This window comes from Listeria aquatica (assembly GCF_014223975.1).
GTDB classification, from domain to species: domain Bacteria; phylum Bacillota; class Bacilli; order Lactobacillales; family Listeriaceae; genus Listeria; species Listeria aquatica.
In genome coordinates, this window is sequence record NZ_JAARRM010000001.1 from 173,014 (window position 1) to 230,684 (window position 57,671).

The 57,671-nt window shown below is 38.7% G+C and carries 52 protein-coding genes and 1 riboswitch; of the genes, 32 read left to right on the forward strand and 20 right to left on the reverse strand.

Annotated features, from left to right (window positions below):
• Nucleotides 1–251 precede the first annotated feature (251 nt).
• Nucleotides 252–2,210 carry a fructose-1,6-bisphosphatase gene (locus HB912_RS00895; RefSeq protein ID WP_185371801.1) on the reverse strand — a complete coding sequence of 653 codons (1,959 nt, stop codon included), beginning with the start codon at nucleotides 2,208–2,210 and terminating at the stop codon, nucleotides 252–254.
• Between the two features lie 166 nt (nucleotides 2,211–2,376).
• Nucleotides 2,377–2,787, reverse strand: coding sequence for a phosphate-starvation-inducible protein PsiE (psiE, locus tag HB912_RS00900; RefSeq protein WP_185371802.1), 411 nt, complete (start codon nucleotides 2,785–2,787; stop codon nucleotides 2,377–2,379).
• A gap of 294 nt (nucleotides 2,788–3,081) precedes the next feature.
• On the opposite strand from psiE, the gene HB912_RS00905 reads away from it, so the two are divergent.
• Both HB912_RS00905 and HB912_RS00910 read left to right on the forward strand, forming a co-directional pair.
• On the forward strand, nucleotides 3,082–4,815 hold the full coding sequence (locus HB912_RS00905) for a pyruvate oxidase (RefSeq protein WP_185371803.1): 1,734 nt from the start codon (nucleotides 3,082–3,084) through the stop codon (nucleotides 4,813–4,815).
• A 549-nt stretch (nucleotides 4,816–5,364) separates the two neighbouring features.
• Nucleotides 5,365–7,827 (forward strand): SpaA isopeptide-forming pilin-related protein, encoded by a 2,463-nt coding sequence (locus HB912_RS00910; protein WP_185371804.1) that lies wholly within the window; start codon nucleotides 5,365–5,367, stop codon nucleotides 7,825–7,827.
• A gap of 39 nt (nucleotides 7,828–7,866) precedes the next feature.
• On the opposite strand, the gene HB912_RS00915 is transcribed toward HB912_RS00910, so the two are convergent.
• Nucleotides 7,867–8,724, reverse strand: a complete 858-nt coding sequence (locus HB912_RS00915; RefSeq protein ID WP_185371805.1) for a LysR family transcriptional regulator — start codon at nucleotides 8,722–8,724, stop codon at nucleotides 7,867–7,869.
• 118 nt (nucleotides 8,725–8,842) lie between these two features.
• Between HB912_RS00915 and HB912_RS00920 the strand changes: the two genes are divergently transcribed.
• The 7 genes from HB912_RS00920 (at nucleotide 8,843) to HB912_RS00950 (ending at nucleotide 17,089) form a co-directional block, all read left to right on the forward strand.
• Nucleotides 8,843–9,814, forward strand: coding sequence for a DMT family transporter (locus HB912_RS00920; protein WP_185371806.1), 972 nt, complete (start codon nucleotides 8,843–8,845; stop codon nucleotides 9,812–9,814).
• A gap of 145 nt (nucleotides 9,815–9,959) precedes the next feature.
• Nucleotides 9,960–12,605 carry a cation-translocating P-type ATPase gene (locus HB912_RS00925; protein ID WP_185371807.1) on the forward strand — a complete coding sequence of 882 codons (2,646 nt, stop codon included), beginning with the start codon at nucleotides 9,960–9,962 and terminating at the stop codon, nucleotides 12,603–12,605.
• Nucleotides 12,606–13,116: 511 nt separating this feature from the next.
• Nucleotides 13,117–13,497, forward strand: a complete 381-nt coding sequence (locus HB912_RS00930; RefSeq protein WP_185371808.1) for a hypothetical protein — start codon at nucleotides 13,117–13,119, stop codon at nucleotides 13,495–13,497.
• 223 nt (nucleotides 13,498–13,720) lie between these two features.
• Entirely contained in the window at nucleotides 13,721–15,106 is a 1,386-nt protein-coding gene (locus tag HB912_RS00935; RefSeq protein WP_185372817.1) for an amino acid ABC transporter substrate-binding protein/permease, read from the forward strand.
• Nucleotides 15,103–15,831, forward strand: a complete 729-nt coding sequence (locus tag HB912_RS00940) for an amino acid ABC transporter ATP-binding protein (protein WP_185371809.1) — start codon at nucleotides 15,103–15,105, stop codon at nucleotides 15,829–15,831. The genes HB912_RS00935 and HB912_RS00940 overlap by 4 nt, the downstream gene beginning before the upstream one ends.
• Nucleotides 15,832–16,004: 173 nt before the next feature.
• Nucleotides 16,005–16,151, forward strand: a complete 147-nt coding sequence (locus HB912_RS00945) for an Lmo0850 family protein (RefSeq protein WP_185371810.1) — start codon at nucleotides 16,005–16,007, stop codon at nucleotides 16,149–16,151.
• Between the two features lie 167 nt (nucleotides 16,152–16,318).
• Nucleotides 16,319–17,089, forward strand: coding sequence for a hypothetical protein (locus tag HB912_RS00950; protein WP_185371811.1), 771 nt, complete (start codon nucleotides 16,319–16,321; stop codon nucleotides 17,087–17,089).
• Between the two features lie 73 nt (nucleotides 17,090–17,162).
• Here the strand turns inward: HB912_RS00950 and bglX are convergent, their stop codons facing one another.
• The 3 genes from bglX to HB912_RS00965 form a co-directional block, all read right to left on the reverse strand.
• On the reverse strand, nucleotides 17,163–19,379 hold the full coding sequence (gene bglX, locus HB912_RS00955) for a beta-glucosidase BglX (RefSeq protein ID WP_185371812.1): 2,217 nt from the start codon (nucleotides 19,377–19,379) through the stop codon (nucleotides 17,163–17,165).
• The gene (locus HB912_RS00960; RefSeq protein WP_185371813.1) at nucleotides 19,380–20,660 is read right to left on the reverse strand and encodes a PTS sugar transporter subunit IIC; all 1,281 of its coding nucleotides are present in this window, start codon (nucleotides 20,658–20,660) and stop codon (nucleotides 19,380–19,382) included.
• 95 nt (nucleotides 20,661–20,755) lie between these two features.
• On the reverse strand, nucleotides 20,756–21,601 hold the full coding sequence (locus HB912_RS00965) for an AraC family transcriptional regulator (RefSeq protein WP_221635590.1): 846 nt from the start codon (nucleotides 21,599–21,601) through the stop codon (nucleotides 20,756–20,758).
• A gap of 203 nt (nucleotides 21,602–21,804) precedes the next feature.
• Between HB912_RS00965 and HB912_RS00970 the strand changes: the two genes are divergently transcribed.
• The 6 genes from HB912_RS00970 (at nucleotide 21,805) to HB912_RS00995 (ending at nucleotide 26,493) form a co-directional block, all read left to right on the forward strand.
• Nucleotides 21,805–22,362 (forward strand): TetR/AcrR family transcriptional regulator, encoded by a 558-nt coding sequence (locus HB912_RS00970; protein WP_185371814.1) that lies wholly within the window; start codon nucleotides 21,805–21,807, stop codon nucleotides 22,360–22,362.
• A gap of 14 nt (nucleotides 22,363–22,376) precedes the next feature.
• A complete protein-coding gene (locus tag HB912_RS00975) occupies nucleotides 22,377–22,718 on the forward strand; it encodes a DMT family transporter (RefSeq protein WP_036072481.1) in 342 nt (113 codons plus the stop codon).
• Nucleotides 22,718–23,038 carry a DMT family transporter gene (locus HB912_RS00980; RefSeq protein WP_036072484.1) on the forward strand — a complete coding sequence of 107 codons (321 nt, stop codon included), beginning with the start codon at nucleotides 22,718–22,720 and terminating at the stop codon, nucleotides 23,036–23,038. Before HB912_RS00975 ends, HB912_RS00980 begins: the two co-directional genes overlap by 1 nt.
• 171 nt (nucleotides 23,039–23,209) lie before the next feature.
• A complete protein-coding gene (locus tag HB912_RS00985) occupies nucleotides 23,210–24,322 on the forward strand; it encodes a D-alanine--D-alanine ligase (protein WP_185371815.1) in 1,113 nt (370 codons plus the stop codon).
• A gap of 67 nt (nucleotides 24,323–24,389) precedes the next feature.
• Nucleotides 24,390–25,763, forward strand: a complete 1,374-nt coding sequence (locus HB912_RS00990; RefSeq protein ID WP_185371816.1) for a UDP-N-acetylmuramoyl-tripeptide--D-alanyl-D-alanine ligase — start codon at nucleotides 24,390–24,392, stop codon at nucleotides 25,761–25,763.
• 37 nt (nucleotides 25,764–25,800) lie between these two features.
• A complete protein-coding gene (locus HB912_RS00995) occupies nucleotides 25,801–26,493 on the forward strand; it encodes an alpha/beta hydrolase (protein ID WP_185371817.1) in 693 nt (230 codons plus the stop codon).
• Nucleotides 26,494–26,531: 38 nt separating this feature from the next.
• Here the strand turns inward: HB912_RS00995 and HB912_RS01000 are convergent, their stop codons facing one another.
• Nucleotides 26,532–27,437: an ROK family protein gene (locus HB912_RS01000; RefSeq protein ID WP_185371818.1), complete on the reverse strand. Its 906-nt coding sequence runs from the start codon at nucleotides 27,435–27,437 to the stop codon at nucleotides 26,532–26,534.
• 83 nt (nucleotides 27,438–27,520) lie between these two features.
• On the opposite strand from HB912_RS01000, the gene HB912_RS01005 reads away from it, so the two are divergent.
• A complete protein-coding gene (locus HB912_RS01005; RefSeq protein WP_185371819.1) occupies nucleotides 27,521–28,267 on the forward strand; it encodes a MurR/RpiR family transcriptional regulator in 747 nt (248 codons plus the stop codon).
• On the opposite strand, the gene HB912_RS01010 is transcribed toward HB912_RS01005, so the two are convergent.
• Nucleotides 28,264–29,613 carry a PTS sugar transporter subunit IIC gene (locus HB912_RS01010; RefSeq protein ID WP_185371820.1) on the reverse strand — a complete coding sequence of 450 codons (1,350 nt, stop codon included), beginning with the start codon at nucleotides 29,611–29,613 and terminating at the stop codon, nucleotides 28,264–28,266. The genes HB912_RS01005 and HB912_RS01010 overlap by 4 nt on opposite strands.
• The gene (locus HB912_RS01015) at nucleotides 29,613–31,070 is read right to left on the reverse strand and encodes a glycoside hydrolase family 1 protein (protein WP_185371821.1); all 1,458 of its coding nucleotides are present in this window, start codon (nucleotides 31,068–31,070) and stop codon (nucleotides 29,613–29,615) included. Before HB912_RS01015 ends, HB912_RS01010 begins: the two co-directional genes overlap by 1 nt.
• 529 nt (nucleotides 31,071–31,599) lie before the next feature.
• Between HB912_RS01015 and cshA the strand changes: the two genes are divergently transcribed.
• Nucleotides 31,600–33,096 carry a degradosome RNA helicase CshA gene (cshA, locus tag HB912_RS01020; protein ID WP_185371822.1) on the forward strand — a complete coding sequence of 499 codons (1,497 nt, stop codon included), beginning with the start codon at nucleotides 31,600–31,602 and terminating at the stop codon, nucleotides 33,094–33,096.
• Between the two features lie 87 nt (nucleotides 33,097–33,183).
• Here cshA and HB912_RS01025 read toward each other — a convergent pair whose 3' ends face one another.
• Nucleotides 33,184–33,828, reverse strand: a complete 645-nt coding sequence (locus HB912_RS01025) for a methyltransferase family protein (protein WP_185371823.1) — start codon at nucleotides 33,826–33,828, stop codon at nucleotides 33,184–33,186.
• Between the two features lie 524 nt (nucleotides 33,829–34,352).
• Here HB912_RS01025 and HB912_RS01030 point away from each other — a divergent pair.
• From HB912_RS01030 to HB912_RS01050, 5 genes are all read left to right on the forward strand, one after another.
• Nucleotides 34,353–34,964: a hypothetical protein gene (locus HB912_RS01030; RefSeq protein ID WP_185371824.1), complete on the forward strand. Its 612-nt coding sequence runs from the start codon at nucleotides 34,353–34,355 to the stop codon at nucleotides 34,962–34,964.
• The gene (locus HB912_RS01035) at nucleotides 34,946–35,212 is read left to right on the forward strand and encodes a hypothetical protein (RefSeq protein ID WP_185371825.1); all 267 of its coding nucleotides are present in this window, start codon (nucleotides 34,946–34,948) and stop codon (nucleotides 35,210–35,212) included. The genes HB912_RS01030 and HB912_RS01035 overlap by 19 nt, the downstream gene beginning before the upstream one ends.
• 191 nt (nucleotides 35,213–35,403) lie before the next feature.
• Nucleotides 35,404–35,712 (forward strand): pepsin/retropepsin-like aspartic protease family protein, encoded by a 309-nt coding sequence (locus tag HB912_RS01040; protein ID WP_185371826.1) that lies wholly within the window; start codon nucleotides 35,404–35,406, stop codon nucleotides 35,710–35,712.
• Nucleotides 35,713–35,857: 145 nt separating this feature from the next.
• Nucleotides 35,858–36,190 carry a hypothetical protein gene (locus HB912_RS01045; protein ID WP_185371827.1) on the forward strand — a complete coding sequence of 111 codons (333 nt, stop codon included), beginning with the start codon at nucleotides 35,858–35,860 and terminating at the stop codon, nucleotides 36,188–36,190.
• An 18-nt stretch (nucleotides 36,191–36,208) separates the two neighbouring features.
• Nucleotides 36,209–37,465, forward strand: a complete 1,257-nt coding sequence (locus tag HB912_RS01050) for an MFS transporter (RefSeq protein ID WP_185371828.1) — start codon at nucleotides 36,209–36,211, stop codon at nucleotides 37,463–37,465.
• Between the two features lie 647 nt (nucleotides 37,466–38,112).
• Here the strand turns inward: HB912_RS01050 and HB912_RS01055 are convergent.
• The 7 genes from HB912_RS01055 to HB912_RS01085 form a co-directional block, all read right to left on the reverse strand.
• On the reverse strand, nucleotides 38,113–38,841 hold the full coding sequence (locus tag HB912_RS01055) for a DUF981 family protein (RefSeq protein WP_185371829.1): 729 nt from the start codon (nucleotides 38,839–38,841) through the stop codon (nucleotides 38,113–38,115).
• 273 nt (nucleotides 38,842–39,114) lie between these two features.
• Entirely contained in the window at nucleotides 39,115–40,128 is a 1,014-nt protein-coding gene (locus HB912_RS01060) for a WxLIP family cell surface protein (RefSeq protein ID WP_185371830.1), read from the reverse strand.
• Between the two features lie 55 nt (nucleotides 40,129–40,183).
• Nucleotides 40,184–40,888 (reverse strand): WxL domain-containing protein, encoded by a 705-nt coding sequence (locus tag HB912_RS01065; RefSeq protein ID WP_185371831.1) that lies wholly within the window; start codon nucleotides 40,886–40,888, stop codon nucleotides 40,184–40,186.
• Nucleotides 40,889–40,910: 22 nt separating this feature from the next.
• Complete coding sequence (locus HB912_RS01070) at nucleotides 40,911–41,567, reverse strand: WxL domain-containing protein (protein WP_036072586.1); 657 nt, start codon at nucleotides 41,565–41,567, stop codon at nucleotides 40,911–40,913.
• Nucleotides 41,564–41,920: an LPXTG cell wall anchor domain-containing protein gene (locus HB912_RS01075; RefSeq protein ID WP_185371832.1), complete on the reverse strand. Its 357-nt coding sequence runs from the start codon at nucleotides 41,918–41,920 to the stop codon at nucleotides 41,564–41,566. The genes HB912_RS01070 and HB912_RS01075 overlap by 4 nt, the downstream gene beginning before the upstream one ends.
• A 14-nt stretch (nucleotides 41,921–41,934) precedes the next feature.
• The gene (locus HB912_RS01080) at nucleotides 41,935–43,899 is read right to left on the reverse strand and encodes a lectin-like domain-containing protein (RefSeq protein WP_185371833.1); all 1,965 of its coding nucleotides are present in this window, start codon (nucleotides 43,897–43,899) and stop codon (nucleotides 41,935–41,937) included.
• 291 nt (nucleotides 43,900–44,190) lie between these two features.
• A complete protein-coding gene (locus HB912_RS01085) occupies nucleotides 44,191–44,856 on the reverse strand; it encodes a hypothetical protein (protein WP_185371834.1) in 666 nt (221 codons plus the stop codon).
• Between the two features lie 211 nt (nucleotides 44,857–45,067).
• Here HB912_RS01085 and HB912_RS01090 point away from each other — a divergent pair, with 211 nt between their 5' ends.
• Nucleotides 45,068–45,694 carry a recombinase family protein gene (locus tag HB912_RS01090; protein WP_185371835.1) on the forward strand — a complete coding sequence of 209 codons (627 nt, stop codon included), beginning with the start codon at nucleotides 45,068–45,070 and terminating at the stop codon, nucleotides 45,692–45,694.
• A 37-nt stretch (nucleotides 45,695–45,731) separates the two neighbouring features.
• Here the strand turns inward: HB912_RS01090 and HB912_RS01095 are convergent, their stop codons facing one another.
• Together HB912_RS01095 and HB912_RS01100 are read right to left on the reverse strand one after the other, a co-directional pair.
• Entirely contained in the window at nucleotides 45,732–48,320 is a 2,589-nt protein-coding gene (locus HB912_RS01095; protein ID WP_244964425.1) for a YhgE/Pip domain-containing protein, read from the reverse strand.
• A 24-nt stretch (nucleotides 48,321–48,344) separates the two neighbouring features.
• The gene (locus HB912_RS01100; protein ID WP_185371837.1) at nucleotides 48,345–48,833 is read right to left on the reverse strand and encodes an RrF2 family transcriptional regulator; all 489 of its coding nucleotides are present in this window, start codon (nucleotides 48,831–48,833) and stop codon (nucleotides 48,345–48,347) included.
• 171 nt (nucleotides 48,834–49,004) lie between these two features.
• Nucleotides 49,005–49,049: riboswitch (PreQ1 riboswitch) on the forward strand.
• A gap of 7 nt (nucleotides 49,050–49,056) precedes the next feature.
• On the opposite strand from HB912_RS01100, the gene HB912_RS01105 reads away from it, so the two are divergent.
• On the forward strand, nucleotides 49,057–49,536 hold the full coding sequence (locus tag HB912_RS01105; RefSeq protein WP_185371838.1) for a QueT transporter family protein: 480 nt from the start codon (nucleotides 49,057–49,059) through the stop codon (nucleotides 49,534–49,536).
• A 22-nt stretch (nucleotides 49,537–49,558) separates the two neighbouring features.
• On the opposite strand, the gene HB912_RS01110 is transcribed toward HB912_RS01105, so the two are convergent.
• Nucleotides 49,559–50,053: a hypothetical protein gene (locus HB912_RS01110; protein WP_185371839.1), complete on the reverse strand. Its 495-nt coding sequence runs from the start codon at nucleotides 50,051–50,053 to the stop codon at nucleotides 49,559–49,561.
• 102 nt (nucleotides 50,054–50,155) lie between these two features.
• Between HB912_RS01110 and HB912_RS01115 the strand changes: the two genes are divergently transcribed.
• The 8 genes from HB912_RS01115 (at nucleotide 50,156) to alr (ending at nucleotide 57,571) form a co-directional block, all read left to right on the forward strand.
• Nucleotides 50,156–50,638, forward strand: coding sequence for a PH domain-containing protein (locus HB912_RS01115; RefSeq protein WP_185371840.1), 483 nt, complete (start codon nucleotides 50,156–50,158; stop codon nucleotides 50,636–50,638).
• Nucleotides 50,631–52,118, forward strand: coding sequence for a PH domain-containing protein (locus HB912_RS01120; protein WP_185371841.1), 1,488 nt, complete (start codon nucleotides 50,631–50,633; stop codon nucleotides 52,116–52,118). The genes HB912_RS01115 and HB912_RS01120 overlap by 8 nt, the downstream gene beginning before the upstream one ends.
• A gap of 212 nt (nucleotides 52,119–52,330) precedes the next feature.
• Complete coding sequence (locus HB912_RS01125; protein ID WP_185371842.1) at nucleotides 52,331–53,122, forward strand: amino acid ABC transporter substrate-binding protein; 792 nt, start codon at nucleotides 52,331–52,333, stop codon at nucleotides 53,120–53,122.
• The gene (locus HB912_RS01130) at nucleotides 53,109–53,813 is read left to right on the forward strand and encodes an amino acid ABC transporter permease (RefSeq protein ID WP_185371843.1); all 705 of its coding nucleotides are present in this window, start codon (nucleotides 53,109–53,111) and stop codon (nucleotides 53,811–53,813) included. The genes HB912_RS01125 and HB912_RS01130 overlap by 14 nt, the downstream gene beginning before the upstream one ends.
• Before the next feature lie 12 nt (nucleotides 53,814–53,825).
• Nucleotides 53,826–54,572, forward strand: coding sequence for an amino acid ABC transporter ATP-binding protein (locus tag HB912_RS01135; RefSeq protein WP_185371844.1), 747 nt, complete (start codon nucleotides 53,826–53,828; stop codon nucleotides 54,570–54,572).
• A 115-nt stretch (nucleotides 54,573–54,687) separates the two neighbouring features.
• Nucleotides 54,688–56,082, forward strand: coding sequence for a protoporphyrinogen oxidase (hemG, locus tag HB912_RS01140; protein ID WP_185371845.1), 1,395 nt, complete (start codon nucleotides 54,688–54,690; stop codon nucleotides 56,080–56,082).
• Nucleotides 56,075–56,446 carry a holo-ACP synthase gene (gene acpS / locus HB912_RS01145; RefSeq protein ID WP_185371846.1) on the forward strand — a complete coding sequence of 124 codons (372 nt, stop codon included), beginning with the start codon at nucleotides 56,075–56,077 and terminating at the stop codon, nucleotides 56,444–56,446. The genes hemG and acpS overlap by 8 nt, the downstream gene beginning before the upstream one ends.
• Before the next feature lie 3 nt (nucleotides 56,447–56,449).
• Nucleotides 56,450–57,571, forward strand: coding sequence for an alanine racemase (alr, locus tag HB912_RS01150; protein ID WP_185371847.1), 1,122 nt, complete (start codon nucleotides 56,450–56,452; stop codon nucleotides 57,569–57,571).
• Nucleotides 57,572–57,671: the final 100 nt, after the last annotated feature.

Genomic DNA, 57,671 nt, shown 5'->3' on the forward strand with positions numbered 1-57,671 from the left:
AAATCACTCGGACGACTTTGTCCGAGTGATTTTTTCTGTGGTCTAAGATCTGTGGGAATCCTAGACTACGGGGATTTGTATACATAGATAATCTTTTCACGAGAATGAGAAATGACTAGCTACACATACTATTATAACGAATTTCTAGAAAGTTGCACCTGCAATTTCGAGCCTTTTTTTGAAGGAATGTCCATAAACAGCATAAACACTAATGTTACACAAATTGTGAACGTTTTATGACAATTTTGTGTTTATCTGTACTCATTTAGGTAACCTTTGCGATAAGCGTTTAGCAGTTGTTTAAGTTCTTCTGCTTGGCGGATAAGTTCTTGTCCATTATCCGTATCTCGGACACGCTTTCGTTCAATTTCCGTTTCAATGACTTGGCGCGTAGATAAAATATCTGTTTCGTTTTTGATAGCTTCTTCAGTTGATGTAAATGGCTGATGGCTGGCTAATTGAAGTCCATAGCTGTTAAAAAGTAGCGTGTAACCTGCAAGTCCAGTCGTTTTATGGTAAGAAGGAGAGAAGCCTCCGTCAATAACGAGCATTTTCCCATTTGCTTTAATTGGACTTTCGCCCTTTCCTTCTTTAACTGGGGTATGTCCATTTATAATATGTCCGCAAGTATCTAGCCCGAATTCTTTTAAAATCATGTCACAAGTTTCTGGGTTGTTACGCAAGTTATAATATGGATTTTTTTCTTCATGATGGGTCTTTTTATCGGCCACAAAATAACGTTCAAAGGTTGTCATTTCGCTTTTTCCAAATAATGAAGAGACAGGACCAGTCCACAAATACCAAGTGACATCGAGTGCATATTCCTTCTCCTTTGTTCCAGCATTCCGAAAATATCCTTCTCGCGCAATTTGCTCAAATTGAACGAATAATTCTTTTCCAGCATATTTTTTGCCATGGAGTTCAAGTTCCATGAAACTTCCGTCTGGATTAAGTGGAATGCAGCCGTGGTAAAGTAAATTGCCGTTATAAGTCAAAAACATGCTTCCCTTCGAATACAAAAATAAAATGTGTTTTTGCAATCGCTCACAATTTTTGAATGAAGCGACAAGTTTCTGGATAATTTCAACTTCCTCTTTTGTAAGTGCGTAAGGGTTTTTAGGATCGATAGTTGGAAAATTCGTGTCAAGAAGAGGGTAAACAGTCCCTTTTAAACGGATTTCACCACGTTCATAGTCGATAAAGTCGAGTACTTTGCGTCCCTTCATGGTAAATTCTGGATGACGGTCAATAACTTGGCCTTCAAGCTTGAATTGAATGATAGAAATCGCTTTGTGCATGCGTGCAATTTGAGTGATTTCGGCGTTACTATAGACTAAACCATCTTCGTTTTTAGGTTGGAAAAACGTGCAAGGATCATCTCCGTAAACTGAATCTGCAAATAGGGCAAGTGGGCGAAGGGAGATTCCATAACTATCCTCTAAAATATCTAAATTCAAATAGCGAGCCGAGATGCGAACGACATTTGCAAGACAAACTTCTGATCCAGCTGCAGCCCCCATCCAGAGCATATCATGATTACCCCACTGAAAATCAAGTGAATGGTAATTCATCAGGGTATCCATAATTTTATCCGGGTATGGGCCCCTATCATAAACATCCCCGACAACATGCAAATGATCAACAACGAGTCGTTGAATCAATTTGGATAATGCCGCAATAAATTCTTTTGCTCGGTCCAGTTCAATAATACTTTCTAGAATTTCTTCATAATAAAGTTTTTTATCATCTTCGTTGTAGTTTTCGTGTAACAGTTCTTCCAGTATGTAAGCAAAATCTTCAGGCATAGCTTTGCGCACTTTAGACCGCGTATATTTGGAAGAAACATACTGGCAAAGTTCCACCAACCGAAATAATGTATCTTTATAAAAAGCGCAAGAATCTGGAACGTCCCTTAACAGTAAATCAATTTTTTGTTCTGGATAGTAAATCAAGGTTGCCAAAGTATTAATTTCGTCGTCGCTCATTTCCTCGCTAAAGCAGTCACGGATTTTGCGTTTGACGACACCTGAACCATTTCGCAAAACTTGTTCAAAGGCACTATATTCACCATGAATGTCACTTAAAAAGTGTTCCGTTCCTTTCGGAAGATTTAAAATGGCTTCTAAATTTGTGATTTCAGTCGCTGTTTTAGCGATTGTTGGATAATTCCTTGCGAGCAAACGCAAATATTTAAATTCATTTTGATCCAAACCTCGTCAACCCCTTATAAAAATTGGTATTGTTTATTAATGGGGTTATTATAACTTACAAATCAATTTATATCAATGAAATTAAACTTTTTAAAAAATAATTGGTCTACACAAAAAAGGAGCCGTGATTTAGACTTCTTAAAAGTCATTTGCTCCTTTAAATCATTTATTCGCGTTTTAATAATTTGGTATTTGCAAGGTATAAAGCCAGCACAAGAAGTAAAATAGCGCCAGAAAGAATAAGCGTAGCAAGCGCATCTGAATGATCGACGATAATTAAGCGAACGATCGCTGTGATCCCGATGTATATGAAGTAACGCAAGGGGAAATGATAACCGGATTGAAAATATTTGATAATCAAGGCAATAAATTCAAAGTAAAGAAAGAAAATCAAAATTTCTTCAGTCATGTCATAAAAAGAAGTAACGGTATCAGCAATAAACAGGTTATTAAAGATCATAAATGCTTCGCGAATCAAAAAGGCAACTAGTGTCAAGCCGACTAAAATTAATCCGATATTTAAAATGAACTGGAGAAGCAGTGGAACAATTCGTGTGAGTTTATTCAGTAACTTCAATGGAAATCCTCCTTAGTAATGTGCCTAACTTTAGTCTAATTGGCAATGCTTTGTTCCGTCAAGCGCGAAAAGAGAGGATAACAAAATAGGTTTATATTGGAACGAAACATTTTCAGCCATTTTGATTAATGTAAAGGGAGGATACTTGTCTATCCTTTGATATCGTATAATTAGGACGATCTATAAAAAAGTTTATCTAAAATGGATTTTTTTTATTTTTTAGGTTTGGAATAGACCATTTATGGAAACTGATTAAGAGTAGCAGAATTTTGATAACGAGAAAGGACAGTTAAAATGAAAACTAGAGGCAGTGATGTATTAGTAAAGGTACTTAAAAATTGGGACGTGGATCATGTCTATGGTCTCCCTGGGGATTCAATTGACACGGTTGTCGAGGCACTTCGAAAGGAAAAAGAAGCGATTGATTTTATCCATGTTCGGCATGAAGAAGTGGCAACACTTGCCGCTTCTGCTTATACAAAATTAACAGGTAAAATTGGTGTAGCACTAGCAATCGGAGGACCAGGCGCGATTCATTTACTAAATGGGATGTATGATGCGAAGATGGACCGAGTACCAATGCTTGTGCTCGCAGGACAAGTGGTAACGGATGTTGCAAATACGAAATTTTTCCAAGAAGTGGATTTACCAACTTTATTTGAAGATGTTGCTGTATATAATAAATTAATTGAATCAGCAGATAATATTGCAGAAGTGGTGGATCAAGCTATTGAAACGGCTTACCGAGAAAAAGGCGTAGCAGTCCTTACGATTCCAAATGATATTTTGGCGGAACAAGTTAAAGAAAAACCGCTTAAAAAGCGAGAGTATCAACCAGTTCGCCCACAAATTGATGAAGCAAAAATTATGCAGGCTAAAAAGCTAATTGAGCAGTCAAAAAAACCTGTTATTCTTGCAGGAGCTGGGACACTTGGTGCAAAGGAAGAGTTAGAGCGCTTTTCCGAAGCCTTTGATATCCCTGTAATCGTGACGTTACGCGGGCGTGGTGTGATTTCTGATGAACATCCCAATTATTTAGGGAACATTGGTAAGATTGGAACAAAGCCAGCATACGAGGCGATGCAGGAAGCTGATTTGTTACTCATGCTTGGAAACGATTATCCCTATGTCGATTATTTACCCAAACATTCCATTTCATGTATCCAAGTAGATATTAACCCAAGTATTATGAGCAAACGTTACCCAGCTACAGTTGAAATTGTTGGGGATATGAAAGAAGTACTCACGAAATGGAACGAAAATGAAGCGAGAAACACGGTATCGGAACGACCATTTTTAAAAGCGGTTCAGCACAATATGGAAAACTGGAACAAATGGATGGCAGAAGATGAAGCAAAAACAGAAGAGCCGCTTGCTCCAGAAGCAGTCATGGCAGAAATTCGCAAAATTGCTGAGCCTGATACAATCTTCTCGATTGATGTTGGAACATCAACGGTTTGGAGTACGCGTTATCTACATTTGGGACAGCAAAATGAATTTCTAACCTCAGCGTGGCTCGGTACAATGGGATGCGCACTTCCAGGGGCGATTGCTGCTAAACGAGCTTTTCCAGAAAGACAAACCATTGCTATAACAGGAGATGGTGGTTTTTCGATGGTGATGCAAGATTTTGTCACCGCTGTTCACTATAAGATGCCAATGGTTGTTGTCCTACTTAACAATCAGGAACTTTCATTTATTAAGTATGAACAACAGTCAGCAGGTGAATTAAATTATGCCATCGATTTACCGAATATTGATTATGCGGCTTTTGCGAAAGCATGTGGAGGCAGTGGTTACCATGTAGAAACACGGGCAGAACTTGAAACGGCACTCGCAACGGCAAAAGACGAACAAGTTCCTGTTTTAATTGATGTACATGTTGATCCAGATGCAGCCCCTCTTCCTGGGAAAATTGTTTGGGATGAAGCAAAAGGCTATCTCTCTTTTGAAACCGGAGAACTGCTTGAGGAACACCGCTTAGCTAAAATGCCACCATTAAAAACTATTTTGCGGCGTTTTTTATAAACTTTATCAAATAAGTTCTCCCTGTTTGTTTTGGGAACTTCATTTTAAAATTACAAGAGAGTAATTTGTAGAGGAATCTGAAGAAGAAACAGAAAGCTGAATTTAGTTTAGAAAAAGTGAATGGAGATTAGGGAATCAGATACTAGTTAAATAATTAGAAAAGCGTAACGAGTTTTTAAGAGCGTTACGCTTTTTTATGGACTTCAAATGAAAGATTTAGATACGAGAATTTTAAAATAAACTTCGCAAACAGAAAAAATATTTCTGTTAATTCTGTCTTTTTTATTCATTTAATCCAATTCTTTCATAAATAATTAATCGTTTAATTGTTTGTAATCATAGTTTTGTCAAAAAAAGAGATCACAAATCCAAAAAAATGGCGTGCTCTAATCTGCTGCTGTGTTATAGTTTTTAAGTAAAAAAATACTTTTTACCAAGGTTTGCTTTGTCAAATTTAAAACGTTTTGATTGGAAAAAATGGCGTTTTAGAAAACGATGAGGTCAATTTTTAAAATTAAATACGAATATGCAGATGAATGGAGTGTTTTTATGAAAAAATTTGGGATTTTAATCTTAATTTTGGTTTTACTTGTACCAGTGGGGTTGTCACAAGTTCATGCCGATATGTCGGGAGATTCAAGAGAAATTAGTAGTAGTATTAATGTAAACCCAAACCCAATAGAGGGCAGAAACAATGTAGCAGTAAACGTTAATATCAAAGGAAGTGCAGGAGATTTTGCTGAATCAAATGGTGAAGCCGTCATTACGATTCCGAAAAAAACAGTTGCATCTTCAGGTGAACTTAAGCCAGATAACGTACTGGTTCCTAGTCCGTTCGTATATGATAGAACGGTTCAAGATGAGAATGGGGACTATCAAATCATTGTCAAGTTAGATCCAAATGAAGTAGATGAAAATGAAGCTATTAATACCAACATTACGATCAATTATTCATCGCCTCTTTTCCAAGAAGATAGTACGGAAACATTTAAGGTTGAATATGCTGGAACGAGCGATAGCCAGGATGTAAAAGTGATAGGGAGCGGTGGATCTCCAAATGCTATTTTTTATAAATGGTATCAATATTCGATAGATGATTCTAGAGATGTTGGTTTGCTTGATGTGAATGAGCCGGCTAAAAACCGATTTGTACTAGCCGTGAATTATTCAGAGTTGGATTTAAAAAATGTTGTAGTCACAGATACAATTCCTGCTGATACGGAATTGACTTATCCGAACACATTTGCAGGTGCTGGTGGCGACACAATGGTTGTAGATAACATTCGGATTTTAAAGGTAAACGGTTTTGATGATAATCATTTACCAACCGGCTTTACTTATGTAACCGATCAATTTACAGATAAAATTTCTTATGATTCACAATCGAAAACGATGCGTGTTGACTTTGGAGATATCGCAAGTGATGAATCGTATCTTGTCGAGTATGCACTAGAAGCTCAAAATCTAGATATGGGTACACAAATGAACGTGGGTAATTTGACGGCGGATGGCTACGATGTGACGAAAGAATTTCCAGTTAAGCCATTATTAACCTCAGACAGCAGTTTCTCGCTTAAGAAAAGTGTTAATAAGCCTAAGATTAATATCGGTGAACATCATTTAGAATATACTTTGGATTTTGGTGTGAAATCTGGAGCTAGTATCCCTGTAGGAATCACAATTACGGACCCGCTTCCAGATAAGATGAAAATTGATAAAATAACAAATATTGATCAGGACTATTTCGATTATACGGTTTCTGAAGATGGCAAGCTATTGACGCTTGTGACTAAAAAGGAAATTTCAAAAGATACGCCACAAAAAGTTTCATTTTTAGTCGAGATTGATGAGTCTCTGCAAGTCGGAGATCAATTTACAAATGTGGGGATTTTACACATCAATGGTTCTGATTTAAACACAAACTCTGCAACAACAGTGGTTTATGATGGACGGGTACAAATTATTAAAGTAGATGAAGAGACTGGAGAACGCCTTTCAGGTGCGACTTTTGATATTCTCGATGATGAAGGGAATGTAGTCTTTACAGGGAAGACAGATGAAAATGGCGAGCTGATGAGTATCCCAATGGAGATTGGAAACTATCAAATTGTTGAAACAGCTGCTCCAGATGGTTATCAAGTGAGTGATCAAAAACATGAATTTACAGTTACTGGTGATGAAAAAGAACCGATTGTTGTTACGATTGATAACCAGTTACAACCAGGTAGCGTAACTCTAATTAAAACAGATCAAGCAGATGATAGTAAGCGGTTAGAAGGAGCAGAATTTAGTCTGCTTGATGAAAAAGGTCAAGTCCTGCAAGAAAAATTAACGACAAATGCAGAAGGAGAAATCACTGTAGATCAGTTGAAGCCAGGAAAATATACTTTTGTTGAAACAAAAGCTCCGGCAGGCTATTTACTAGATAAGTCTCCGATTGAATTTACAATTGAAAAAGGACAAAAAGAGACGCTTCAATTAAACGTTAAAAATCAAAAAGATGTAGGTGCTGTTAAACTGACGAAAGTGGACAGTGAGGACCATGATAAGAAACTGGCAGACGCAGAGTTTAAATTAATTAAGACATCTACAGGTGAGGAACTTGAAACAGCACTAGTGACAGATGAAAATGGGGAGATCACATTAACTGATTTAGCTCCAGGTGACTATGCGTTTATTGAAACGAAAGCACCGGCAGGCTTTGAACTCGATGAGACAGCACTTCCATTCACTATTCAAAGTGGGCAAAAGGAAGTTGTTGAAGTAATGAAAGAAAATGTTAAGCAAACAGATCCCGATGAAGGAACTGATGGAGATAATGGTAAAGACAAGGACAAAGATAAAGGAACTGCTGGAGGAAATACAGGCGGGGGATCAAATAATAAAGATCCTAAACCAGGTGAGCAGAATAAGTTGCCGAGCACTGGAGATAAAACAAATACCTTTACTTTAATACTAGGACTCCTATTTATTGCAGGAGCAAGCTTACAATTTAAAAATAAATTAAATTAAACAATAAATCAGGTGTGTCCTCAGAAGGACGCACCTGATTTATTTTATATTTTGCAAGAAAGTTAAAAATCGTTTAGAAGCATCCGTTAAGAAGCTTTGATTTTTGTAGATGGCATATACCGTTCGTTCAAGTGGGAGTGGATAAGTGTAAACATTTACAAGAGAGCTTGCGACTGATTCTGGAACAATCGCAATACCAAGATTCGCTTCAACGAGTCCAAGAATACTTGCGATCTCTAATCCATCAATAGAAGATGAAAGAACAAGTCCATTTTGTAGTAAAAACTGGTCGATAAGTTCTCTCGTTGGGGTTCCGCGGTTAAAATGAAAAAAAGTTGCATTCGCTAAATCAGCTAACTTAAAAGTCTTTTTTTGCGTATAGTCCTTTGAAAATAGAACAACCATGTTTTCGGTTGCTACTGGAAAACTTGAGAAAGTAGGGTCCTGTGGTTTTGTTACTGCTAGCCCGATATCAAGTTCTCCACTTTGAACCTGCTCTAATAGTTCATCAGTTCGCGATTCGTGAAAATGAAATTGATTTTTAGGATATGAATTTCGAAAGGCCTTTAAGCACTGGGGAACGAAGGAAAAACCAAGTGTATGCGTAAAGCCAAGTGTAATTATGCCTGAATCAGGATCGAGTAATGTTTGGATTTCCTTTTTTGAACTGGCTAGTGTCTCGGTTAGTTTTAAAGCATCTTGATAAAATCGTTTACCGAATTGATTGAGCTGAATTCCACGCCCATCACGATCAAAAAGCGGAAAACCTAGCTCCTTTTCGAGATTTTGGATAGCTCGACTGAGTGCAGATTGAGATAAAGCAAGTTTTTCAGAAGCAAGCGTCAAATGCTCACATTCAGCTGTGACAATGAAATAATGCAATTGATTGAAATCCATCTTTAAACACCACCTATGCGAAAAATGCATGAATTTGTTCTGATTAATGATTTGTTTGCAAGTTAAATCGAGTATACAATAAAAGAATAGACTTTGAAATAAAGAGGCATCGAATTTTATGAAAAAAGGTTATCTTTACATTATTTTAGCCACTTTTTTATTTAGCACAATGGAAATTGCCATCAAACTTTCAGGTAGCACCTTTCATCCAATCGAACTTAACTTTTTGCGTTTTTTCATCGGGGGCTTAATTTTGCTTCCACTAGCCGTGAACAGATGGCACAAAGAAAAGCGAAATTTCGGCTGGCAGGAACTGGGCTTTTTTGCATTAACTGGCTTTTTCTGCATCGTGATTAGCATGACATTTTTCCAATTAGCGATTGGTTATACAAAAGCGGCTACGGTTGCTATTTTATTTAGTTTAAATCCCGTTTTTGTGTTGCTTTTTGCGGCGATTTTCTTAAAAGAAAAAATGACGAAACTTGTTGCTTTGTCACTTGCCATTAGTTTAGCAGGCATGTTGATTATCATTAACCCGTTTTCGTTAACAGATCCAGTTGGCATCACGCTTTCTATTCTTGCAGCGATTTTCTTTGCTATTTATAGCGTAATTAGCCGCTATGGAACAAAGAAATGGCGTTATGGCGGAATTGAAACAACTTGTTTTTCCTTTCTAATTGGTGGAGTAGAACTTTTGCTATTAATGCTCATCAGTCATATTACACCTTTCGCGACGTTTCTTGCGACTCACGGGCTTGCCCTTTTCAGTGAAATTCCGTTTTTCTCAGGCGTTTCTTTAACAAGTTTACCGATGTTGCTATATTTAGGTGTTGGTGTTACGGGCATTGGCTTTTCGTGCTATTTTCTTGCGATGGAGGAGACCAGTTTATCACTTGCTTCGCTTGTGTTTTTCATCAAACCTGCACTCGCACCGATTCTTGCGCTTTTTATTCTCGGCGAAGCCATTCCACTAGAAACGGCTATCGGCATTCTAGTACTTTTGCTCGGTTCACTCATCACCTTTATTTCGAACCGCGAAGTGCCGAAAATTATAGCTGAAAAAGAAAAAAATCCACTTCACCGTTCTTGAAAAAGAGCGGTTTTATTTTGCAAAAAATGGGGGAAAGGATTGTTAAGATTTTGTAAAACTTGTGAACTATGTTAGTTTTTACACACATAAATTTGATATACTTTTGATAAAGAGGAACGAGCTAGGGAAGGAGCTGTCTGTTTTTTTGGAATATTATAAGCAGTCGTCGTCAGAGGTTTTGAAGCAAACAAACACAAGTGAAAAGGGGCTAACTCACACAGAAGCGAGAGAACGCCTTGAAAAATATGGTTATAACGAATTAAAGCAAAACAAAAAAGTGCCGGTATGGAAGTTATTCCTAGAAACCTTCAAAGATCCAATGGTCATCGTACTCGTAATTGCAGCGCTTGTACAGCTAGCGCTCGGTGAAGTCATTGAATCGCTCATCATTTTTATAGTTTTAATCGTGAACGCAATAATCAGTGTTGTCCAAACGAAAAAAGCGGAAAGTTCGCTTGATGCGTTGCGAGAAATGTCAGCTCCTGAAGCAAAAGTTTTGCGCGATGGAGAAAAAGAGACGATTCATGCTCGCGAAGTAGTGCCGGGGGATATTGTTTTGCTGGATGCAGGAGATTATGTGCCGGCGGACGGACGCTTGACCGAAAGTAGCTCGTTAAAAGTCGACGAAGGGATGTTAACTGGTGAATCAGAAACTGTTCAAAAGTCGATTGAACCCATCCCAGAAGATGCCGCGCTTGGCGACCGGGTGAATATGGTTTTCAGCAGCTCACTCGTTGCATATGGTCGTGGCACCTTTGTCGTTACAGCGACCGCTGGGAATTCAGAGATTGGGAAAATCGCTGGCTTACTAGAAACCGCTGAAGCGAAGCAAACCCCATTACAACAAAAACTCGAAAGCTTTAGCAAGAAACTAGGGATCGCCATTCTCGCACTTTGTATTCTCATCTTTGCAGTCGAAGCGGGACGAATCTTTTTCGGAACGAGCACAGAAACAGATACAACACAGGCCATTTTAAATGCCTTCATGTTCGCAGTTGCTGTAGCTGTAGCAGCGATTCCTGAAGCTTTGTCATCGATAGTTACAATCGTTCTTTCCGTAGGGACCAATAAAATGGCCAAACGCCATGCAATCATCCGTAAACTCCCTGCCGTTGAAACATTAGGATCAACAAGTGTGATTTGTACTGATAAAACAGGAACGCTTACACAAAATAAAATGACTGTCGTCGATTATTATTTACCAAGTGGTACAAAAGAGAGCTTTCCAGACGATCCAAAAACTTGGGAAGAAGCAGAGCGCCGTTTGATGAACATTGCTGTCCTTTGTAACGATTCATCCATCGGAGAAGATGGGAAGGAACTGGGGGATCCAACTGAAACAGCGCTCCTTGCTTTTAGTAGCGCGAGTAATCAAGATCCGAGTGCGCTTCGGAAAACGTATCCACGCATCGCAGAACTCCCTTTTGATTCAGACCGTAAATTAATGTCTACGATGCATCTTTTTGGCGGCGAGAACGTCATGCTCACAAAAGGTGGGCCAGATGTCATGTTTAGCCGGGCGAAGTTCCTTTATCTGAATGGAGAGGAGGTCCCGCTGACGGCTGAACGTTTGGCAGAGCTAGAAGAAACCAATGAAAATTTTTCAAAAGAAGCTCTGCGTGTTCTTGCTTATGGGTATAAACGAATGCCAGCGGATAAAACTACTCTTTCGCATGATGATGAAGAGGACCTAGTTTTAGTTGGACTTACTGCCATGATTGACCCGCCGCGCGATGCGGTTTACGCTTCTATTGAAGAAGCCAAAAAAGCGGGTATCCACACTGTTATAATTACAGGCGATCATAAAACAACGGCCGAAGCTATTGGACGTAATATTGGACTCGTAGAAGAAGGAGATTTTGCAGTAACAGGGCAGGAACTGGACCGAATGAGTGAAAAGGAGCTCGAAGAAAAACTCGACCATATTACAGTTTATGCACGTGTCTCACCAGAAAATAAAATTCGTATCGTACGCGCTTGGCAGAAAAAAGAAAAAGTAACCGCAATGACAGGAGATGGCGTAAATGACGCACCAGCACTCAAACAAGCAGATATTGGAATTGCGATGGGAAGCGGAACGGATGTAGCTAAAGACGCTTCTGCCATGATTTTAACCGACGATAATTTCGTCTCTATCATCAGCGCTGTCGAAGTTGGACGAACCGTTTTCGATAATATCAAAAAAGCCATTGGTTACCTTTTTGCAGGAAACCTAGGGGCGATTATTGCCATTTTGTTTGCCCTTGTGATGAACTGGGTGAACCCTTTTACTGCATTGCAACTACTCTTTATTAACCTCGTAAACGATTCCTTACCGGCTATTGCCCTTGGAATGGAAAAAGCAGAGCCTGATGTCATGAAGCGCAAACCAAGAGATATGAACGAAGGGATTTTCGCTGGCGGAACCATGCGTGCAGTTCTTTCACGCGGCATTTTAATTGGTGTTGCTGTTATTATCTCGCAATTTATCGGTCTGACTATCAGTCCAGAAATTAGTGTAGCGATGGCTTTCACAACACTGATTCTCGCGAGAACCTTGCAAACCTTTGCGGCTCGTTCGAATACGCAAACGGCATTTGGTGCCGGCTTCTTCCAAAATAAATACGTGCTCGGCGCTGTTGGACTTTGCTTTGTCTTATACATCATTACGGTTTTACCAGGTGTTCGAGAAGTATTCTCGATCCCAGCAAGCTTTGGTCTTACGGAGTGGGGAATTGCCACATCTCTTGCTGTCGGGGCAGTTCTCTTGATGGAAGTTGTAAAACTAATCAGCAATCGAATCGCAAAATAAGTGAGTAAAAAAGAGCTTTGTTAGGTAACGAGATAAGAAGTAAACATTCCTAAAAACAGAATGTTTACTTCTTTTTTGCTAAGAACATCAATCAGTGAGAAATATTGGAGCGTTTTTATGAATAAATAGATCAATTGCAATGAGACTTAGCAAAACTGCCCTTAGAATTAATAGATTCATTTTTAAATGAAAATCAAGTAATAGAAAGTTTACCCCTAATGTTGCTCCCATAGTGATCTCGTTATTTTGAACCATTTTTGTAAAGGACTGATTTCACCTTGGATCTCTTTAGGAGAGGTTGATATTGGCTCTGGGACTAGATGAGGTTTTACTAGCTTAGAGAAAATAAAATTTAAATCTGTTTAGTCAGTTTGCGTTTGAAAACGGTTTTCCATGTGTTTATTTTGTGAAATCTTCAGAAATATTCACTGGATTGTAACATTTTTTACAGTTATTTAGTGGTAGAATAATAAATAGAAAGATAAGAATATAATGCATGGAGGAATTTGAGATGAACAACCAAGATCAAAACTTGGAGAAACAACTTATGGAACTTGGAAAAGAAGAGAAAAAATTAAAAGAGGAACTGAATACATTGAACTGGGAATTCGATCAATTTAGTTCGTTGCAAGAAATGCTTTCGGATAGTGAGTTTAGTTCAACATCTATTCTGTTTGGAGAAACTTTCGAGGCACCACGCACCCAAATTTTAGCAAGCCGAATTGATGAGATTTATAAAAATCAACAAACTGATTCGACAGAACAAATAGAGAAATATTTAAATACTTTTTTTGGACAACTAACGGCGGAACAGGCCTTGGTTAGCAAGCGTCTGCTTCATGTTCAAACAGAGAAGGAACAAATCCAAAATAAGTCTATCAATCCGCGGTAGCCAAGTGCAGGCGATAAGCTCAACTTGGAAAATGCCTTCTTGCAGTTGCTTCGGCAGCTGTTTTTTTGTATGTTATAAAACTTATCATAAATAATTATGGTCAATAATCTTCCCTTATGGTAAAATTTTAAAGTGAAGTTTTGCATGCATGTGCAGACGGCAATTTTTTAGATAGACAGGGGAGAAAACAGTGAAGCGATTGAAATTTTTACTACCACTACTTATGCTTGCTACTGTTCTGCTTGGAAGCTTTGGACTTCCAGTGAAAGCAAATGCTGAGCATTATGAAATTGCAACAGACGAGACGTTTGCGCCGTTTGAGTTTCAAAACAGCAAAGGCGATCTAATCGGCATTGACATGGATATTGTAAAGGCGATCTCAAAAGACCAGGGCTTTACATATACGATGAAACCAATGGGCTTCAATGCAGCTGTTCAGGCGCTTGAAGGTGGTCAAGTAGATGGCGTGATTGCAGGAATGAGCATCACAGATGAACGCAAAAATAAATTTGATTTCTCGGACCCATATTTTGATTCTGGCGTCGTCATGGCTATTAAAAAGGATAACGATACCGTTAAATCTTATAAGGATTTGAAAGGTAAAAAAGTTGCTGTAAAAACAGGAACAGAAGGTTATGCCTTCGCAGATAAAAATAAAGATAAGTATGGTTACACGCTTGTTCCATTTGATGACTCTGCCAGCATGTATGAAGATGTAAAAGGCGGAAATTCTATTGCTTGCTTCGATGACTATCCTGTTATGGCTTACGGTGTGAAGCAAGGGAACGGTCTTAAAATTGTGACAGATATGGAGCGTGGTGGTCAGTACGGCTTTGCAGTTCAAAAAGGTCAAAATAAAGAATTACTCGAAGCTTTTAATAAAGGGCTCGTTAATATTAAAAATAGTGGTGAATATCAAAAAATCTTAGATAAATATATTGGTTCGGATGCTGAACCAGATACGTTCTGGGACACGCTTGTCAGTAGTTTCCCTGCACTTTTGAAGGGACTTTGGAATACGATTCAATTAACCGTGATTTCACTCGTGTTTGCGGCTCTTCTTGGTCTTGTTTTCGGTTTCCTTAAAGTGAGTCGTAGTAAACTTTTACGTGGAATTGCAACAGTTTATGTAGATGTTTTTCGCGGCATTCCGCTAATTGTTTTAGCATTCTTCATTTACTTTGGAATTCCGCAAGCGTTTAATTTCCGAATGGATCCAAACATTGCTGCGGTTATTACATTAAGTTTAAATGCGGGAGCGTACATTACGGAAATCATCCGCGGAGGGATTCTTGCGATTGACAAAGGACAAATGGAAGCGGCGCGCTCGCTTGGGGTTCCGTATGGCAAATCGATGATGAAAATCATCTTACCACAAGCCATTCGTGTCATGGTACCTTCTTTCATTAACCAGTTTGTCATTACACTGAAAGATACTTCGATTATGAGCATTATCGGAATCGTTGAACTTACGCAATCTGGGAAAATCATCATCGCGCGTACCTTCGAAACATCGGGTATTTGGCTAGTTGTTGCAATCATGTATCTTGTTGTGATCACTGCGCTTACGAAACTTTCAAATGTGCTTGAAAGGAGACTCGGCAAATGACAAAACTAAAAGTAACGAACCTCAAGAAAAACTTTGGAACAAACGAAGTTTTAAAAGATATCAATGTTGAAGTGGAAGAAGGCGAAGTTGTCTGCTTAATCGGTCCTTCTGGTTCAGGGAAAAGTACTTTTCTGCGCTGTTTGAATCAGCTTGAAGAAATCACTGCGGGCGAAGTTATCGTAGATGATTACCATTTAACAGATAAAGGAACAGATATTAACAAGGTGCGGGAAAATATCGGAATGGTCTTTCAACATTTTAATCTTTTTCCGCATAAAACGGTGCTTGAGAATATTACGTTTGCACCTGTTGAATTGAAAAAGCGTTCCAAGATAGAGGCAAATGAACTTGGAAAGAAACTTCTTGAGCGAGTGGGCTTGAGTGAAAAAGCCGCGAGCTATCCAAGCGAACTTTCCGGTGGTCAAAAGCAACGGGTAGCGATTGCGCGTGCGCTTGCGATGGATCCGGATATTATGCTGTTTGATGAACCTACTTCTGCACTTGATCCAGAAATGGTCGGGGAAGTTTTAAACGTTATGAAGGAACTCGCAAGAGATGGCATGACTATGATCGTTGTGACACATGAAATGGGTTTTGCCCGTGAAGTAGGTAATCGCGTTATTTTCATGGACGGGGGTTATATTGTTGAAGAAGGTTCACCAGAAGCCATTTTTGATCATCCCACTCATGAACGAACAAAAAGTTTCTTAGATAAAGTTTTATAGGTTTGAAACCTGCTTTTTTCGGGAAATTCCTGAAATGGCAGGTTTTTTTATAATGAATAAAATTGTAAAAAAAGCTATTTTTATCGCCTTTTTTGTGTTAGAGTAGACATAGAGAAAGAAAACGCTTAAAAAAATGAATGAAACCATTTTCTGGAAACGGAGTGATTGAGAAGATGAAAAAAGAACCGAAAAAGATGGATAAGGTTGTTCAAAATCTCAAATCGAAAGGAATTAGCGTTGAAAAAACAAAATCCCGTAAAGAATTGTGGCAAACGATACAAGTAACACCATTTGTGAAAGTCGAGTTCAGTTTGCGATAATAAGTTTTTTTCATGGCCTTGGAAGATTCCTTCCAAGGCTCTTTTTTTTACTGTCATCAGAAAGTAATTTAGTTTTGATTTTATTGTTATACAAAAGCCATCAAAATAGTGTATGATAAGCTATAGAGAGGTAAAGCGAAAATTGTGAGAAGAATGAGGCAGAGTTGATGAAAAAAGAACTTTCAAATCAAAAGTCAATTTACATTCATATGGATAATGTCATTAATAATGTCGTAACAAGTGGCATTACTTTTTGTGATTTTATGCAGGGTATTCCTGCGCCACCTGAAAATATTTTGCTCATTAAGCATCACTTTAAAGATACTTCATACAATGCGCACACTGCTTTTCACTACCTAGAATCAAATGATTTGAAGCAGTTAAAACAAGCGCCACTTATTAAATTTAATAATTTTTGCTGGGTTGATTTTGAAGACATTGAACTTGTCAATCAATTATCGCCGCAAGAAGTAGCAGAGTTGCTATATTTGGCACATACAGGAAGACATTTACGATCACCGTTTTACTATAAACTACAAAACAATTTTGTGTATTTAACCAAAAAAGATGGAAGATATAATAAGGTTTATTATCGAAATATGAATCATTTTTACGTAGTTTTAAGTCAAGCCATCACGCGAAAAACGGAAGAAATCATTCATGAGAAAAGCTTTTTGATGCCCAATAGACGAAAAAGCGTTGTGTTACCGCCGAGTGACTTGTTAAAGAAAATGATGAAATATTTTAAAGAGGGAGCTTGCATTTCGTTTGCGCACGCAGAAAAATCACGTACACAACTTCGGGTTCCAGTCGGGATTGAATTTGATGAAGATTTATCGGAACTTGAGGATTCTCCAGAAGAACTGGTTTATAATGAAGTAGTGGCTGAACTCGTTTACGATTTAAGACGGAGCGAGTGGGATTATATTGAAAAGTAGCTCGAATTTGAGTTTTTACTTATAAAAGAGCCTATGCAAATCAATGAAAACTTGATCTGCACAGGCTCTTTTTTTATTTTAGTGTAAATGAAGCTTGAAGTGTATCACGTGAATTTCGTCCAACAAATACGTTGAAATCTCCAGCTTCCACTGAAAAGTCCATATTTTTCGTATAATAATAGAGATCTTCCCGAGTTAATGTAAAATGGACAGTTGATGATTCCTGAGCTTCCAAGTGGATTTTCTTAAATTTTTTCAATTCCCGATTAGGGCGAACGACAGACCCGACGATATCTTGGATATAAAGTTGAACCGTCTCAAGCACTGAACGCGAAGAATGATTTTTAACTTGGACACTTATCTGCAATTTTTCGGTCATTTCCACGTCATCTAACGCTAAATCTGAAAGCTCCACGTCACTATAACTTAAACCATATCCAAATGGATAAAGCGGCGCGTTCGGACTATCTAAGTATTTGGAAACAAAGCGTCCCGAGTGCGTTTTACTGTTGAGCGGCCGTCCTGTTTGGAAGCCATTATAATAAATAGGCAATTGCCCGACTGAATAAGGAAAACTCATACTTAAGCGCCCAGATGGGCTTATTTTGCCAAACAAAATATCAGCAAGAACACGTCCTCCTTCAGTGCCAGGAAACCAGGCTTGTAAAATAGCGTCCATCTGCTTAGCTTCTTCCGTTAAAACAAGCGGCCGCCCACTGATCGTAATTAAAATGTTTGTTTTCCCAAGTGCAAGCATTTCCTGAATAAACTCTTTTTGCACATCCGGCAAAGTAATATCCGCTCTGCTGCCAGCTTCACCGCTTTGCATAGTGTGCTCACCCATCGCATAAATAATCACATCTGCCTTCTCTCCTTGTCGAAGTGCTTCCGCTAGCGCTTGCTCTCTTTTTGCTTGAGGCATTCGCATAAGCTGGTCTTTACTTCCCCCAAACTCACCGAGAAAACGGTAATCTGACAACATCTCACATCCCGCAGTATAGTGAAATTGTTCGCTAGAAACATGCTGACTGATAGCCTCCTTAATCGTTATGACGTCGCTTGTGTTCCCGTGAATCGCCCACAAGCCGATTAAATTTTGATTATCGCCATAAGGACCGACAAGTAAAATCTTTTGATGATTTTTAGCAAGAGGGAGGGTGTGGTTTTTATTTTCTAATAAGACGATCGACTGGGCAGCAACTTGATACGCCAAATTTCGATTTTCTTCCGTTAAAAGCATCTTCTGCTCCCGCTCGCTAGATGCCCCGCGGTAAGGGTCTTCAAACAGCCCCAGTTTATTTTTCAATTTCAAAACACGCCATACCGCATCATCAATCCGTTTAGAATCAAGCTTTCCTTCCCTAACAAGTGGCTCAAGCTGCTTTGCGTAGCATCCCGTTTTCATATCAATATCATTTGTTGCATTCATAGCCAGAAGTGTGGCTTCCTTTTCATCAGCCGCAATCCCGTGTGCTACAAGTTCTAGTACCGCAGCATAATCCGAGATAATCACGCCATCAAAGCCCCACTCATCTCGCAAGATTTGTTTAAGTAAAAATTCGTTTCCCGTTACAGGAATCCCGTCATAAGTATTAAAAGAAGTCATCACGAGCTCGCTTCCCGCCTCGACTGCCGCCTTATATCCTGGTAAATAGTCTTCTCGAAGGCGCCGCTCTGACATATCAACGGTGTTGTATTCCCGGCCACCTTCCGCCGCTCCGTATGCAGCAAAATGTTTGACGCAAGCCGCAATTCCAGTGATTTTTCCTAACTCCACATGTTGCAATCCCGTAACCATTGCGCGCGCAAAAGCCGCATTAAGTGTAGTGTCTTCACCCGTTGACTCTAGGCACCTCCCCCATCTGGCATCTCTAACAAGATCGACCATCGGTGCAAAAGTCACATGAACGCCAGAAGCTTTTGCTTCAGCAGCCGTCACCCGGTAAGCTTGCTTGATTAGATCAGGATTCCAAGTCGCGCCAAGCCCAAGGGGGATAGGGAAAACCGTCCGGTAACCGTAGACGATATCCGCCATAAAGAGAAGAGGGATTTTATGTCTGCTTTTTTGAAGCCACTTTTCTTGAATCTCCCTTGTCTTCTTTGCTCCGGCAACATTAAGAACAGATCCAGCTAAATCAACCGTCTCTTGCGTAATTCCTAATTTTTGCTTAGGCCCAACGGCTAGCGCTTCCTCACTACTAAAGAAATCCCCTGACAGTTGAATGAGCTGACCAACTTTTTCTTGCCACGTTAAATCTTTTAATAACTTTTTCAAATCTGCTTCATTCATTTACTTTTCCCCCTCGTTTGTAGCCGCCAATTCTTGCTCATAAGTTTTGTTATCTAGCCGTTTAAACCATGGATACCAGAGAATAGGAGACAGAATTAACTGAATGAATAACTGTAAAATGATAATTGAAAGGCTTCCCTGAACGGCAGCATGAAAACCAAGTGGTAATCCAAAAATTGCTTGTACACCGGTGAATTGGGCTACAATATGCCATTTTGTAAGCACATAAGCCAAAAGAAGTGCGATCGTATTATTAGTAATAAAGGGAATCGCTAAATTGAAATTAAGAACAAGCGGTGTCCCGAAGATAACAGGCTCTGTGATTCCAAACAAACCCGGTATAAGCGCAATCTTTCCTACTTCACGATATTGCTTACTTTTAGCTCTTAGCATTAATAAAATGAGGCCGAGCGCCATACCACCGAAAGTAATAATGTTGAAAAAGGCTAAACCAACGATATTTGGAGGAACTTGCCCTGCTTGGATGGCATTTAAATTTTCTACATCCATAGACAGCCAAAGTGGCGTTACAAGCGGTAATATAACATTCGTCCCATGGATTCCAAAAAACCATAAAATTTGTTGAATTAAACTTAAAAGAATTACAGCACCAATTGTGCCTCCAATTCCTTTCAAGGGTTCCTGAATAATCGAGTAAACGAATTGATGCATGCTACCAAAGCTTGTTAAACCAAATAAAAAGTCAATAATGATAAACAGTAGTCCAATTAGAATGGTCGGAATAAGGGATTCAAACATCCGAGTGACCATCGGCGGAACACCCGCTGGCATTTTAATGGTCCACCCTTTACGTTTAATGAGTAAATAAAGCCGGGCGCTAACAATCCCGATGATAAGTGCAGAAAACACACCTTGCGCGCCGAGCCAAGTGGACGGAATGGCAGAAGCTTTATCTACGGTTTGACCAATCGGTGTGATTAGTAGAAAGCTCATCAATGCGATAATTCCCGCTGAGATCGGATCTTCATCCCGGTCGAGACGACGTACTAGATGATAGGCCATAAGGACAACGATATAAATTGCCATCGCTCCAATAGTGACGGTGTTTACTTTACCGAGCAACTCAGTCACTTGCGTTAATTTTTTAAGGGAAGGCACCATATTCATTAAAACAGTAATTAAAACTGCGATCGAACCGATAAAAATGGGACCGAGTGTCGACATCATAGCACCAGAAATCGCTTGTAGATAAGCATTGCTCCCCATTTTATCAAACCACGGATTGATTTTGTTAAAAAATTGGATGATTTTCTCTTTCATTACTAAACCCCCTGTTTGAACTTATTATAGCTTTATTATATAGAAGATAGCGTTTTCATTTCGTGCCGTTTTTTGACAAGAAATCGGAAAAAATTTTACCTTTTAAAGTATTGCTTCCGATATTGCTGAGGGGAGGTGCCGTAATGTTTGGTAAAGGCATTATAAAAAGATTTGACAGTCGAAAAACCGCTATCAAGCGCAATTTCAAGAATCGTATGGTCGGTATCTCTTAACTTCGAATAAGCTTCGAGCAAACGAATCGAGCTTAAATAATCGCTAAAAGAAACGCCCATAAACTTTTTATAAAAACGCGAAAAATAAGAAGGATTATAGTTGAAATGTTCAGCTACAGATGTAAGAGAGAGTCGTTCCTTATGGTGAGTCGCAAGATAATCATTCACTTTTTTTAACTTAGGGAGGTGCTTGGCCGACTCAATCTCCTTAATACCTGCAAGCGGCACGCAAAAGTTCTTGGTCAGTTCAGCAATGAGCTCGTAAACACTTGCTTTTGTCGTCAGCCGGTCCCACAAATTTTCTTTTGACAGTTGTTTTTTGATCCGCATAAGTATTACCTTAAGTTCAGGAGTTGCATTCTGCGGAGTCAATTTGTATAGAAACCGATTGCCGTACTGGTTTTCCGTTGCATCTGCCAAAAAATCAAGGGGAATTTGAATTGCTAAGCATTTTCCAGGGAGTGGACTTCGTGAGGAGTGAATAATATTTGAATTGATGAATAAAACATCTTGTTCGGATAAAGAGAAGCGTTTGTTTGGAAACTGCACTTCTAACTTTCCAGATAAACAAAATAAAAGTTCTACACTAGCATGCCAATGAGGCGGAATCAGCCGGTCTGAACTTTTAGTGTTAAAAATAAAAATTTTGAAAGGAAAATTCATAGTAGGAATAATCGCTTCATGATACACATTTGTTTTTTCGATCACTTTTTACACCTCTACTTATCATTGGTAAAATCCGAAGTGAACTTATGCTGTATCTCCATTTTAAATTATATACAGAAGTGAAGCGAAAGACAATTTTATACGTGTCATCTAATTTTAAGGAAACAAACTACTTTACCTTTAGTTGCTTTTTTGTTATATTATAACTAACGAACGTTAGTTAATTTGAATGAGGAGGAATCGAGATGTCCAAAGAAACGCTGAAAAAAGCGGCCCTAACACTTTTTTCAGAAAAAGGCTACGATGGAACAGCTCTTTCTGAAATTGCCAAAAGAGCAGGAATTAAGACACCTTCGATTTATGCACACTTTGAATCTAAAGAAGAACTTTATTTAACGATTTACCGGGAAGTTATGCACGAAGAGCTAGCCAATGTTAAAGCGGAAAAGCGAGAAAATTATGCGACAGCTGAGGAGTATCTCAAAGCTTTTTTTTATGCAGCAACTGACTTTGAGCGAGACCCAGAAGTGCGGCGCTTTTTCCAGCGATCCGTTTATTATCCACCTGTTTCCTTGAAAGACAAGATGAAAGAGGAATTAGCGAGATATGAAACACAAGCTTTTGAAAAAATCGCAGTATTGTTAGATGAAGTTACACACGATGAAGCCAAAAAAACACGCTGGATTCGAGTTTTTTATGCTTTCTTAGATGGCCTTGGTGTGGAACATGAACTTTACGACTTAGAGGAATTTGAAAAACGTAGAAAATCAGCTTTTGAAGCCTTGGTTTTACTTTTAAATTAAAGGAGAAGATAGTTATGCAATGGTTTTATTTAGTTTTAGCCGGACTCTCTGAAATCGTCTGGGCTTTTGGACTTAAAGAATCACATGGATTTACAAAATTAGATTTCAGTTTGCTTACAATTGCCTTTTTGATTGTTAGTTTCGGTTTATTCGCCTTAGCGATGCGAACGATTCCTATTGGGACAGCTTATGCAGTATTCACAGGGATTGGTGCTGCTGGAACGGCGGTCGTTGGTATTCTTTTCTTAAACGAACCAGCGGGACTATTTAAAATCATTTCATTAGTCGTTTTGATCTCAGGGATTATTGGGCTCAAACTTGTCGATGATGGCGGCGGAAAGGAAGGAGAAAAATAATGGCATGGATCTATTTAGTGATTGCGGGTCTTTGTGAGATGTGTTTTGTTGTTACCATGAAGCTTTCACAAGGCTTTAAAAAACTTTGGTTCTCGGTTTTAACGATTCTTTTCATGTGTGGAAGTTTCTTCTTGCTTTCCCACGCGTTAAAGACAATTCCGATTGGAACAGGCTACGCGATTTGGACAGGAATCGGGGCAGTCGGAAGTGTTATCATGGGGATGCTTCTCTTTAAAGAAAAGAAAAGTGTTATGAAAATTTTCTTTATTGCTATGATCATCGCTGGGGTTATTGGATTAAAACTATCTGCAGGAGCATAGAAGCGAAGCAGCAAAAATTTTTGAATGGAACGAATTGTCCACTTCAAAAGTTTTTGCTGCTTTTTTGATTGGAAGCTGAAAGCATTTGCTTCGTGCCATTTTTAAGAAATTGCTTTTAATCTAACAGAAACGTGGTAAAATAGACTACAGAAAAGAATCCGGAGGGATACCATGAAAACAAAGTTAATTTTACTTTATGGCGGAAAATCGGCCGAACATGAAGTATCGTTGCAAACGGCACTTTCTGTCATTAATGCACTTGATTTAAATAAATTCGAAGCGCTACCTGTATACATAACCAATGACGGTGACTGGATTCAGGGCCCAGAGATTACGCATCAATTAGATTTTTCGGATCAATTGCGTTTCTCGCCTGAAGAACAGCTGCGTTTAGCGGAAAAAGAAGACGAAGTTTCCTCAGGATTTTTGATCAGTCCGGCTGATGTAACAGAAGAGCAAGAGAATACAGTGGTGTTTCCGCTGCTCCATGGACCAAATGGGGAAGACGGCACTGTGCAAGGACTTCTTGAAGTCTTGAATCTTCCTTACGTTGGAAACGGCGTGCTTGCTTCAGCGGCTGCGATGGATAAAATTGTGATGAAAAAAGTTTTTGCTGATGCAGGGATCCCGCAACTTCCAGCTGTCGCTGTTCGTTCAATCGATTGGAAAAATTTCCGTGATGAAATGGTTGCGGATATGGAAGAAGCACTTATTTATCCGATGTTTGTGAAACCTGCGAATCTTGGTTCAAGCGTTGGAATTAGCAAAGCAGAAAATCGAGATGAACTTTATCAAGCGATGGACGAAGCTTTCCTATATGACCGCCGCGTCGTTGTGGAACAAGGAGTGGTCGCTCGTGAAATTGAAATGGCGGTACTTGGAAACGATACGCCCGCTTGTTCCGTTCCTGGCGAAATTTTACCGAAGGGTTCAAAGGCTGTTTTTTATGATTATAAAGCGAAATATCAAGATAATGATACAACACTCGTGATTCCAGCAGAAGTCAGCGAAGAAGTGGAAAATAAGCTGAAAGAATATGCGATTCAAGCTTTTCTTGGACTTGATGCAAGTGGTCTTGTCCGCGCCGATTTCTTTGTAACAGAACAAGATGAAATCTTCTTAAATGAAGTGAATACGATGCCAGGATTTACGCCTGTAAGCATGTATCCGCTACTCTGGCAAGCAAGTGGCATTTCTTATAGTCAGCTGATTGAACAGTTAGTGGAACTTGGTCTAGAACGTCATGAAGCGAAGAACCAGTTGAAATACCGTTTAGACGATTAATTAAAACCAGAAAAAGTAGTTTGAATTTATTCAAACTGCTTTTTTCAAGAAGGAAAGTTGGGGCGAAATGAAAAAAACGCTTTTGGAGATTGCGACTTTAATCAATGCGCAATTAAATCAAGCTCAATTTAATGAAACGAAAGTGACAGGGGTCTGCTTTGATACTCGTCAAATGAAGCAAGGAGATTTGTTTGTTCCATTTGTTGGGGAAACGAGAGATGGACATTCCTTTGTGCGCGAAGCAGTTAAAGCAGGTGCTGCGGCAAGTTTTTGGCAAATGGATGTGCCAAATCCGCCAGCAGATGTGCCGCTGTTACTGGTTGAAAATACTTCGGATGCTTTTGAACGATTTGCCAAAAAATATCTTGCGGAAGTCGCACCAAAAGTAGTCGCGATTACAGGGAGCAATGGTAAAACAACAACCAAAGATATCACACGGGCGATTATGGAAAGTCGCTATAAAGTCCATGCAACAAGCGGAAACTTTAATAACCACATTGGCTTGCCTTATACGATTTTGACAATGCCAGAAGATACGGAAGTCGCGATCTTAGAAATGGGAATGAATCATCGTAACGAAATTGAAAAGCTAACTCAAATTGCTTGTCCAGATATTGCAATCATTACAAATATAGGCGAAGCGCACATCGAATATCTCGGTTCACGAGAAGAAATCGCAAAAGCAAAACTTGAGATCATTCTTGGATTAAAACAAGAAGGGCTTTTGATTTATCCGCATGAAGAGACGTTAATCAAGCAAAATTTACCTAAAAACGTTCAAACGGAAACTTTTGGACGGGAACATACGGCGGACATCTACCCGCTTACTATTGCTACGGAAACGGAAGGAACGAGGTTCACTACGAATTTGGACCCAGAAACTTCTCTTTACGTGCCTATTATTGGGGAACACAATGTATTCAACACAATGGCTGCGTTACTCGTTGCGCGCAAGCTCGACATTGATTCAGCAACAGCGAAAACCGCTTTAAATGGGATGGAACGATCTAAAAGTCGACTAGAGTGGCTTGAATCGCCTCGTGGAACGAAAATCTTGAATGATTCCTACAATTCGAGTCCAACTGCTTTAAAGGCTGTGCTTAAAACCTTTATGAATATGGAAGCAGATGGAAAGCGCAAAATAGCGGTTGTAGCGGATATGTTGGAACTTGGAAAAGATGCGGAGAAATTTCACCGTGAATCGGGCGAAGTGATTGAAGCGAAAAAGCTAGATGAAGTTTTTGCGTATGGGGAAAAGATGCAGGCTTTTGCGGAAGCTGCTAGCAAACGAATAGGTGCGGATCATGTCCATTATTTTACTTCGAAGGATGAACTTGAGAAAGCTTTGCTTCAAGCAGTGACAGGGGACGAATGGGTACTTTTTAAAGGTTCTTATGGAATGGGCTTGAAAGATGTCGTAGAAAAACTTATGATAGGGTAAGATGATTTTACGATGAAAACAGGAGTTGACAATCAAAATGGTTGCATGTTTGTGTATTCACGGTTATATGGGAACGCCGGATGAATTGAAGCCGCTTGCGGATTACTTAAAAAAGCATACCGATTGGGATGTACTGACACCGACGCTTCCTGGCCACGATAAGCCGTATCATTTACGAAATGCGACTTATCAGGACTGGATTGTTTTCATGGAAAGTATTTTGACACAGCTCCTAAAAGAAGACGAGGAAGTTTATTTAATTGGGTTTTCGATGGGCGGCTTGCTTGCTGGTTGGCTCGCAAGACATCATCCAGAGGTGAAAAAGCTTGCTCTTCTTAGCACCTCAGTTCATTATCTGGACTGGCCTAACCTAGTGGATAATAAGGGGCAACTGTTCGTTGAAGTGAAGGATCGAAAGCTCAAGAATAGTTCGGTTTTTAGTCGCTATTTTAAACGCTTCACGGATGTTCCGAGTCAGTCGAAAGCGCAGTTTGCTAAGATGGTCATGCAAGCTAAGCCTGCACTTGCTCATCTTGAGATTCCGACTTTTATTGCTCAGGGTGGGATGGACGCTGTGATTTCTGCGAAGCAAAGCGTCGACTATTTGATGGAGACTATTCCAGGGCCGAAGCGGTTATTCGTCATGGAAGAAGCAGGGCACTTGCTCTGTCAGGATAAGGACCGGGAAGTGTTGTTTGAAAACTTGTTGGATTTCCTGAAAGAAAACTAAAAGCGAGCCGTTAAAAGTTCTTTTAACGGCTCGCTTTTTCATTTGGAATGGGTGACTTTGAAATGATAATAAGCGCCTAGCAGGTTGGCGTTATTTCCGAGGCTACTTAGTTCAACACAGGGTTGGATCGTTTCAAGTATGGTATCACCCAGATGGGAAAGAGGTAAAATGAGTTTTTTTAGGCTAGCTTGTATGTAATCAAGCAGAAGTGGCTGAGAGCTGATGCCTCCACCGATGACGATTTTGTCAAGATCAAGAGTGGCTTGAAGGTTCCAGATTTGAACAGCAAGAGCATCTGTGAAACGCTGCATGACTGAGATGGCATCCGGGTCGCCATTTTGCAAGGCTTCGAAGAAAAGTTCTCCAGATAGTTGTTTTAGATCGAGTTGTTTAGCTTCGGCAAAAGGACGAAGCAAAGCCTGGATACCATTTCGGGTGACGAGAAAATCGGCTTTTTCTAAATCGGTGCTCGTTTTGAGTAATGAAAGTTCGCCTGCGGATTGGTGTGTGCCGGATAGGACTTTTCGATTTAGCATAATGCTACCACCGACGCCTGTTCCAAGGACGAACATTGCCCCATTTTGGATGTTCTTAAGTTGGCCTTCGTTCATTTCGCCGATGATTGCGGCTTTGGCGTCGTTGTGGACAGCTACTGGTAAATCAAAATAGGAGTTGAAGAGCTCTAGTAGATTTTCTTTATGGATGAACTGCAAGGAACCACCATGAAGGGCAAAGCCGGTTTCAGGGTTGATCACGCCCGGCATGGAAATGGAGACACCGGAAAGTGCACAGGGCACGTTATGAAGGATTTCTACCATTTCTTGCCGAAATTGTTCTTTGAGTTTTGGGGTTTTGAATTTGTTAACATTTCCGAGTTTCCCGTTTTGAACGAGTGCGTATTTCACGAAAGTGCCGCCAACATCGAAAACAAGAATATTGGACATTATTTTTCCTCCTTCACATTATCTGGACTTCTTGTGGCTTTTTGATATAATGAATGCAATGATTTTGACAGGAGAAGATAGCAATGTTAGAAAAAATTTCAATGGTACACCAGTTATCGGATTCGGATGAAGCGTTGCGCGCCTTTATTTTTAAAAATCCGGAGCAAATTTTTCAACTCTCTGCTCGGGAAATTGCGGCTAAAATTCCTTGTTCACCCTCCACTGTAACACGTTTTGTGAAAAAATGTGGTTTTCTCTCGTTTCATGATTTTCAAATTTATATTCGAAATGAAGTGGAAAGCATTATTGAAACGAGTATGACAAATCGGATTTTCTTGGAGCAGATTTTTGTCGACCAAGTGTTTGAAGCCGATATTAATGAGCAAATCAAACAAGTCGGTGAGGTGTTTCGCACGGCGAATTGGATTTGTTGCATTGGCATGGGTTCTTCAGGAATTATGGCCGAATATGCTGCGCGAAAGCTCAATATGATTGGTCTTAAGGCACTTTCGTCTAATGAACCCTATGCACCATTTTTAAAGCAAGAAGCTAAGGAAAGTGGCAATGTGGTCTTGCTTTTCTCAAGTTCCGGTGAAACACGTGAAATGGTAGAACTTGCGCAGCTTCTTAAATCTTATGATAAGTTGATTATTAGTGTGACAAATTCGAGCGATAATTTGCTAGCGAAGTTGTCCTCGATTAATTTGTGCTACTACACAGAAAAACAACGTCTGCCTTATCAATTTGACTTATCTTCACAAGTTCCTGTTGTCGCATTGATCGAATATTTAGTGGCTTATTGTTACAACTTGCAAGCAGCAGAAAATTAATTTTCTGCTGCTTTTTCTTGTTCGAGAATGGCTTCTTGGTGGTATTCTTTTTTATCAGCCATTCGAAAGAAAGGGTACCAAGTTAGGACATTGACAATAAGTAGAACGATGAAAACAAGTAGATACGGGAGCCCGCCTTTTAGGAACATTACAATAGGAGCGGGGGTCGTAAATGGCATGGCAATCAGTGGGTTATACTTCGAAAAATCAAGGAATGACATCATACCCCAAGCAATTCCTCCCATTAGGGCAGGTGAGATGACCATTGGAATGAAGAAAAATGGATTTAGCATTAGTGGCATTCCGAAAATCAGTGGTTCGTTAATGTTGAAAATGACAGGTGGCCCCGCTAGTTTGAAAAGTTGCTTGTAGCGCGCTGATTTCGCACGGAACATAGAAATAACGAGTCCATAAGTCGCGCCTTGCCCACCAAAACCATTTCCGCAGACGTAAGAGACAACGGCCATAGCAAGGTAAGGCAGTTCTTGATGGTGTTGAAAAGCGACCATGTTGGCTGTCATATTCGCTGTAAGTGTTGGCATGACGACTCCGTAAACCATGTTTGGATGGATACCAAAAAACCAAAGCAAGTTAGCGATTGTAAAAATGAGAATGATCGCGATGGGAGACGCGGTCAAGTGCTGTAGTGGCGCTTGAACGAGCATCGTGATGAACGCGAAGATATTTTCAAACGGTGTGTAGGAAAATAGTACGCGAATGATGAAGAAAATAACTAAGATGATACCGGACAAAATCGCGGGACTTAAGGATTCGGATACGTTTGTTGGAACGGAATCGGGCATTTTGATGGTAATGTTTTTCTTGATGAGATAGGAATAAAGTAAGCCTACGAGATAGCCAACTAAAATGGCAACGAAAAGTCCAGAACCGCCTGTATAGATCATTTGGAAAGCTTCTACGTTAGAGCTTGATTTAATTAAGGCTTCTGCCGGGAACTTCGTGATGTTTTCTCCTAAAATGTAAGTTTTGATTGCTTGGGGCATTAAAAGGAAAAATGCTGCTATAGCAAGTAATCCTGCTGGCATTGGATCGTGGCCATCTTTTTTAGCGTAGATGTAAGCAAAGTTAAAGACGACATATACGGAAAGCAAGTTGATCGTTGCTCCAAGTGCCGCATTAAAATGTGCGGTTAGGCCGATATTTTTGAGCAATTCAATCCAAGCGGGAATCGGGAAGTTCCCGATAATCATCAGGAGCGCAACGCCCAGTGTGATGGGCGTTGTGCGCATGAAGGCTTCTGCAAGCGCGCTGAAAAATTTGCTGCGGTTCATTCGGGCTGCTATAGGGCCGATAAATTTGTTTAAGAAACGTTCGAGTTTTTCCATCAGTTATTCTCCTTTTTTGTTAAACTGGCACCGTTTGTAGCGATTACTTCTTGGTACCAGTAAAAACTATCTTTTTTGTAGCGATTCAGGGTTTTTTGAGAGGTTTCATCGCGGTCGACATAAACAAAGCCGTAACGCTTCTGGTAGCCATTTAACCAACTGAGTAAATCTGTGAAGCTCCACGAACAATAGCCTAAAACTTGTACGCCATCGGTTATTGCCGCTTGAACTTCTTTTAAATGTTGTTTCAAATATTCAATGCGATAAGGATCGTGGATTTCCCCGTTTTCAAAGTGATCGTATTCGCCAAGGCCGTTTTCAGTAATTAAGACTGGTAATGCATAGCGGCTTTCTATTGTGCGAAGGGCTGTGCGAATGCCGATTGGATCGATCGTCCAGTCCCAGTTCGTTTGCTTGAGGTAAGGGTTTTTTGTGAACGCACTGACAGAAGGAATGGTAATGGAGCGACTCGTTCCTTTTTTCCCGGAATGGTTCATTTGCATATCTTGGGCAGAAAGGGTCATTGTATCACTTTTTGTGACGGTGGCAGATTGATAATAATTCAGTCCAATAAAATCTGGTTTTCCTCGTGCTAAAAGCTTGTTGTCCGCTTCGCTTGGTTCTTTCATGACACCAAGTGTCACAAATTGTTTTAAGACAGTTCGAGGATAGTGACCTTTTGCATATACATCTAACCAAAAATAATCCATCAGCTCTTCGGTATCTATTTTAGCGAGCACATTTTCAGGATCGGCATCTAAAGCATAGATGGGACTGAAATTAAAACTCGGCCCGATTTGACCCGGGTAATTCCCATCATGAAATGCAGCAATCACAGATGCGTTCGCGAGGTTCGCGATATGATTAGCCTGTAGCATACGCTTTAAGTTTTTCACTTTCGGTGGATGAAGGGCAAGAAGGTAGCCGTGTGTGATGAAAACATTTTGTTCGTTTAAAGAAATCCAGTATTTCACACGATCCGAAAAAGCTTCAAACAGCACTTTCGCGTAGTTGGTGAAATCTTGAATGATTTCTCGAGATTCGAATCCACCGTATTCCTCTTGCAAAGCTTGTGGTAAGTCCCAGTGATAGATCGTAACAATGGGTTCGATTTGATGCTTTATGAGTTCATCAATTAGCGAATTGTAAAAATCTAGTCCTGCTTGATTGATTTCGCCTTTACCATTTGGGAAAATCCGCGACCAAGATACGGAGAAGCGGTATGCTTTTAAGCCTTGTTCAGCCATTAGTGCGACATCTTCTAGGTAGCGGTGATAATGGTCAACCGCGATGTCGCCAGTAGTATTTTGGAAAGTTGTACCAGGTTTTTTTACAAAGGTATCCCAGACAGATGCTCCTTTTCCGTCTGTCTTATAAGCACCTTCAATTTGGTAAGCAGCAGAAGCACTCCCCCATAAAAAATCATTTGGAAATGCGTCTAAGTGTTTATGTTTCATGATCATCCCTCACTTCATCGGTTTGTATTACTCTTTTATCATAGAAGAATATATTTGATAATGTAAGCGCTTTTCTTGTTTGTGCAACGCATTTCAGGAATTTGAAACAGAAAAACGGAAAATCTATAGGTAAAACGATCAAGAAAAGTAAAATTTGCTAGTTTTTCCGTATATTTGAATTCGCTTTCTTTTTTTTATTCGCGAAAACGTCGTAAAAACTAGGTTTTCAGATTGAAATGGAAATGGATTCATGTTATGATGTCTATTAGATGTTTATTAGGTTTTATATGTATAGCCTAGTGAGTTAGAGGGCTTTTTTTATTTGATACGTCGAATTGTAGATTTCGGAGCGTTTTGGAAATTGCCAAGTGGTGAATAATTCAAAAAGAAATCATAGTTTAGTAACCGGATGAATGAAAGTGATTGAATCATTTTCATTTTTTATGTAGATCATAAAGATTCATCATAAGCGTATGATGAGGATAAAGCTCTCCTGCAAAAACTTTAAGAAAGTAAAGGAGAAATGACATTGACAAAGTTTTCAGAGTTTGGTCTGGACGAAAAAATTGTAAAATCTGTTGAGAGAATGGGGTTTGAAGAGGCTACGCCAATTCAAGAAAAGACGATTCCGATTGGCCTTGAAGGAAAAGATTTAATCGGACAAGCGCAAACGGGAACGGGAAAAACGGCTGCGTTTGGTCTTCCAATGATTCAAAAAATCGATCAAAAGAATTCTAATGTACAAGGATTGATTATTGCACCGACACGTGAACTTGCGATCCAAGTTTCGGAAGAACTATACAAATTGAGTTATGATAAGCATGTACGAGTACTTGCTGTTTATGGCGGTTCAGATATCAGCCGTCAAATTCGTTCGTTAAAGAAAAACCCGCAAATTGTTGTCGGAACACCTGGTCGTATTCTTGACCATATTAATCGGCGTACGCTGAAGCTTGACCATGTTGAGACACTTGTGCTCGACGAAGCAGATGAAATGCTTAACATGGGGTTCATTGATGATATTGAATCCATTTTGAAAGAAGTGCCAGATGAACGCCAAACTTTACTATTTTCTGCAACGATGCCGGATCCAATTCGTCGTATTGGAGAACGCTTCATGCATAGTCCAGAACTTATTCGTGTTAAAGCGAAGGAAATGACTGCTCTTTTGATTGAGCAATTTTTCATCAAGGTACATGAAAAAGAAAAATTTGATGTACTAAGCCGTTTGCTTGATGTGCAATCCCCTGAGCTTGCCATTGTATTCGGACGGACGAAACGCCGTGTCGATGAGCTTTCGCGTGCACTTGATATGCGCGGTTATGTAGCTGAAGGGATTCATGGTGACTTAACACAGGCGAAACGAATGAGTGTACTTCGCAAGTTTAAAGAAGGAAAAATCGATGTTCTTGTTGCAACGGATGTTGCGGCTCGTGGATTAGATATTTCGGGTGTGACGCACGTTTATAACTATGATATTCCGCAAGACCCGGAAAGCTATGTGCACCGGATTGGTCGTACAGGTCGTGCCGGAAAAGAAGGTATGGCGATTACATTCGTACAACCGCGTGAAATGGGTTACCTTCGCACAGTGGAGCAAACTACGAAGAAAAGAATGCAACCTCTTAAGCCACCAACTTGGGATGAGGCTTTTGCTGGTCAACTTCGTGTTGCGACAGAAAAAATCACAGAAATTATTACTGAAGAAAATCTAGCGGACTATAAAGCAGTCGCAAATGAATTGCTTGAAAACTATGATGCGACTGATATTGCGGCGGCGATGCTTAAGATGCTCGCAAAAGAGCCCGATCAAACACCAGTTCACATTACAGAAGAGCGCCCACTTCCTTCTCGTGGTGGAAAAGGCGGCGGAAAAGGGAACTATCGTGGCGGTGGCAAAGGCAATTATCGCGATCGTAACAATAGCGGCAAGGGACGACGCGGTTCAAGCAATGGTTCGCGTGATCGTCGCGGCGGCGGAAAAGGCAATTACTATAAGAAATCAAATAATAACAACAACAAATAAAAGTTGTATGTAAAATGAAAAAGCAGTAATTTAAGGAATTAATTCCTCAAATTACTGCTTTTTGTTTGGGAAGCATACTTAAAAAGGCTACCAAATAAAGGGAATCAGTTTTTTCGTGTTCTTTCGATAGTCCTCGAATTGTTTTCCGTATTTATCAAGCAGATAGTTGTCTGCATTTGGAATATAAGAGAACATAAAAAGTAAAAGCAAAAAGACGGGAATTGTGAGGGCCCACCAGTTTAAAGTCACAAGAGCAAACCCTGCCACCCAAAGAACGTCTCCGAAATAATTAATGTGGATAGCATATTTAAAAAATCCGCCGGTATAAAGCTTTCCTTTATTAGCTGGATTATCCTTGAAAGGCTTTCGTAATAGTTCGGAAGTGGTATTAACGAAACTGCCAATCAAAAAAAGAGCGATGCCGATCAAATACATGCTCAAGTTGAAAGAACTGTGATTGTAAATTGCAAATAATGGAAAACCAATATAATAAATAGCAAATGCCGTGCTATTTCCAATCGCTTCTTTCCAACTAACTCCTCTATGAAGCCAAATAAAACTCATGGCATTAAGGCGAATAAAAGTAATCAATAAAAATAAATAAAGTGTATAACTTAAATAACTAGCTAAGTCTGATCTGACGATTAAGTAAACTGCAAGCGTTAAGTAAATGAGTTGCATGATTAATGTAAACCACTTCGATCCAAGCGTTTTTTGTTTAATTCCGTACATATTTCTTTTCCCCCTTTATGTTTCAGTTTGTCATAGTAAAAGGGGATTTTCAACGGAAAAGGGAGAAAATTAAAATAGAAAAGGATGGGGCATTAACCTAAATTTGAAAACGAAAACGGGGGTGGAAATCAAAAAAGATTTTCTCACCCGTTTTTTGAGTTTATGTAGCCGGCTATGGCGGCATATTTTCGTAAATTAATAAGCCTAGTTCATTTCTCACCTACGCACGCATAAGGAAGTAAAACGCAAATGAGCCTTCAGATAGGCGAACGCTGTATCGACATCGGTTTTTCGTTGCCGATACAGGTGGTTCTGCTCTTTAAAAAATCATTTTTTTGATTTTTGGAAGTCTATTTTTTTATTAGAATAACGATTTATGCCCTAAATTAGGTTCTGATAAAATAAGATCAATGATGTAGTGTTAAATGCCATTTAGAAAAAGTTTAATGTTGTCAAGGCAATAAATGTATTATATAATATGTGTGAATTTTCTTGAAATAAAAATCATCAGGAGGAATAATGACATGAAAGAAAATGAATTGCGAGAAATACTAGGTATAGATATTTCGGAATATAAAGAGTGGGATGATTATATTAATGTTTGTGGTCAAAAATTTATTAAAGAATATTTTCCGTTTTTAGATGATAAAAGACCACTGACATCAATTAGCATATACTCATTTTATCCATTACTTTTTAAAGAAATGCTCTTTATTTCCGAAGAAGATATGAAAAATTTGATTAAAATTTCACATTTTCATTTCATTAGTTTATTTTTACTAGATAAGATATATGATAAGCAAAGGTTTTTAGAAGCGTTTGATTTGTTAGCACTTTTAGATATGCATTGCGATAGTAAGAGAAATGTAATAGAGTTAATGGGAAATAGTAAGTGGCTAAATGACATAAACAAATGTTATTTAGCAACTAAGTACGGTCTTTATGAAGAAAAATATAGATATACAAAAGATACAAAGATGTCTTTAGAAGAAATTGAAGAATATTGCTTTTCGAAATTTTCGTATATGAAAATAGCTATTTTTTATACGCAGAGTTTTCAAACTATGGGAAAGAGGATACTGTTCGTAGCCTACTGCTGTCACATGACTATTTTGCGGTGGGGCGACAAATATTAGATGATATAGATGATTTTGAAGAAGATTACGAGGAAAACGCATTCAATATATATACAAGTTTTTTTATTAAAAAATATGGTACAGGGAAAAAAGTTTTCAAATCAAAAAAATTGAGAGAAGAATTAGCGTCTTTGGCTGTTAAATATTTAGAGGATTCTTTGAGTGCAATTGGAGCAGATATAGAATCAGGTTGGTCTAGATACGTTTTGTTTTATCTTAACGAGGCTAAAAAAATAAGAAAAAGCTGATAAAATCAGCTTTTTCAAAGTTTTTGCTTATTTCTACCAAGAGATTGTGAGACGAGGATTAGATTCTGTTTCGATAACAGATTCAGAAGTCTTGTTAGTATCTTCCATGTTGTCAGCCTCCTTTATATGTTTGTTTGTAGTATAAATCTAAAAAAATTTTTTCAAATATTTGGACTAGGGGGTATAATCAAATGAATTGGAAAAGAAATAATAAGAAGTTATATATTAAAAATAGATTAATCCTATTAATTGGAGTCATTGATGGGCGTGAATACAAGTTCTTAGTGGACACAGGCTCTGAAAGATCCTACATGATGAGGGATTTTAGACTGGATTTATATAAGAGGAAATTAGATTACTTGCTAAAAGTAAAGGGCGTTGGCAATCCTTCTTTAGAAAATTATGAATACCAGATTCCAATTATTAATTTAGCTGGATGTGATATTGAAAATTCTTCATTTATTGTAAAACAAAAAAACTTCTACTTTTTAGATTACTGAAGATTCATGGCATCATAGGTTGGGATGTTTTAAAAAGAATAAATTTTCAAATCAATCTAAAGGAGAAATCTTTTAAAATCTATAAAAAAGAACAGAATTTTAACTGTAAAGATGGATTTGGATTTAATTAGGTAAGGGAAACTTATTGCCAATTTATAGAGTTCAGCAAGATAATGGAGAAAGGTTGTTTCTCATTGATACGGGATCAGACTATTCTTATTTGTTTGGTGAGAGTTATCAGAAGAAAACATTACAAAAAAGAACTATAACCTTTGGAATAAATGGCTTTAAGATAAAGCGACTAAAATATTTGTTGCATTTTTTGTTTTTTAGCAAAGGAGAAAAAAAGAATTTTTTTATAAATGAAATTTATTTGAATGAATGGGAAAGTCCTGTAGATATTGTTCTTGGAATGAATGCTTTTGAGAACAAAACATTAATTTTTAATAATAAAAACCATGAAGTATATATAAAATAACAGCAGGAGGATAACAGAATGGAAGAAATCGCTAAACAGTCGAAGAAACAGATGTATAAAGTTATTTTAAGTACTATTACAGGAAATTTAGGAAGTGGGATACTCACCTTTATTATTGGATTACTCATTTTACGTCACACCAGTTCTGCGCTAAGTTTTGGGGTTTCTCAAGTGATTGGTCCCGTCGTCGCACTTATTCTGCTTCCTTTTACGGGAAGCATTGTCGACCGGTTTGACCGAAAAAAAATCGTCATCTATGCACAACTACTAAGCATCGTAAGCTTGGTTCTTTATGCTATCGCGATCTATTATCAAGGATTTAATCAGTTAATTTATACTTATTTACTTTTAATTTGTTTGCGCATCTCAGATCTGTTTCTGACAACCTCACTAACATCTTCTGTTCTCCATATTGTAGTTGAAGAAGATATTCAAAAATTAAAATCCTTCCAGCAAATGATTGCCTCACTTACAGCGATCATCGCTCCAATTTTTGGAGCCTTATTACTCGACATCTTACCGCTTGTTTATTTAGTCCTTTTAGAAAGCGCAATCGAACTTATCACGATCCTTATTGTTGTAAGTCTTGACTTTCGGCTTGTTGAAATAGCGATGGAAGAAGAGGCAGAAGAAAAAACGCAATCGATTCTTAAAATGTTCCAACAAGGTCTTGTTTTTGTTAAAAAGAGTAGGAAGCTTGTTTTTGCATTATTTTTTTCAATGCTAGTAAACTTTGTTTTCGGTCTTGTTGCAGTTGGGTTGCCATATATCCAAATTGAGGTACTCCATTTTTCAAATAACATTTACGGAATAACAGAAGCGATTTTTTCGTTTGGCATGGTTTTATCAGCCATCCTCCTTTCAATGTCAAAAACGATCCAATTTCCATTATTTCATTCTTGGTCAATGATTAACAACATGGGCATACTTTTCCTGTTTTTAGGAGTTTTCCTTGTTTTTCCGTTTGAACAAGTATATTTTATCCTCGGGATTGCTCTTTTTAATTTACTAGCTGGACTTCTCATCACAAGAATCAACGTTCCCGTGACGATTTGGTTAACAAAAGAAGTACCAAGCCACTTTCAAGGACGTGTGTTCAACATCTTAAACACTGGCGCACAGCTACTTTCACCAATTGGAATTTTATGTTTTTCTGGATTTTTCGATATCTTCGGAAGCGCCTCTATTTTTATGGTAGCAGGAGGAGGAGTAATACTTATCGCTTTACTGTACCCACTCATCTTCAAAGTAGACCTTAAATCGACGGGTTTATAATGGTGGTTTTATACGGCTCCTATGGACAAGTTTGTTTCGCTATTATCTAGAAAAGGAGTTTTTTTAATGATCACTAAAAAGGATATTAAAAGATATGCTCCTGAATTTAAGGAATAAAGCGTGGCGCTCTCAGATTGGAAGGTCTGAATACCAAGTCAGTTTATCAACTATTAACAAATGATTCATTCAGCAATGCCTACGAACAAGCAATCAGTATCCCTTGTGCGAACAAGCTCTTCTAAATGAAAATAAGAGACAGAGGCTAACCACTGGATAGACTCGAAAATGGTTAATCGTTCGATAGGAAGATTAATACTGAGCAAGTCATATTATGCGCAGACTGTCTTTCAATAGGGCTTTGATTTTGCGACCTGAAAAGTGGACTGTGTGTAGACGTATAAAATAAGCTTTAATATCTTCTGCAGATGATACTTAGTTATCCCTCGTTCTTGTTTGGAAGGCTTCTTGATTATACTGTTTATACAAAAAGATCAAACCTTAAAATTTGGTTTAGATGTTTTAATTTAACATAGGTGATCTTTTTTTTTGTACCTAAACAAATAAATCCCTATTCTTTTTAAGCGTTTAAAAAGGATAGGGATATTTCTTGCGACAGGGATATATGTCTTCCAGTTTAAAAAAATGGATTATTTCATCGTATTTATGATCAAACCGATATGTGTAAAGTAATTCATAACACCAAAGGCAATGAAGATGATACCTGCGATAAGCCAAAGTATCTTCACGGTTTTTACTAGCCCTGCTGCAGGATTCTTCTTTAAGATTAGTGGGAAAAGCACAGCGCCAAGTCCGGTAATGGCGTATAGCAGAGAGATGAAGCTTGCTTCAACAAGAGGATAGTCCGCTAGAAGACCAGAAATAGGTTCTTCTTTCGGTGCGGCAAACAGTTGAAATGTAACGCCTGCGATGCCAATTGCAATAAGTGCAAGCCCCATAGCAGCCCCAAAATAGGAAAGGGGTTTTAAGAGTCCGGGTAAATCCTCTTGAAGACGTTTAGCAATTAATTTATCATTTCTTGCATCGAGCTTTTCGTCCCGCACATAAACGTGATTACGTCTATGAAGTAAATAAGCAGCGGCAAGAAGCAAAATGCCAAATGCAAGGACAGGTTCACCAAAAATGATATCATCAAAAGGAAATCCGATTTTGGAAAGTGGCCATGTAAGTGACATATGAGCACCTGTCAGAGTTAAAATGAATCCAGGGATGGCAAATCCGACAACCCAACTGTCAATTTGTCCGATTTCCTCTTTTTGAAGTTTTCTCCCAAATTGTAAGATAAGTAATAAAGCAATCCCTGTTGCAACCGACATAATGGTATTGTAAACTGCTGTGTTCGACCAATCAATAACCATTTGTCATTCCCCCTTTTTTATTGAAATAATATTCATTTATTACTATAACACCGTTTGGAAGGGTTTTCTTGTGTTTTGTTTGGGAAAAAATACACAAGTGAAAATAAGCTCTATCAGGAAAAAATGGGGAAGTAGTAGGAAATGAGTTTTATTATAAAGGGGAATTATGAATAAGAAAAGTGCTTAATATTTTTATGAATAGAAGAAGAGGATAAAAATTAGGGAACTAATTTTTATCCTCTATAACAAATGAATTTTGATGATATAAGTTTTTTAGATTTGTTCTTTGTTCTTGCGTTTGCGGCGTACAAAAAATAGAATAGCTAGAAGCAAAATCAATAGACCAGCCCCAGATAGGCCAAGAATAAGCCAAATATTTGAATGTTCTAGGCCAACCGCTTCTTTATTAATTGATTTTGCGCTATCACCAATTTCGAAGTCTTTCTCGAATTTCCACTTATGACCTGATTGATCTTTTGCTGTCATACTAAGATGATATTTTCCAGCTTTTAATTCTTCATCATTCCAAGGAATGGAGAAATCATAGTTAGAGTTTGGTGCCATAGATTGATTTTCTTTTGTCACTTGGTGGAGGATTTTTGTATCCTGAGCTTTTGTGACTTTAGCGTTAATCTTCATGTTTGAGATAATGACGGGTGTCGTGTTTTGTAAATTGGCATTTACGACAGTATGATAATTTTCAAGACCAGCTTCTATTTGATTCAATTTAAGTTTTGGAGAAACAGGTTTGTCATTTTCAGAAAGTCGAACACCGATAACATAAGAATAATCATTTTTTATTTGAACAGAAGAATCTTTATCTGTATCTGTATCAGCTTGTTTTTTGTGGATATAAAAACCACCTAATAGGATACCATCCAAATCTTTTTCTGGCATGGTTACTTCATAATCGACATCTTTTTTCTCTTTTGCGTTTAGTGTGACGATTTTTTCTCCTGTAACAAGTTTACTAAAATCGTGCTTTAAGCTTGAGTCAGTTTTTTTCTTAGACGAGCTATAATCAATTACACCATTGCGATTAGTGGTCGCTGTATTCGGAGAGACTTCTATTTGAACTTTTTCATCAGCATTATTTTCAAAGTGAAGTGTCAATTTTTGCTTTTGTCCTGGTTTCATTCGTAGATCAAAATATGTCTTTGTTTTATCAATTTGATTATCTGGAATAATTGCTCGTACACTATAATTCATATCTGCAGCAAGACCTGTGTTTGGCAAGAAAGTGAGAGTTACTAAAATCCCCATTAACATCAAAAATAATTTTTTCATTTGTTTCTCCTTTCAAAAAGAACAATAGTTTGGTTGTTTTTTCATGAAATGATATTTAGGAAATGGGTGCGTCTGTTAATTCCCAATTGATTGTTGCTGTATAATCAACATCAGCATCAGCAGTTCCTGGCAGTACTTTTAGCGTTACATTTTCATTTTTTTCAGCAGTTCCTGAAAAAACGTCTACCCATGTCCCGCGACCAGTATCTTTTTTGGCATTCATCATGATTTGAGCGTCAGCATTATTAAACGTGACATCTTTTGTGTCTGGTGCTTCAGAGATGTTAGCACTTTGTGTTTCAGCTTGTCCATTTTTAAAGCTTAGCTCAGCGCCTTTTAATACTTTGTTACCGTCGGTCGATTTAAACTCCGAAGCTTTAGCAGTTAATGTCCATCCAGCTCCAGTACCACGATTATCTGTAACTTGAACAAAAGGATTTTCATTTTGTGCATAATAAGTCATTGTATTTGAAGAAATTGTTTGTGTTCCAAATTCTATATTCGATACATAGTCAATTGAGAGTGGACCACTATTTCCTGTTCCCGGATTTTCTGGATCAGTTGGATCCACTGGGTTTGGCGGATTTGGATTGTCAGGATCAGTTGGATCAATTGGTGTTGTAGTGCTTTCATCTGCTTCAAACGCAATATGATTTTTTGATGTAGCATCACTTACAGATGCTGCATAAGCAGCAGGTGTTATTCCGAATGAAATTAGAAGTCCTAGTCCAGCAGTAATTGTTACTATTTTTTTATTCATTTTATTCTCTCCCTTATTTTGATTAAGCATTTGGCGCATCCACCAAGCTCCAATTTAATGTTGATGAATAGTCACCTGAGTAGTTTCCAGCAGGAACAGTTAGCTTGATTTCTTGATTGTTAAACAAATCTTCCCAAGTGCCCATCCCTGTTTTTTCATTGGCTTGCATAATGATAGCACTACCGCTTCCATCGGCAGCAAGTGTAGAAGCAAAATTATTTGGTGCATCTGAAACATTCCCAGCCGTTGTTTTTAGTTCTCCTTTTGGAATTGTAAGTTCTGCTCCCTTTAATACTTTTGAAGCATCCGTTTGATCTTTAAATTCACTAAGTGCCACTTGAAGTGTCCAACCTTGACCTTCGCCACGACGGTCAGTCACCTGTACATTTGGATTTTTTGCAGTTGATGTATAAGTTTCTGAAGTAGACGAAATTTGGTGCGTTCCAAATTCAAATGGTGTGACATTATCGATAGTTAGGCTACCCGTGTTTCCAGTACCACCACCTGGTTCACTTGGATCGATTGGATCAACTGGAGTAGTTGTATCACCTGCTGTTAAACTAACAAAAGCATGCGAATTAGCAGTATTCGTTTCTTCTGCGAAAACTTGTGCTGCGGGGCTTGCGACGATAGCGCTCCCAGTGATTACTGTTGCAATTACTAAATTTTTCATTTTCATTGTGTTTTTTCCTCTTTTCTTTTTTTGTTTTGGATAAAGTAGATACCAATCAGAATAATGCCGATAGAAGGGAGGGGAGACTCGGCTGTATCACCTGTTTGGGGCAGGTGAGATATTGATGCTGTTCTACTTGAATTTCTTTTTTTATTTTCAATAGTTTTATTTGTTGATTTAGAAGGATAGGTTGCATTTTTATTCTTTTCGTTTTGTGCAGAATCATTCTTCTCATCCCCACTGATAAAATGGATTCCTGCGTGACTCTCTGCATGACTTACTGGATTGTTAGCAAACACAGAAGTAGGAGAAATAAAGAATAAAGCACAAAGACTAATTATGAACAATGATTTTTTCATTCTCTATCTCCTTTCTAAGAATTAGGGGTATCTTCTAAAGTCCACTCTACTTCACCAGCATAGTTTCCTTTATATAACCCAGGATTTAAATTAAGTGCAAGTCCCTGATTAGTATTCCAATTAACGACATGCTCGTTTGTATCCCCACTCGTTCCTGAATCAATAAGAACTGATTCATTTTCTGAAAGAGTTTGTCTTGAACCATCTGAGCCAATATAAACTAATCCATTTGGGATAGTATGCTTGCCATCAACAGTTGTCATTTCTTTCTTCAATTTTGCGCTAAGTTTCCAACCACTTCCCGCAATTCGAGTATCACTAAATTTAAGACTTCCAGAGGAAACTGGAAATAGGGTAGTGTTACTTGTTGGAACTGCTAAATCACCAAATGAGAAGTTAGGAATGTCTAAAAAGGTTAAAGTACCATCAACTGCAACAGTTAATTCTTCTACATTAGATGTTGCGTGATCATTATCAACTGCATAAACTTTTACCGCATGTGTGCCTGTGTCAAGTTTTAGTTTTGTTGAAAAGTCGTGCTTACTTCCTACAGGAATGTTAGCGAGATTTTCTGCAAATTTGACAGCAGGAGCGTTGTCCACTTGGTAATAAAGACTTATACTATCACTATCACGATCAAGCCAAGAACCACTTAAAGTGAGTTCATCATCATCCTTTAAAGAAACCTGGTTATTAGCATCTTTTAATGTGAGGTTTGGCGGTGAATTACTTGAAATGGTGTATTTCATTTCATCACTGTGCGCAATAAAATTACTCCCTGTTACAACATCAGTATGGGTTACTTCATAATCTTCCTTAACTTGTTTTGCTTGTACATCAAAAATGATTTTTTCGAAATTGTTGTCTTTGCCAAGATCATCTAGCGTTATCTGAAGCGAGTTATCATCCCATGAATCATCTGGCAAAGCTTTTTCTTTTCCATCTGGAGTAATTAGCTTCAATGTGCCCGGGACATAGCTTAAATTAGCATCTAAGTTTTTAGTAAGAACAGGATGAGTCCAGTTTACTTTTCCGTCTTTATAAGAAGTTGTAATTTCATGTGTTAGCGTATCTCCTGCATAAACTTTTTTTCCAGTCACATTTTGATGATCCTCTTTTGTAAAGGCTTCTTCATAGACAGTACCATCAACAAGACCCGGAACATTTTCAAAGACTATCCGATTTTGAGCATAACTGTCACCTGTTGATCCTGTGAATCCCCAGTATACACTCGTCGTTCCGAAAACATCAGCCACATTAATTGGAATAGTAACAGGTGCAAGTGAATCCAATTGATAAGTTAGTGTGGATGCACTTGCATTCCAGTTCATTTGAAAGTGATGCCATTTATCATCTGAAAGATATTGATTTTCTGGATATTGTAAGTCATTGTGAATCAATTTCCTATACGAACTTCCGATAAGAGAGCTATGGTCATAATAAGAAGATTGTTTACCAGGGAAATTCCAAGCAATATGATTTCTCTTTTTGGAAATATCCATATCAAAGTCATTGTTGTAGTGTGTATCAAACTCAATTGCTACAGAATTCATGATCGCAAGGCCGAATTCCCCACGTTTGGTTGAATCCCAAACACCAAGCCGTTCACCTTCGCCTGTTCTAAAAGCATTGTTTTTGTTTGGATCGGCATGTAACACAAAAGCCATACCATCTGCTGCTTTACTTTCTTTATCGCCGAAGTACATATACATGGATGAAGAAAAATCTTTTGTTAGATCCATCATATTGTTATCTGTATTCCAGATGGCGCCTGCTTGTTTCTTTGTATCATTTGTTACTTCAACAATGTCAAGATCATCACCGCTTATAACAGAACTGTTTGCACCGGCTGGAACTTGGAAAATTCCTTCTGTTTTAATTCCAGTTGGTGGGTTATTGGCTTCATTCGCGAAGCTAACTTTAGGAGCACTGATAAATAGTGCAGTAACAATAAGAAACCCAAAAACTAATTTTTTCATTTTCCCCCTCCTTTCAAAAATTTATCAATTTGTAAAGAGTTCTACAGATGATTGGTTCGAATGTTGTTATCAATTCCTTGTTGCAAAATAAATTATATCGGTTTTTTTTTTATGTGATAGACAAAAAATAAGTTATAATAAAAGTTTTTTTGTCTGTAGCTATACAAACAATAGATAATGAATGAGGATGTTCATAAAAGAAGTAGAGAAATGGGGTCGATAGAGAAATTTTAGTGAATATAAAAACTGACAAGTGCCATCGCGGCACTTGTCAGTTTTTTTCTTATGGAACTAGAAGTCCCAATAAGCGCTTGTATAATTTGTAGCCATTGTATCACTATTTGAACCAAGAAGTGGTTCTTGAATTGGATCCCATGGAGCCATTGAGCGTCTAAGTGCTGAGTGGAATACATAACCTTGTGAGTTCCCTTGGATTAGACGCATTGGATAAAGTTTTTGTACATTTCCATAATTAATGGAGATATCTGCGTTTACTTCGCCGTGAACTAGCCAAAATTCTTTTGGTGTTTTAAAAGCGATTCTAGTCCCGTTAATAGTAATATCTTTTTCTGAATAAGTGAACCAACGATCTCCTAAAAGTCCTTTACGTTGTACACGACCACTGATGTTTTCTTTAAATGAAGGTTGTTTAGCAATAGTGGCAAATTCTTGTGGTAACTCAATTGTTAAATAGGAATTGTCACCATCAACAAAACCAGTGTCGAACGACCGGTAGTGTAGATCGATATAGCCTGTTTCAAAACCAGGGATTTCCTCCTTGTCATAGTAAGGAACAATAGAACCTGTCAAGTTTCCGTTTGCGGTAACAATAAGTGTTCTTGATTCTGGTTCTTCCTTATTTACTGCCTTTTTGGCGCTAACAGATGCTGGGGCAAAAATAAGTGAACAACCGATCATTAATCCCATTGCGCCAATAAAAATTTTTTTCTTAAGCATTAAAAATCCTCCTTTGTTTTGTGTTACTTGTGGAGTTTAGCATGATTATTATCTTGTGTGCTAAAAAATAGATAAATGTTCACAAAAAATACACAAATAAGTTAGAATTGTCTGTTTAGGATACATGTAAAGTAAACACTTTGTTTTTTGTTGGATTTTCTATTCTAGTTTGTGTAAAATAAATGAACCGGCATTATGGGGGGAAGAAGGAATGATCATTGCATACACAGAACTCGACAAAAAAATTCGAAGAGAAAAAAGACAGATTTATGATTTTTTTTCTCGGGGAGCAAAGCATGTTTTTATTGAACGGTATCACGGGGAACGCACAGAATTTACGAAAGCTTTAAATCTAATCACGGCTGGTGACCATCTTATGGTAGAAACTATGGATCAGCTTGGGAGAAATTATCAAGAACTTATAACGGTTGTTAAAACTTTAAAAGAAAAAAAGGCTAGTTTATTAGTTACAAGTATTCCGCTACTTAGCCGACCTATAGTAGACTTCAAGGTATCACAATTTGTAGAAGAACTACTTATTCAGCTATTAAAAGATATGAAAGAGCGTGAGAAGCTTGAGCATAAACGCAGGCAAGCAGAAGGTATCCAAGCGGCAAAAGAAAAGGGTGTATATAAAGGCAAGCCTACTTTATATGCGGCGGATGCAAAAGATCCAGAAAAGCGTTCTGCTTATTATAATATTGTCAAAATGCTAAAAGAAGGGGAACCAATTCAAAAGATTGCGCGACAGCACCAAATTGCGCGGACAACTGTCTATCGGATAAAACAAGAATTAAACCAACTTGAAAAAGATGGGGATGCCTGTCAATTCGATTAAAAAAGCCGGAAGGAAAATTTTCCTTCCGGCTTTTAACTTAGTCTCCGCCAGGGATTAATGTTTGGTTTTCAAGTTTAAACCGTTTATTATGCCGTAGCGTCAGTACCCACATGAGAAGTAGGTTTGTGACCACGAAAATTGAAAGTAGAACTATGGAACTGTGCACGTATAAAGAAGTTCCGAGTCCGGATGAAATAGCATCACGGAAACTATAAACAGAGTAACTCATTGGTAAGAATGGATGAATTGCGTTGAAGAAACCATTCGTGAGTGGTAGTGGGAACGTTCCACCAGCACCTCCAAGTTGTAGTACAAGAAGTACCATAGCAAAAAATCTTCCTGGGTTTCCAAGCGTGATGGCAAGGAACATGACAAAGAACATAAAGGCAAGTGAAGTTAAAACAGATGTTAATATAAAGGCACCGATATGATCGACATGTAAACCAAGCATCAGCATAATTGAATCAAGAATAAGAGCCTGAAGGACAGCTGCTGACGCGCCGATAGAGGCTTTACTGAGCCACCATGAGAGGCCACTTGTTGGATCAATTGCTGGACGACGAATTGGGAAAATAAAGTTAAAGACTAAGGCACCAACATAAAGGCCAAGTGAAAGAACGTAAGGAGCAAGACCGTGACCATAGTTAGGTACTTCACTCATTTTGTGTTCTGTTAGTTTGGCCGGTGTTGCAAACATGTTGAATGTTTTATTAGTTGCTTTTGTATCATTTACTTGTTCGGCGCCATCTTTTAATTTTCCAGAAAGTTCCCTAGAACCATCGCCAACTTGCTTAATTCCATTACCAAGATTTGTTGACCCAGCTGTAAGTTTAATTGCACCGTTATTTAATTCTGAAGCACCATTTCCTAGTTGACCAATCCCGTTATTTAACAGTGGAAGTTGACTATTCATTTGATTTAGACCGCCAGTTAACTCATTTGCACCTTTGGCTAGTGTTGTGCTACCGGCATTAAGTGCTGCGTTGTTATCTGTGAGTGTCTGAAGACCACCATTCAAGGATCCAATACCATCTGTTACTTGTTTTGAACCACTATAAAGGGCATCGACTCCATTTGAAAGAGTAGGGATAGAAGATGTAAGCTGATTCGTTCCAGAAGCTAGTTTGGAGCCTCCGTTTGACAAAGCCCCAAGTGCCGCAGAAATTTGACTAAATTCATCTATTGTTGATTCTGTTTTTCCTACTAGTTCATTTGTTCCGCTCGCAAGTGTAGGTACCTGCGAGTTAAGTTTGTAAATAGCGTCAGCTACTTGATTACTACTTACCTTTAATTGATCGATCCCAGCATTAATCTCTGCGAAAGCCTTAGCTTGACCATCTGTTACTTGCTTGGCTCCTCCTTTAGCTCCCGCCTTTGCAGTGGCAACGATTTTTTGGGCTTCTGCTGAAGAAAGGTCGATTCCAGCTTGCTTCATTGCATTATCAATTCCAGCATCAATCGCTGCATCATAGCTTGTATTGCTTGCTTGAAGTTTTGAAATACCAGCTTGAACTTGATTCAATCCGGTGGTTAGTTTGTTCTTGCTTGTATCACTTGATGTATTTAAGTTTTTATTTAGCTCTGCAACAGCTGATTCTAGATTATTTGATCCGCTTTTCAGTTGTTGCAACTTTGCTTTTTGTGCGGGTGTATTGCTTTCTTTTAGTCCAGCATCCACCTTTTTTTTAAGTTCGGCGATTCCTTTATTTAATTGATCGACTCCGCCGTTTAGTTGTGTAGCACCGGAAGAAAGGGCAGGTACTTGATTTTTCAGATCTGCAAGTCCACCAGTTACTTTGTTTGAACCTGGGTAAAGCTCAGCAGATCCATTTGCAAGCTTTTGAGTACCATTTGTATATTCTCCAAGTTTTGTGCTGAACTCATTTTCACCTGCACTAAGTGATTTAGCACCATCCGCTAATTTTTGAGTACCTGCAGTAGCTTCACTTACTGCCACTTGAATTTGAGAAGTACCATCTTTAAAAGTTAATGTGCTGTTCGCAAGTGTATCTAAACCTTTTGTAAGGGCTTTATTACCTGCTGCAAGCTTAGTTGAGCCATCATCTAATTTTTTGGCTCCGTTTGCAGCAGTTGTCATGCCTTTACCTACTTCTTTAATTTGAGCAAAAACACTTTTTGCATATTCTTTAGTTATTTTCGTTGCAACCTGTGATTTTAACTGGTTTGCAGCTTGTTCAGTAACCACTTCACCAACATAGTTTTGTGAAGGGTTAATTTTGTAAGATAAATTCATTTTTTGAGGATTTTTATCAAGCAGGGTAGAGGCATTTTTTGAGAAATTTTTTGGAATCGTGACAACCATAAAATATTTGCCATCTTTGATACCTTGCTCTGCTGATTTTTGACTAACAAAATGCCAACCAAGATCGTTATTTTTCTTTAGGTTATCTACAAGTTCATTTCCGACATCCAGAGTTTTCCCGCCGTATTCTGTTTTTTCATCGTGATTGACAACAGCAACGGGAAGATTTCCAGTTTCACCATAAGGATCCCAAATTGATTTTAAAAAGAATCCTCCATATAAGATCGGAATGAATAAAATAACAATGGAAGAAATCAGTAGGATTTTATTTTTTCCAAACTGCATCCATTCGTTTTTTAACATATTCACTTTCTAATCAACACCAATCTAAAAATTTAATTCAGGATGACTTTCGTTCCAGTCTTTGAACGGAAGCTCCTCTTGACCAAGCGTTTCAAGCAGTAAATCTGCAACAGTACGGTTTTTTAGCACTTCTTTCCAAGCAGCGTCCGCTTCTTCAAAAGTTTTCGTTACCTTCTTTTCACCTTTAGAAGCCACATTTTTACGAATATCCCCAAATACGGTTTTGATCAGTCCTGTATCTGGATAACTCGAGAGGTCGCTTTCAATCGCTTCTACAATTTCAAGTAGCGAAATTTTTTTCGGACTTTTGGCTAAAGAAAATCCACCGTTGTTTCCAGAAACGGAACGAATAATATCTTTAACCACTAATTTTCGCATGATTTTTTTTAGGTAAGAAGAAGAAACTTGCAGGCGCTTGCTGATTACATCTGATGCAAGGGGCACCGTGCTATCCTGAGTGGAAAGTAGTGTGATGATACAAACCGCTTGTTCTAAGCTTCGGGTTAACTTCATCAAATTCACCTCACTTGTATTAAACGCTATAGAGATACCATATATCTATTATGGATATCAATAGTCTATGATAATTATAATCATTTCTACTGAAAAAGCAAGCTACATTGCTCACTTTTTCTTGAAGGGGTTTTCATTTTTAGAAAACTGCGCTATAATAATGTGATTTTAAAAAACGTAGTTCGAAACCATCCTACGTAAAAAAACTAGGGAGAGATTAATAGTGAAAATGAAATGGATTACAACGAATGCGATTGTTGCAGCACTGTACATCATTCTAGGCTTTTTAGTTCAGCCACTTGTTTTTGGCGCTGTGCAATTTCGTATTCCAGAATTATTCAATCATTTGATTGTGTTTAATAAGAAATTTTTCTGGGGAATTATACTCGGCGTTTTTATAACGAATCTGTTTTCACCACTTGGTTGGTATGACCTTGTTTTTGGTGTTTCGCAGTCTGTTATTTCGATGCTCATCATGTTTATTGTGATGCATTATTTGAAAGGACAAGTTGCGCGGATGATTGCTAATACGCTAGTTTTCTCATTGACGATGTTTATCATCGCATTTGAGCTTTACCTCGCATTTGATTTGCCATTTTTTGCAAGCTGGCTATTCGCATCTTTTGGGGAGCTAACGGTGATGGGAATCGGTATTCCAATTATGTACGTGCTAAACAAGCGCATGAAGCTAGATTCGCTTTAAATATTTAAAAAGAGCTGGAACATTAATCTGTTCCAGCTCTTTTTATGTCACGAAGTGAAGCAAGAACCTTCAGTCTAGCCTGCACCGTTTTGTGTTCAGATTTATTTGAAGATAGCCCTGATAAAGTAATAAGAAGCCTAAGCTCCGTTTTCTTGCCTTCCGAATCTATTTCAGTAAGTGTTAAGAAATTTTCACCATTTATAAAATCACGAAAAAAAAGCTTATGTTCAGTTGTCATTTTTTGTGTAGAAATCGTTTCGTGAGTTGTAGTGTAAGTAATTCGAGAGGGTTCTCTTGTTGTGAACTGGATTTTCACTTGGTTGTTCTCGAGTGAAACAAGTGGCGCTCCAATCGAATAATCATCTGTCAGAAATAAATCCGTTAAGTCTTCTGAGGTTTGGTTAGATTGTAGAACCTCCGTTTCGGGGGCAGCCGTTACTTTTACAGTGGGAGCAGAAAAACTCACAATAGAGAAAAGAAGCGTTACAATCATCCAATAAATCCATTTTTTTCGCATCTTATTTCTCCTCTCGAAAAATGTTATACTTAGCATAGCACGAAATTATGAACAAAAAATGAATAACGACTTATTTTTAAAAATTAAACGAGGGAGGGTATTATGGAACTTACCAATTTAGAAAAGAAACTGCCGAAAAAAATAAAAAGGGTTTGGCAGATTTCATACGGGTTTGTGGGGGTTTTACTTGTTTTAGCAACAATTGGAAGCTATCTAATATTTTCTGCAACAGATGTGAATCTGTGGTTTAGTGTTATTGTATTCGCAGTTACTTTACTTTATTTTATCTTTATTTACGGGTTTATTATCCCATTTAGGTGGATGAGATGGAGTTACCAAATTAAACATGATGAAATCGAAATTCAACATGGCATCATTTTTCGGAAACGTGTTTTAATTCCGATGATTCGAATTCAGCATATTGAAACCTCACAAGGTCCGCTGCTTAGACAGCAAAATCTTGTTTCACTTTCAATTACAACAGCGGCAGGAGCAAATGAAATCGAGGCGGTCAATGCTTCGGAATCAGATGAGCTACGTGAGTATATTCTTAGTCTTGTAAAGGTGGCGAAAGAAGATGTATAGCGAACGTAAATTGCATCCGATCGCACTTTTGAAAGAGATGTTCGATAATCTTCGTAAAAGCATTATTCCGATTGCCATTGGCTTGTTTTACATTTTTCAAGCTATTAAAAGTAATCAATGGTTTCAGGCTTGGCTTTTCCCGATTTTGATTATAATAGTGATTCTTTTGATGCTTGCTCCAGCCATGATCAAATATTGGACTTACCGGTATAGGCTTGAAGAGAAGGGCTTACGCATTAAATATGGTTTGATTTTCCGGAAAAATATTTTTATTCCATATGAAAGAATTCAAACCGTTCAGCAAAAACAGTGGTTCTTTTTCATTCCCTTTAGTGTCGTTCAAATTCTTGTAGAAACGGCAGGAACAAGTGGGAAAGCAGAGGCGGATTTAAGTGCTGTGCCAAAGAGTGTGGCACAAGAACTTAAGGATTTAAGAGATGGCAAAAAAGCGGAAAAAGCAGTAGAACAAGGGGAAAATCCAGATCAAGTAATAAAAAAACCTTTTGCTGTTCAAAATGAATCTGAGGATAGCACTCGAACAGTTGAACTGAAAACAAAAGAACTACTGCTCATGGCTGTTACTTCAAGTGGAGTGTTCGGAAGCCTTGCCCTTATTATTGCTTTTCTATCGCAATTTTGGGAAGCGATCCCGGAAGAGTGGCTCGCATCTGGGTTTGAACAAGCCATTCGATTAGGGATTTTATTGTTTGTAGTTATAGCCATTTTACTTTTAATCATTTTATGGATTTTTTCAATCATTTTGACATTGTTTAAATTTTTCCAATTTAAACTGCACCAATTTGAAGATCATCTTGTGGTTGAAAAAGGTCTATTTGAACGAGATACAACAACGATTAAATATGAGCGTATTCAAGGGGTTGTAATTGTCGAATCTCCACTGCGGCAGATACTTCGCCTAGTGAGCGTGAAAATCATCACGGCTGGAGGGGCAGACGAACAGAATCAATCGGGAAATATTTTGCTCATTCCGATCATGAAAAAACAATTAGCGCTTGAGACGATCAAAGAGATGCTCCCAGCTTATCACTTTGAAGAAGCTAAAATTGAGAAGCTACCTAAGCAAAATCAGGCACGTTTTTTTATGATTTATCTTATTTGGTCTATTATTCCTTTTCTCATTTTGAGTGTGCTTTTCTATCCTTACGGGCTTATCGCATTACTTCTTCCTCTTTTTGCAGGATTAAAAGCAATTGCGAGTTTTCGCGCGACAGGATTCAGTCTGAGCGAAGGGACTCTGTTACTTCGCGCAAGACCGTTTCTTTCAAAAACAACCCACCTAGTTAGAAAAGAACGAATCCAGTCCATGAAAGTTTCGAGGAGCATCTGGATGGAACGTACAAAAACAAATCATCTAAGTATCGCGTTGAAATCGGGTAACTCTGAAACTACACCATTTTTGCGTTATCTTGCTGGGGAACAAACGGAAAGACTTTATAAGTGGTATCATCCCAATGTTTAAGGAAAACTGCACTTCCCATTTTTTGAAGTGCAGTTTTTACTTACCCAAAGTAAGCATCTTGCTTGCAAAATCAGTGTGATTCTCCTACAATATACAAAGCATAGAGCGTGTAGCAAAGTGAGCAAACTGTGACTATTAATCCTCCTTATTTCATCGGAATAATTGGTTTTACGATAATTAAGGAAGAAAATGAATAAAAGGAGAACAATAACATGAAAAAGATAGCAGCGTTTTTACTAACTTCCATTTTAGTGGTGGTTTTAACTGCTTGCGGTGGGAGTGGAAGCTCTTCAAGTGATAATGAAATGAAAAAAATCGAAAAAGAGGGGACAATCACAGTCGGGACAGAAGGTACTTATCGCCCCTTTACTTTTCATGACTCTAAAACGAACAAATTAACTGGATTTGATATTGATGTCGTTAAAGAAGTTGCGAAACGACTTGATCTTAAAGTGAAATTCGAAGAAACACAATGGGATTCGATGTTTGCGGGACTTAATTCTTCTCGCTTTGATGTTGTTGCTAATCAAGTTGGGATTAATAAAGAGCGTGAAAAGAAATATGATCTATCTGTACCTTATTCAAAAAGCACAGCTGTCATTGTTACAGCAAAAGACAACGATTCAATCAAGACAACAGCTGATTTAAAAGGCGTGAAAGTCGCTCAAAGTTTAACAAGTAATTACGGAAAAATCGCGAAAGATGCAGGGGCTGATATTCAGTCCGTTGATGGTTTGTCGCAATCACTTACTTTAATTAAGCAAGGCCGGACGGATGCAACTGTTAATGACAAACTCGCTGTGCTCGATTATATGAAGCAAACTGGTGACGATAAAGTGAAAATTGCAGCTGAGTTAAATAAAGAAACAAGTAGCAGCGCTTTTGCCTTTCGTAAAGATTCCGGAATCAAAGCTTCTTTTGATAAAGAGCTAAAAGCTATGAAAAAAGACGGTACATTAAAACAAATCTCAGAAAAATGGTTTGGACAAGATGTTTCTGAATAATTTACTTTTAGGAGCTGTTTCGCTTGATAATTTGAACTTTGATGTGCTGAAAGAAGCATTTTGGCCAATGGTAAAGGGCGGGATCGAATATACGATTCCGCTTACGCTTTTATCCTTTGTCATTGGGATGGTCATTGCCCTTGTCATTGCACTTTTCCGTCTTTCAAGTTCGAAAATTTTTCGTGGAATCGGTCGCTTTTATGTTTCACTAATTCGCGGGACTCCGCTTCTTGTCCAACTGTTTGTCATCTTTTACGGTTTGCCGACAATTGGCCTTAAGTTTGATCCGTTTCCTGCTGCCATCATTGCTTTTTCGTTAAATATTGGCGGTTATGCGGCTGAAATTGTGCGTGGCGCGATTCAGTCTGTGCCAAAGGGTCAGTGGGAAGCGGGATACACAATCGGTATGAGCTATGCACAAGTATTGTTTCGGATTATTATTCCTCAGGCTGCACGCGTTTCTGTTCCACCGCTTTCCAATACATTTATAAGTTTGATTAAAGATACATCGCTAGCTTCACTCGTGCTCGTTTCTGAACTCTTTCGGAAAGCCCAAGAAATCGCAGCAACGAGTTATGAGTTTTTGCTAGTTTATATGGAAGCGGGACTGCTTTACTGGATTGTTTGTGTATTTTTATCAGCATTACAAGGACGTCTCGAAAAACGGTTAGATCGTTATATCGCGAAATAAGGAGTGAAAGCTATGTATCTTGAAGCGAAAAATATTGAAAAGGCATTTGGGGAAAATCAAGTTTTGCGTGGCATTGATCTAACTGTGGAGAAAGGGACCGTAACGGTTATTATCGGGCCTTCGGGTTCTGGAAAAACCACTTTTTTAAGGTCGTTAAACGCGCTTGAAATTCCAGAGGCGGGTTCCCTTCAGTTTGATGATTTGGAAATTGATTTTTCAAAGAAATTGTCCAAAAAACAAATTGCAGATCTGAGAAAAGAATCCACGATGGTTTTCCAAAATTATAATCTTTTTCCGCATAAAACAGCCCTTGAAAATGTGATGGAAGGTCCTGTTCAAGTGAAGAAAATGCCGAAAGAGCAAGCCAAACAAGAAGCGCTAGAATTGCTTAGAAAGGTTAATTTATCGGAACAAGCCGATCTTTACCCCTATCAACTTTCAGGCGGTCAAGAACAGCGTGTCGGGATCGCCCGTGCGCTTGCGATGAAGCCTAAATTGATTTTGTTTGATGAACCAACATCGGCGCTTGACCCGGAACTAGTTGGGGACGTTCTCAAAGTGATGAAAAGTTTAGCGAGCGATGGTTGGACAATGATCGTCGTTACTCATGAACTTAAGTTTGCTGAGCAAGTTGCCGATGAAGTGATTTTTATGGATCAAGGTGTCGTCTGTGAACAAGGAAAACCAGAAGATATCTTTAAAGCACCGAAGGAACCACGTACCAAGCAATTTTTGGAACGAATTTTAGACCCTATTTAAAAAGAGGAAGCCTCACAATTGAAGTTGTTTTATACAGCTATTCTTTGTAGGCTTTCTTTTTTTTGTGCTAAAATAGTAGAGCAAAAATGGTTAACAGAGAGAGGTGCTGTGAAGAATGAAACGAATAGTAATTATCGGCGGTGGACTTTCCGGTTTATCGGCAGCTTATACGCTTCATCAGATGGGAAATGAGGATATAAGCTTTGATGTATATGAAAAAGAATCCCATTTTAACGGGAAATTTGAAACAGTGAAACGCGACGGGTTTTTAATTGAGAAAGGCCCCGACTCGTTTCTTGCAAGAAAAACAGCAGGAGTTGAGCTCGTTAACGAACTGGGACTAAGTGATGAACTGGTAGCTAATGCAACGGGAAGATCCTTCATTTATAATGGAAGCGGGCTATTTCCAATTCCGGAAGGTTCAGTTATGGGCATTCCGACAGACGAGGCGGCGCTTGCAGCAAGTGAATTGATTTCAGAAGCTGGAAAAGCCTATGCTCTGCAAGAAAAGACGCGTCCTTATACCCCCATTAAAAACGATAGTTCACTAGGGGATTTCTTCGAAGCGCGCTTCGGAAAAGAGCTTGTGAAAGACTTGATCGAGCCACTTTTATCAGGAATTTATGCAGGAAATATTTACAACATGAGTTTGCGGGCGACTTTTCCGCAGTTTGAGACGACGATTGAAAAAAGTGGTAGTTTGATGAAAGGCTTAGCAATGCCGGCGCAAGTTAATATGCAAACAACAGGAACTAAAAATACGATCGGAGCTTTCAGAACCCTGAAAAATGGGCTTTCTGAACTGCCAAATGCACTTGTAGCATCGCTTCCAAGTGAATCACTTCACGCTTTGAAAGAAGCTGTTAAGCTGGAACGAAAGGGTACAGGCTACCAAATTTTGTTTGCAGATGGTTCGCGAGAAGAGGCTGATGCAGTCTTGATTGCGGCAACGCATGATGTGGTACTTAAACTTTTGGATAGAGATACGGCGGCCCCGTTTGAAAACCGACCGCTTTCAACACTAGCGACAATCTCATTTGCTTATGATCATCTGGATAAAGCAGCCTTAAAAGAAGGTACAGGCTATTTAGTTTCCCGTGTAAATGATTACCGAACAACTGCTTGTACATGGGTGCACAAAAAATGGCCGCATATGGTTCCAGACGGGAAAATGCTATTGCGCGGTTTTCTCGGGAAAGCTGGCGAAAATTGGATCGAAACAACATCTGATCAGGAATTGATCGATATGGTTTTGGCCGATTACAAAGAAATGATGGGGCTAATTGAAACACCGCTCTTTGCGGAAGTAAGTCGTATGCCACATGCAATGCCACAATATGATGTGGGTCATAAAGAGCGTTTAGCGACTTTTAAGCAAAATCTTTCGGCGAATTATCCGCGTGTTCACGTTGCAGGAATGAGTTACGACGGCGTTGGGATTCCAGATTGTATAAGGCAGGCTCGGACTATGGCTGAACAAATAGCCGAAGAGGTGAATCAAGTTGATTAAAGGAATCGGGCTCGATATGATTGATTTAGACCGAGTAAAAGCGGTCTTAGAGCGAAATCCGCGTTTTATTGAACGGATTTTGACCTCAAATGAAGAAGTGCTTTTTCATGGTTATAAAGGATCGAGACAAATTGAGTTTCTTGCCGGGCGTTTTGCGGCTAAAGAAGCGTACGCAAAAGCAAGCGGCACAGGGTTTGGGAAAGATCTAAGCTTTACTGATGTGGAGATTTTAACGGGACAAAATGGGGAACCGTGTTTAATCCAACCGAAGCGAACAGATGAGTTAGTTTTTGTAAGTATTACGCATACAGGAAGGTCGGCAGCAGCACAAGTGATTATTGAAGCAAACGAAAGGAGAAGCTGAATCATGAGTGAACTGAGGACATATACCGGTGTACATCGTCCAACGTGGATTGAAGTAGACTTAAAGGCTATTCAAGCAAACATTCAAAATGAACAGCAACTTTTACCAGATGGAACGGAAATTTTTGCTGTTGTAAAAGCGAACGCCTATGGACATGGCATTTTGGAAGTGGCAAAAGCTGCCGAGCAAGCCGGAGCAACTGGATTTTGTGTCGCTATTTTGGATGAAGCACTTTATTTACGAGAAGCGGGTTTTACCTGTCCTATTCTAGTGCTTGGAGCAATTTTTAAAGAAGACGTAGCGCTCGCTGCAGAACAAGAGATTTCAATTACTGTCTATAATGAAGAATTTTTTGAAGGATTATCTCTTCCGGATAAACCGCTTAAAGTGCATGTTAAAGTGGATACGGGAATGGGACGACTCGGGTTTCAAACAGAAAAGGAAGTACTTTACGCAATCGAACAGATTGAAGCTGATCCTCGGTTCGAATTCGAGGGGATCTACACCCACTTTGCGACAGCTGATCAAAAAGAAACTAGTTATTTTGAAAAGCAGTTACAGAAGTTTCGTTCTATCCTTCTTCGCCTTAGCAGAAAGCCACGTTATGTGCATGCTGCAAATTCGGCAACTGCTCTACTTCACACGCAGGCGGATTTCAATATGATTCGGCTTGGGATTGCCATGTATGGTCTTTCGCCCTCTGTTGAAATAGAAGATATTCTTCCGTACACTCTTCAACCTGCCTTGTCCCTTTATACACAAATAGCGCAGGTGAAAAAACTTCAACCGGGAGATCACGTGAGCTACGGAGCAACTTATGAAGCAGGGCAGGAAGAATGGGTTGCAACACTTCCAATTGGCTATGCAGATGGAATACTTCGGAGATTTAGTGGTTATGAAGTGTTAGTGGATGGTCGTCCTGCTGAAATCATCGGCCGAGTTTGTATGGACCAAATAATCATTCGGCTGGATCGCTATTACCCTGTAGGTACTGTTGTTACAATAATTGGAAGAAGTGGCCGATTAAAACGGACAGCAACAGATGCGGCAGAATATCTTGGGACCATTAATTATGAAATCACTTGCGCGCTTTCGGCTCGTGTCCCAAGGAAATATGTGGACTAAAACCGCTATCCGTGCTTTTCTAGTAAAAGGCGTTTATAATGGAGTAGCAAAGAGCCATCTAAGTGTATCTTAAACAGTCGAAACACCTGAATGCATGGTT

Coding starts and splice junctions, on each gene's coding strand:
- HB912_RS00905 (WP_185371803.1), top strand. CDS start 3,082: ATGAAAACTAGAGGCAGTGATGTATTAGTAAAGGTACTTAAAAATTGG.
- HB912_RS00990 (WP_185371816.1), top strand. CDS start 24,390: ATGAAAAAAACGCTTTTGGAGATTGCGACTTTAATCAATGCGCAATTA.
- HB912_RS00910 (WP_185371804.1), top strand. CDS start 5,365: ATGAAAAAATTTGGGATTTTAATCTTAATTTTGGTTTTACTTGTACCA.
- HB912_RS00945 (WP_185371810.1), top strand. CDS start 16,005: ATGAAAAAAGAACCGAAAAAGATGGATAAGGTTGTTCAAAATCTCAAA.
- HB912_RS01060 (WP_185371830.1), bottom strand. CDS start 40,128: ATGAAAAAATTATTTTTGATGTTAATGGGGATTTTAGTAACTCTCACT.
- HB912_RS00995 (WP_185371817.1), top strand. CDS start 25,801: ATGGTTGCATGTTTGTGTATTCACGGTTATATGGGAACGCCGGATGAA.
- HB912_RS00940 (WP_185371809.1), top strand. CDS start 15,103: ATGACAAAACTAAAAGTAACGAACCTCAAGAAAAACTTTGGAACAAAC.
- HB912_RS01090 (WP_185371835.1), top strand. CDS start 45,068: ATGATCATTGCATACACAGAACTCGACAAAAAAATTCGAAGAGAAAAA.
- HB912_RS01095 (WP_244964425.1), bottom strand. CDS start 48,320: ATGTTAAAAAACGAATGGATGCAGTTTGGAAAAAATAAAATCCTACTG.
- HB912_RS01030 (WP_185371824.1), top strand. CDS start 34,353: ATGAAAGAAAATGAATTGCGAGAAATACTAGGTATAGATATTTCGGAA.
- HB912_RS01120 (WP_185371841.1), top strand. CDS start 50,631: ATGTATAGCGAACGTAAATTGCATCCGATCGCACTTTTGAAAGAGATG.
- HB912_RS01075 (WP_185371832.1), bottom strand. CDS start 41,920: ATGAAAAAATCATTGTTCATAATTAGTCTTTGTGCTTTATTCTTTATT.
- HB912_RS01040 (WP_185371826.1), top strand. CDS start 35,404: ATGAATTGGAAAAGAAATAATAAGAAGTTATATATTAAAAATAGATTA.
- HB912_RS01065 (WP_185371831.1), bottom strand. CDS start 40,888: ATGAATAAAAAAATAGTAACAATTACTGCTGGACTAGGACTTCTAATT.
- HB912_RS00960 (WP_185371813.1), bottom strand. CDS start 20,660: ATGAAAGAGAAAATCATCCAATTTTTTAACAAAATCAATCCGTGGTTT.
- HB912_RS00950 (WP_185371811.1), top strand. CDS start 16,319: ATGAAAAAAGAACTTTCAAATCAAAAGTCAATTTACATTCATATGGAT.
- HB912_RS00970 (WP_185371814.1), top strand. CDS start 21,805: ATGTCCAAAGAAACGCTGAAAAAAGCGGCCCTAACACTTTTTTCAGAA.
- HB912_RS01110 (WP_185371839.1), bottom strand. CDS start 50,053: ATGCGAAAAAAATGGATTTATTGGATGATTGTAACGCTTCTTTTCTCT.
- HB912_RS01055 (WP_185371829.1), bottom strand. CDS start 38,841: ATGGTTATTGATTGGTCGAACACAGCAGTTTACAATACCATTATGTCG.
- HB912_RS01085 (WP_185371834.1), bottom strand. CDS start 44,856: ATGCTTAAGAAAAAAATTTTTATTGGCGCAATGGGATTAATGATCGGT.
- HB912_RS01100 (WP_185371837.1), bottom strand. CDS start 48,833: ATGAAGTTAACCCGAAGCTTAGAACAAGCGGTTTGTATCATCACACTA.
- bglX (WP_185371812.1), bottom strand. CDS start 19,379: ATGAATGAAGCAGATTTGAAAAAGTTATTAAAAGATTTAACGTGGCAA.
- HB912_RS00930 (WP_185371808.1), top strand. CDS start 13,117: ATGAACAACCAAGATCAAAACTTGGAGAAACAACTTATGGAACTTGGA.
- HB912_RS01015 (WP_185371821.1), bottom strand. CDS start 31,070: ATGAAACATAAACACTTAGACGCATTTCCAAATGATTTTTTATGGGGG.
- HB912_RS01135 (WP_185371844.1), top strand. CDS start 53,826: ATGTATCTTGAAGCGAAAAATATTGAAAAGGCATTTGGGGAAAATCAA.
- HB912_RS00915 (WP_185371805.1), bottom strand. CDS start 8,724: ATGGATTTCAATCAATTGCATTATTTCATTGTCACAGCTGAATGTGAG.
- HB912_RS01025 (WP_185371823.1), bottom strand. CDS start 33,828: ATGTACGGAATTAAACAAAAAACGCTTGGATCGAAGTGGTTTACATTA.
- HB912_RS01010 (WP_185371820.1), bottom strand. CDS start 29,613: ATGGAAAAACTCGAACGTTTCTTAAACAAATTTATCGGCCCTATAGCA.
- HB912_RS01125 (WP_185371842.1), top strand. CDS start 52,331: ATGAAAAAGATAGCAGCGTTTTTACTAACTTCCATTTTAGTGGTGGTT.
- HB912_RS01005 (WP_185371819.1), top strand. CDS start 27,521: ATGTTAGAAAAAATTTCAATGGTACACCAGTTATCGGATTCGGATGAA.
- HB912_RS01080 (WP_185371833.1), bottom strand. CDS start 43,899: ATGAAAAAATTAGTTTTTGGGTTTCTTATTGTTACTGCACTATTTATC.
- HB912_RS00935 (WP_185372817.1), top strand. CDS start 13,721: ATGCTTGCTACTGTTCTGCTTGGAAGCTTTGGACTTCCAGTGAAAGCA.
- HB912_RS00985 (WP_185371815.1), top strand. CDS start 23,210: ATGAAAACAAAGTTAATTTTACTTTATGGCGGAAAATCGGCCGAACAT.
- HB912_RS01070 (WP_036072586.1), bottom strand. CDS start 41,567: ATGAAAATGAAAAATTTAGTAATTGCAACAGTAATCACTGGGAGCGCT.
- HB912_RS00980 (WP_036072484.1), top strand. CDS start 22,718: ATGGCATGGATCTATTTAGTGATTGCGGGTCTTTGTGAGATGTGTTTT.
- alr (WP_185371847.1), top strand. CDS start 56,450: ATGAGTGAACTGAGGACATATACCGGTGTACATCGTCCAACGTGGATT.
- HB912_RS01115 (WP_185371840.1), top strand. CDS start 50,156: ATGGAACTTACCAATTTAGAAAAGAAACTGCCGAAAAAAATAAAAAGG.
- HB912_RS01130 (WP_185371843.1), top strand. CDS start 53,109: ATGTTTCTGAATAATTTACTTTTAGGAGCTGTTTCGCTTGATAATTTG.
- HB912_RS00920 (WP_185371806.1), top strand. CDS start 8,843: ATGAAAAAAGGTTATCTTTACATTATTTTAGCCACTTTTTTATTTAGC.
- hemG (WP_185371845.1), top strand. CDS start 54,688: ATGAAACGAATAGTAATTATCGGCGGTGGACTTTCCGGTTTATCGGCA.
- HB912_RS01050 (WP_185371828.1), top strand. CDS start 36,209: ATGGAAGAAATCGCTAAACAGTCGAAGAAACAGATGTATAAAGTTATT.
- HB912_RS01000 (WP_185371818.1), bottom strand. CDS start 27,437: ATGTCCAATATTCTTGTTTTCGATGTTGGCGGCACTTTCGTGAAATAC.
- HB912_RS00975 (WP_036072481.1), top strand. CDS start 22,377: ATGCAATGGTTTTATTTAGTTTTAGCCGGACTCTCTGAAATCGTCTGG.